Here is a 57,132-nt window from a genome sequence, read left to right as displayed (position 1 = left end):
GTCGACACCTGCGCTGCCGAGTTCGCCACCGACACCGCTTACCTGTACTCGACCTATGAGGAAGAGTGCGAGGCCAACCCATCGACCCGTGACAAGATCATGATCCTGGGTGGTGGCCCGAACCGTATCGGCCAAGGTATCGAGTTCGACTACTGCTGCGTACACGCCGCCCTCGCGCTGCGTGAGGATGGTTACGAGACCATCATGGTCAACTGCAACCCGGAGACCGTCTCCACCGACTACGACACTTCCGACCGTCTGTACTTCGAGCCGCTGACCCTGGAAGACGTGCTGGAAGTCTGCCGCGTCGAGAAACCGAAGGGCGTCATCGTTCACTACGGCGGCCAGACCCCGTTGAAACTCGCCCGCGCCCTGGAAGAAGCCGGCGTACCGATCATCGGTACCAGCCCGGACGCTATCGACCGCGCCGAAGACCGCGAGCGCTTCCAGCAGATGGTTCAGCGTCTGAGCCTGCTGCAGCCGCCAAACGCCACCGTGCGCAGCGAAGAAGAAGCCATCAGCGCCGCTGGCGGCATCGGCTACCCGCTGGTGGTGCGTCCTTCTTACGTCCTGGGCGGTCGTGCCATGGAGATCGTCTACGAGTTGGACGAGCTCAAGCGCTATCTGCGTGAAGCGGTGCAGGTCTCGAACGACAGTCCGGTACTGCTCGACCACTTCCTCAACTGCGCCATTGAAATGGACGTGGATGCGGTCTGCGACGGTACTGACGTGGTGATCGGCGCGATCATGCAGCACATTGAGCAGGCTGGTGTTCACTCTGGTGACTCGGCATGCTCGCTGCCACCTTACTCGTTGAGCAAGGAAGTGCAGGACGAAGTCCGCGTTCAGGTCAAGAAAATGGCTCTGGAGCTGGGTGTCGTCGGTCTGATGAACGTGCAGCTGGCCCTGCAGGGCGACAAGATCTACGTGATCGAAGTCAACCCGCGCGCCTCGCGTACCGTACCGTTCGTCTCCAAGTGCATCGGCACTTCGCTGGCGATGATCGCGGCTCGAGTCATGGCTGGTAAGACCCTGAAAGAGCTGGGCTTCACCCAGGAAATCATTCCGAACTTCTACAGCGTCAAAGAAGCCGTCTTCCCGTTCGCGAAGTTCCCAGGTGTTGACCCGATCCTCGGCCCTGAGATGAAATCCACCGGTGAAGTCATGGGTGTCGGCGACAGCTTCGGTGAAGCCTTTGCCAAGGCCCAGATGGGTGCCAGCGAAGTGCTGCCAAGCGGTGGTACCGCCTTTATCAGCGTGCGTGACGACGATAAGCCGCAGGTTGCGGGTGTCGCTCGCGACCTGATCGCCCTAGGCTTCGAAGTGGTTGCTACCGCAGGCACTGCCAAGGTCATCGAGGCGGCTGGCCTGAAGGTGCGCCGTGTGAACAAAGTGACCGAAGGCCGTCCGCACGTGGTCGACATGATCAAGAACGACGAAGTGTCGCTGATCATCAACACTACCGAAGGTCGTCAGTCGATCGCCGATTCCTACTCGATTCGTCGCAATGCGCTGCAGCACAAGATCTACTGCACGACCACCATTGCGGCTGGTGAAGCCATCTGCGAAGCGCTGAAATTCGGTCCCGAGAAGACCGTTCGCCGCTTGCAGGATCTGCACGCAGGACTCAAAGCATGAGCATTACCAAGTACCCAATGACCGTCCAGGGCGCTCGCGCCCTGGAAGAGGAACTGCTCTTCCTGAGCAAGACCGAGCGTCCGCGCCTGAGCCAGGCGATCGGTGAAGCGCGGGAGCTGGGCGACCTCAAGGAAAACGCCGAATACCATGCCGCTCGTGAAGAGCAGGGCATGGTCGAGGCGCGTATCCGCGATATCGAAGGGCGTCTGCAGAACTCGGTGGTGATCGATGTCACCACCATTGCCCACACCGGCAAGGTGATCTTCGGTACCACCGTGGACCTAGAGAACACTGAGACCGGCGATCAGGTTTCCTACCAGATCGTGGGTGAGGATGAGGCGGACATCAAGAAGGGCAAGCTCTCGGCGAGCGCGCCGATTGCCCGTGCCATCATCGGCAAGGAAGAAGGCGACACCGTCGTCGTCAACACGCCAAGCGGCACGGTCGAGTACGAGATTGTCGAAGTCAAGCACATCTGACCGGCGCCTACGCGCGCCGTCCCTTGAGGGCATCCTCTGGCAACTGGCCCAGGTATTCTGGGTCGGTGGCCTGTGGGTCTTTCATGTGGGATTGGTGCCGGCACTCAAGGTGACGGGCCTTGCGCCCTTGTTGGTGCAGGATGTGGCTGCCCAGATTGACCGCTGGTTGATCGGCGTCGCGCTGCTTGGCCTGATGACCCAGCTGGCGGTATTGGCGAGGGTAGACGGTCTGGCGGCTTGGTGGCGACAGTTCCGTGGGCAGATGCTTTTGCTCGGCTTCGGTGCCTGTGTTGGCTATTACACGCTGCGCTACGGGATTTCCGTGGGTGAGCGTTGGCAGATGTTCTGCTTTTTAGTGCTGGGCTTCTCCGGCATCGTGCTGGTGGCCCAACCGGTCCCGGTCAGGGCGCGTCCATCGCGCCACTGACCGGAGCCACCGTCACTTGTAACGGTGGATATTGGACAGCTGCTTGTTCGGCTGCGGATTTTTGCGATAGATCAGCGCTTTCTTGCCGATGGTCTGTACCAGTTCGGCGCGGCCGGCCTTGCACAGTTCGGCAATGGCGGCAGCGCGCTCTTCGCGATCTTCCGAGCGGATTTCGACCTTGATCAGTTCATGATCGGTCAGTGCGCGTTCCAGTTCGGCGATGACGCCTTCGTTCAAGCCATTGCCCGCGACGATCAAGACCGGCTTCAGGTCGTGACCAATCGATTTGTATTGTTTCTTCTGCTCGTTATTGAGCGGCATAATCTGACCCTTTTCGTCTGATTCTGTAAAATTGGCGGCCATTTTACCCGAGGGCCCGTGGCTCCGCCCAGTCAATCACGACGCTAATCATCGAGGTGCCCCGTGGCGCAACGTTCCAAGAGCAGCCATAACTGGCTGAGAGAGCATTTCAACGATCCTTTCGTCAAGCAGGCGCAGAAGGATGGCTACCGCTCGCGCGCGAGCTACAAGCTGCTGGAGATCCAGGAAAAGGACAAGCTGATCCGCCCCGGCATGAGCGTGATCGATCTCGGTGCCGCGCCGGGTGGCTGGTCGCAGGTGACCAGTCGTCTGATTGGTGGTCAAGGGCGGCTGATCGCCTCCGACATCCTGGAAATGGACTCGATCCCCGACGTTACCTTCATTCAGGGCGACTTTACCCAGGATGAGGTGCTGCAGCAGATCCTCGAGGCGGTCGGCGATTCTCACGTGGACCTTGTGATTTCAGACATGGCCCCCAATATGAGTGGTACGCCCGCCGTGGACATGCCGCGCGCCATGTTCCTGTGCGAGTTGGCCCTGGACCTGGCGTGCCGCGTGCTGCGACCTGGCGGGGATTTCCTGATCAAGATCTTCCAGGGCGAAGGTTTCGACCAGTACCTGAAGGACGTGCGTGGCAGGTTCGACAAGGTGCAGATGCGCAAACCGTCGTCGTCGCGTGATCGCTCCCGTGAGCAGTACCTGTTGGGACGCGGCTTCAAGGGGGCGTGAGAGGCGTTTTGCGGATCGGCCGATAGTTATTTCCAATCGGCGGTTCCGTCAGGATCGTCCGAACTTCGTGTAGTCTAGCTTTCACAAAGGGTTACAGACGGCGCCTGCGGATGCGTAGGTAATGTAGTAAGTTAGGGCGGTGAATATCATGCGAGGCACGGCTGCGTCGTGCGCCGACCTCAGAGGGTAGCTAATTGAACGACATGGCAAAGAATCTGATCCTGTGGTTGATCATCGCGGCTGTCCTTGTGACGGTGATGAACAACTTCTCCAGCCCTAATGAGCCGCAGACCCTCAACTATTCCGACTTCATTCAGCAGGTGAAGGACGGGAAGGTCGAGCGCGTGACCGTCGACGGCTATGTCATTACCGGCAAGCGTACCGATGGCGACAACTTCAAGACCGTTCGTCCGGCCATTACCGATAACGGCCTGATCGGCGATCTGGTCGATAACCATGTCGTGGTTGAAGGCAAGCAGCCTGAGCAGCAGAGCATCTGGACTCAGTTGCTGGTCGCCAGTTTCCCGATCTTGGTGATCATCGCCGTGTTCATGTTCTTCATGCGCCAGATGCAAGGCGGTGCGGGCGGCAAGGGCGGCCCGATGAGCTTTGGCAAGAGCAAGGCGCGCCTGCTGTCCGAAGACCAGGTCAAGACTACCCTGGCCGACGTCGCAGGTTGCGATGAGGCCAAGGAAGAAGTCGGCGAGCTGGTCGAATTCCTGCGCGATCCGGGCAAGTTCCAGCGTCTGGGTGGTCGCATTCCGCGTGGCGTGCTGATGGTCGGCCCGCCCGGTACTGGTAAAACGCTGCTGGCCAAGGCCATCGCGGGCGAGGCCAAGGTGCCATTTTTCACCATTTCCGGTTCCGACTTCGTCGAGATGTTCGTCGGTGTGGGCGCGAGCCGTGTGCGCGACATGTTCGAGCAGGCGAAAAAGCACGCCCCTTGCATCATTTTCATCGACGAAATCGACGCCGTTGGTCGCCACCGTGGCGCCGGCATGGGCGGTGGGCACGATGAGCGTGAACAGACCCTCAACCAGTTGCTGGTGGAGATGGACGGCTTTGAAATGAACGATGGCATCATCGTGATCGCCGCCACCAACCGTCCTGACGTGCTCGACCCGGCGCTGCTGCGGCCTGGTCGCTTCGACCGTCAGGTGGTGGTCGGCCTGCCGGACATCCGCGGTCGTGAGCAGATCCTCAAGGTACATATGCGCAAGGTGCCGGTTGGCGAGAACGTCAACGCCGCCGTCATCGCCCGCGGTACGCCAGGTTTCTCCGGTGCCGACTTGGCCAACCTGGTCAACGAGGCTTCTCTGTTCGCCGCGCGCGCCAGCAAGCGTCTGGTTGAGATGAAGGAGTTTGAGCTGGCCAAGGACAAGATCATGATGGGTGCCGAGCGCAAGACCATGGTCATGTCCGAGAAGGAAAAACAGAACACTGCCTACCATGAGGCAGGTCATGCCATTGTCGGTCGTCTCGTTCCCGAGCATGACCCAGTCTACAAGGTCTCGATCATTCCGCGCGGTCGTGCGCTGGGTGTGACCATGTTCCTGCCTGAGGAAGACCGCTACAGCCTTTCCAAGCGGGCGCTCGTCAGTCAGATCTGCTCGCTGTACGGTGGCCGTATCGCTGAAGAAATGACCCTGGGCTTCGATGGCGTCACAACCGGTGCGTCCAACGACATCATGCGCGCCAGCCAGATTGCCCGGAATATGGTTACCAAGTGGGGCTTGTCCGAGAAGCTCGGCCCGCTGATGTATGCCGAAGAAGAGGGCGAGGTGTTCCTCGGTCGCAGTGCGGCGAGCCAGCATGCCAGCGTCTCGGGTGAGACTGCCAAGCTGATCGACTCCGAAGTGCGCAGCATCATTGACCATTGCTACGCCACCGCCAAGCAGATCCTCACCGACAACCGCGACAAGCTCGACGCCATGGCCGAAGCCTTGATGAAGTACGAGACCATCGATGCCGATCAGATCGACGACATCATGGCCGGTCGTACGCCGCGTGAACCGCGCGATTGGGATAATGATGCCGGCACCTCCGGCAATCAGGCCTCCCAAGATGATCGTCCGGAGTCGCCAATCGGCGGTCCAGCGGCTCAACACTAAGGGCATCTATGACCTCACAGCAGTACCCGACCCGGTTGCCTTGCGGCAACCGGGTTCTTGATTTGTCCCGTACCCATGTCATGGGTATCCTCAATATCACCCCTGACTCCTTCTCCGATGGCGGGCGCTTCAATCAGCGCGACGAGGCCTTGCGCCATGCCGAGGCGATGGTGGCTGCCGGCGCGACGCTGATCGACATCGGCGGCGAGTCCACGCGTCCCGGCGCTAGAGCGGTGTCGCCGACCGAGGAGCTGGAGCGAGTGGCGCCCATGGTCGAGGCAATCAACAGCCGGCTCGACGTCATAATCTCGGTCGATACCTCCACGCCTGCAGTCATGCGCGAATCCGCTCGGCTGGGTGCGGGATTGATCAACGACGTACGGGCTTTGGAGCGTGATGGTGCCCTGGATGCTGCCGCCGACACTGGCCTGCCGGTGTGCCTGATGCACATGCGCGGCGAGCCGGGCACCATGCAGGACAATCCGCATTACGACGATGTCTCCGCTGACGTGACGCGCTATCTTGAAGAGCGGATGGCCGCATGCGCCGTCGCAGGGATTGCCGCTGACCGAATCATCCTCGATCCGGGTTTTGGCTTTGCCAAGACGCTTGATCACAACCTCAGCCTCTTCAAACACATGGAAGTGCTCTATCGCCTGGGCCGGCCGTTGCTGGTCGGTGTCTCGCGCAAGAGCATGATCGGCCTCACGCTCGATCGCCCCGTTGGCGAGCGGCTTTACGGCAGCCTGGCGCTGGCCGCATTGGCCATGACCAAGGGAGCCAGCATCCTGCGTGTGCACGATGTGGCCGAGACCGTCGACGTGGTGCGAATGATCACTGCGGTGCAGAACGCCGAATAAGAACATTGGAGTCCCTATGAGCAGAAAATACTTTGGTACCGACGGTATCCGTGGCCGCGTCGGCGAATACCCGATCACCCCTGACTTCATGCTGAAGTTGGGGTGGGCAGCGGGCATGGCGTTCCGCAAGCAGGGCAATTGCCGCGTCCTGGTGGGCAAGGACACCCGGATTTCGGGCTACATGTTCGAGTCCGCGCTCGAAGCGGGCCTCTCTGCCGCCGGTGCCGATGTGATGTTGCTCGGCCCCATGCCGACTCCGGCGATCGCTTACCTGACTCGAACCTTCCATGCAGAGGCCGGCATTGTCATCAGTGCTTCGCACAATCCACACGATGATAACGGCATCAAGTTCTTCTCTGGCCAAGGCACCAAATTGCCAGACGAGGTCGAGCTGATGATCGAGGAACTGCTCGATCAGCCGATGACTGTGGTCGAGTCCAGCAAGCTGGGCAAGGTTTCCCGCATCAACGACGCGGCGGGCCGTTACATCGAGTTCTGCAAGAGCAGCGTGCCCACCAGTACCAACTTCGAGGGGCTCAAGCTGGTGGTCGATTGTGCTCATGGTGCTACCTACAAGGTGGCGCCAAGCGTTTTCCGTGAGCTCGGCGCCGACGTCACCGTACTGCATGCCCAGCCTGACGGGCTGAACATCAACGAAGGCTGCGGCTCGACCCATATCGAGTCGCTGCAGGCCGCCGTATTGGTGGGCCATGCCGACCTTGGGATCGCCTTCGATGGTGATGGCGACCGCGTGCTGATGGTCGACCATACCGGCGCCATCGTTGATGGTGACGAGCTGCTGTTCATCATCGCCCGCGACCTGAAAGATCGTGGCAAGCTGCAGGGCGGTGTGGTCGGCACGCTGATGAGCAACCTGGGCTTGGAGCTGGCGCTCAAGGACCTGGACATTCCGTTTGCCCGGGCCAAGGTGGGTGATCGTTATGTGATGGCCGAGCTGCTCGAGCGCGACTGGCAGCTCGGCGGCGAGAATTCTGGACACGTCGTGTGCTGCAATCACACCACCACCGGAGATGCGATCATTGCCGCGCTGCAGGTGCTGCTGGCGCTCAAGCGCCGGGGCGAGACGCTTGCTCAGGCCCGCCAGGGGCTGCGCAAGTGCCCGCAGGTGCTGATCAATGTGCGCTTTGGTGCGAGCAAGGTCGACCCACTGGAGAACCCTGCCGTGCGAGAGGCCAGCGCCAAGGTCACCGAGGCCATGGCCGGGCGCGGGCGTGTGCTGCTGCGTAAGTCCGGTACCGAGCCTCTGGTGCGAGTGATGGTCGAAGGCGACGACGAAAACCAGGTCCGCGGTCATGCCGAAGCCTTGGCCAAATTGGTCGCTGAAGTTTGTGCCTGAAATAGGCTTGCCAGCGCAGATCCGGTTGGGTAAGATCTGCGCCCACTTTGACCGACGAGGTAAAGCATGCGTCGCCCCATGGTAGCTGGTAACTGGAAGATGCACGGTACCCGCGCCAGCGTCGCTGAGCTGACCGAAGGCTTGAGCAATCTGGCCTTGCCGAGCGGAGTGGAAGTCGCGGTGTTTCCGCCGTCGCTGTTCATCAATCAAGTGATTGAAGGGTTGCAGGGCAAGGGAATCACCGTCGGCGCACAGAATTCTGCTGTACAGCCCGAGCAGGGCGCGCTGACTGGCGAGATTGCGCCGAGTCAGCTGGCTGAAGCAGGCTGCAAGCTTGTGCTGGTCGGGCATTCGGAGCGTCGCCAGATCGTTGGCGAAAGCGATGAAGTGCTCAATCGCAAGTTCGCAGCCGCTCAGGCAAGTGGTTTGAAGCCTGTGCTCTGTGTGGGAGAAACCCTTAAGGAGCGCGAGGCAGGCAAGACGCTGGAAGTGGTTGGGCGTCAGCTGAGCAGTATCATCGATGAGTTCGGTGTTGCCGCTTTTGCCAATGCTGTAATTGCCTATGAGCCTGTTTGGGCCATCGGTACAGGTTTGACGGCGACGCCTCAGCAAGCTCAGGATGTGCATGCAGCCATTCGAGCCCAGCTGGCGGCGCAGGACGCTGAAGTTGCCGCGAAAGTGCAGCTTCTTTATGGCGGCAGCGTGAAGGCGGCCAATGCGGCCGAACTGTTCGGCATGCCGGATATCGATGGGGGGCTCATTGGTGGAGCGTCCTTGAACGCAGACGAATTCGGTGCAATTTGTCGCGCCGCAGGAAACTGAACAAATGCTGGAAACAGTCGTAGTTGTTTTTCATCTGTTGGCTGCACTGGCTGTGGTAGTGCTGGTTCTGTTGCAACAGGGTAAAGGTGCGGAAGCAGGTGCATCTTTCGGCGCAGGTGCTTCAAATACTGTGTTCGGAAGCCAAGGTTCCGCTACCTTTTTGAGTAAAGTTACTGCTATACTTGCTGCCACTTTCTTTTTGACTGCTCTTGGGTTAGGATACTTCGCTAAAGAGAAAGCTCATCAGCTGACTCAAGCAGGTCTGCCAGATCCAGCGGTTCTGGAAGTCAAAGAGCAGAAGCCGGCAGTAAATGATGATGTACCGGTGCTCCAGGAGAAGAAGAGCGAAACCACCAACGCTGGTGACGTACCTCCTCCAACCGAAGAGCAGAAGTAACGGGTTTCAAGAAGTAGTATTGCCGAGGTGGTGGAATTGGTAGACACGCAACCTTGAGGTGGTTGTGCCCATAGGGTGTAGGGGTTCGAGTCCCCTTCTCGGTACCAATTGAAGCATGAGAGCCCGCTTTAGCGGGCTTTCTTGCAGGTGGAGGTTAGATTGACCCTGTAGCGGGTTCGGTCTTATACTTTCGCCCCAGCTTTGTCGCGGGGTGGAGCAGCTTGGTAGCTCGTCGGGCTCATAACCCGAAGGTCGTTGGTTCAAATCCAGCCCCCGCAACCAGCTTCAGCGGAGCCCCTTTTCAGGGGCTTTTTGCTAGCTGAACAGTTCTTGTGCCGTTGTCCAACGGCGCTTTCAGGGATGGGCGCTTTGCCCATTTTTTATTTGCACAGCATGCACGAGGGGGTTCAGGTGTCGAGCAAGCTAGAACAGTTGCAGGCCTTGTTGGCCCCGGTGGTCGAGGGTCTGGGCTATCAATGCTGGGGGATCGAATACGTTTCCCAGGGTAAGCATTCGGTCCTGCGCATCTATATCGACAAGGAAGGCGGAATCCTGGTGGACGATTGCGAAGCTGTCAGTCGCCAAGCCAGTGCCATTCTGGATGTGGAAGATCCGATCACCAACGAATATACCCTCGAGGTGTCCTCTCCTGGCATGGACCGCCCGCTGTTCACTCTGGAACAGTTTGCCTCGCATGCCGGCGAACAAGTGAAGATCAAGCTGCGTACGCCCTTCGAAGGTCGTCGTAACTTCCAGGGCCTTCTCCGCGGTGTGGAGGATCAGGATGTGGTGGTCCAGGTGGACAACCATGAGTTCCTGTTGCCGATCGACTCGATCGACAAGGCCAATATTATTCCCAGTTTTGACTGAGACGTGCCGGGCCCGGCGGACTATCCGGGCCCAATGGCTTGCGCAAGGCGAGGCGTACGATGAGCAAAGAAGTACTGCTGGTTGTTGAATCGGTATCCAACGAAAAGGGTGTACCACCCGGCGTCATTTTCGAAGCGCTGGAAGTGGCCCTGGCCACTGCAACCAAAAAACGTTTTGAGGACGAAGTCGATCTGCGTGTGGAAATCAACCGCCACACCGGTAGCTACGAGACCTTCCGTCGCTGGACCGTGGTTGACGAAGCCGATCTGGATGATCCGGCGATCGAAACCTGGTTGAGCAAGATCCACGAGACCCACCCTGATGCCAAGGTCGGAGACGTGATCGAAGAGAAGATCGAGTCGATCGAATTCGGCCGCATCGCCGCCCAGACCGCCAAGCAGGTGATCGTGCAGAAGGTCCGCGAGGCCGAGCGCGCCCAGGTGGTCGATGCCTACCGTGAGCGTGTTGGCGAGATCATCTCCGGCACCGTCAAGAAGGTGACCCGCGACAACGTCATCGTTGACCTTGGCAACAACGCCGAGGCCCTGTTGGCCCGCGAGGACATCATCCCACGCGAAACCTTCCGTGTCGGTGTCCGCCTGCGTGCACTGCTCAAGGAAATCCGCACCGAGAACCGCGGCCCTCAGCTGATCCTGTCGCGCACCGCGCCGCAGATGCTGATCGAGCTGTTCCGCATCGAAGTGCCAGAGATCGCTGAAGGTCTCATCGAAGTCATGGCCGCCTCCCGTGATCCGGGGTCGCGTGCCAAGATCGCCGTCCGCTCCAAGGACAAGCGCATCGACCCGCAAGGTGCCTGCATCGGCATGCGTGGTTCGCGCGTCCAGGCCGTATCCGGCGAGCTGGGTGGTGAGCGCGTGGATATCGTCCTGTGGGATGAGAACCCGGCGCAGTTCGTCATCAACGCCATGTCGCCGGCTGAAGTCGCGGCGATCATCGTTGATGAAGATGCCCATGCAATGGACATCGCAGTCGCCGAAGACAACCTGGCCCAAGCCATTGGCCGTGGTGGTCAGAACGTTCGCCTGGCCAGTCAGTTGACCGGCTGGACCCTGAACGTAATGACCGAGAAGGACATCCAGGCCAAGCAACAAGCAGAAACCGGCGACATCCTGCGCAACTTTATCGAGGAACTGGAAGTCGACGAGGAGCTGGCCCAAGTGCTGGTCGACGAAGGCTTCACCAGCCTCGAAGAAATTGCCTACGTACCGTTGGAAGAAATGCTCAACATCGATGGCTTTGACGAGGAAATCGTCAACGAGCTACGCGCTCGTGCCAAGGACCGTTTGTTGACCAAGGCCATCGCTACCGAAGAAAAACTGGCAGACGCCCATCCGGCCGACGACCTGCTCTCCCTTGAGGGTATGGACAAGGATCTGGCGGCGGAACTGGCGGTGCGCGGCGTGGTTAACCGCGAAGACCTGGCCGAGCAGTCGATTGACGATCTGCTCGACATCGACGGCATCGACGAAGAGCGTGCCGGCAAGTTGATCATGGCCGCCCGAGCCCATTGGTTCGAGTAATTAGGCGCGGCCTGAGGAGAGAAGTGCATGACGCAAGTCACGGTGAAAGAACTGGCCCAAGAGGTCGAGGCACCGGTAGAGCGCCTGCTGCAGCAGATGCGTGAGGCAGGTCTGCCGCACACCGACGCCGGTCAGGTAGTGACCGATAACGAGAAGCAGGTTTTGCTGACTCATCTGAAAAGCAGCCACAAGAGCAAGGCGGAAGAGCCGCGCAAGATCACCTTGCAGCGCAAGACCACCAGCACCCTGCGTGTCGCCGGTAGCAAAAGCATCAGCGTAGAAGTACGCAAGAAGAAAGTATTCGTGCAGCGCAGCCCGGAGGAAATCCAGGCTGAGCAGAAGCGCGAGCTGGAGGAGCGCCGTGCAGCCGAGAATGCCGCACGCGAAAAGGCGGACGCCGAAGCTCGCCAGCGCGCTGAGGAGCAGGCGCGTCGTCAAGCGGCTGAAACCGCTGCCCAAGCGCCTGTCGAGAAAGCTGCGCCTGCAGCGGTAGCGGCCCCGGCTCCGGTTGTTGCCGAGGCACCTGCGTCCGAAGATGCCGCTGCGCGTGCCGCTGAGCGCAAGAAGGACGAGACTCGTCGCAACGAAAGCCGTGTCCGTGACGAAGACCGTCGTGGTGGTGAGCGCCGTGGCGAAGCCCCGCGCGTTTCCATCAAGGTCAAGGTCAAGGAAAAGGAAAAGGCGCCGACCCCTCGCGCGGCCCCGCGTACCACCGACGAAGAGAGCGATGGTTTCCGTCGCGGTCGCGGTGGCAAAGGCAAGCCGAAGAAGCGCAACCAGCATGGTTTCCAGAACCCGACCGGTCCAGTCATCCGTGACGTGACCATCGGCGAGACGATTACTGTTTCCGAACTTGCACAACAGATGTCGGTCAAGGCCGCCGAAGTCGTCAAGTTCATGTTCAAGCTGGGGACCCCGGTCACCATCAACCAGGTGCTCGACCAGGAAACCGCTCAGTTGGTAGCCGAAGAACTGGGCCACAAGGTGACCCTGATCAGCGACACTGCCCTGGAAGACTCCCTGGCAGAATCGCTGAAGTTCGAAGGCGAGACCGAGCCGCGTGCACCGGTAGTGACCGTAATGGGTCACGTCGACCATGGTAAGACCTCGCTGCTCGACTACATCCGTCGTGCCAAGGTTGCTGCAGGCGAGGCCGGCGGCATTACCCAGCACATCGGTGCCTACCACGTCGAAACCGATCGTGGCATGGTCACCTTCCTCGACACCCCTGGCCACGCTGCGTTCACCGCGATGCGTGCCCGTGGTGCCAAGGCCACCGACATCGTGATCCTGGTAGTGGCGGCGGACGACGGCGTGATGCCGCAGACCCGCGAAGCCGTCCAACACGCCAAGGCTGCCGGTGTTCCGCTGGTGGTTGCGGTTAACAAGATCGATAAGCCGGGTGCCGACATCGATCGCATTCGTAACGAACTGGCTGTTGAAGGCGTGACCTCCGAGGATTGGGGTGGTGACACTCCGTTCGTCAAGGTTTCCGCGAAGATGGGTACCGGTGTCGACGAACTGCTCGAGGCCGTGTTGCTGCAAGCAGAGATCCTCGAGCTGACCGCCACGCCAACCGCACCTGGTCGTGGTGTCGTGGTCGAGTCGCGCCTGGACAAGGGCCGCGGCCCGGTCGCTACCATCCTGGTTCAGGACGGTACGCTGCGTCAGGGCGATATGGTCCTGTGCGGCTCCAACTATGGCCGCGTGCGTGCCATGCTCGACGAGAACGGCAAGCCTGTGAAGGAAGCCGGCCCGTCGATCCCGGTCGAAATTCTCGGTCTGGACGGCACTCCGGAAGCCGGTGACGAGCTGTCCGTGGTCGCCGACGAGAAGAAAGCCCGTGAAGTCGCCCTGTTCCGTCAGGGCAAGTACCGCGAGGTCAAGCTGGCTCGTGCTCACGCCGGCAAGCTGGAAAACATCTTCGAGACCATGGGTCAGGAAGAGAAGAAGACGCTCAACATCGTCCTCAAGACCGACGTGCGTGGTTCTCTGGAGGCGCTGCAGGGCTCGCTGTCGGGCCTGGGCAACGACGAAGTTCAGGTGCGCGTGATTGGTGGCGGTGTCGGTGGTATCACCGAGAGCGATGCCAACCTGGCGCTGGCGTCCAACGCGGTGCTGTTCGGCTTCAACGTTCGTGCCGATGCCGGTGCGCGCAAGATCGTCGAGCAGGAAGGTCTGGATATGCGTTATTACAACGTGATCTACGACATCATCGAAGACGTCAAGAAGGCCCTGACCGGCATGCTCGGCAGCGATGTTCGCGAGAACATCCTGGGTGTCGCCGAAGTGCGTGACGTGTTCCGTTCGCCGAAGTTCGGCGCCATCGCTGGCTGTATGGTCATCGAGGGTACCGTGTACCGCAACCGTCCGATCCGCGTACTGCGCGAGGACGTGGTGATCTTCGAAGGCGAACTGGAATCGCTGCGTCGCTTCAAGGACGATGCTGCAGAAGTTCGTTCGGGCATGGAGTGCGGTATTGGCGTCAAGAGCTACAACGACGTCAAGGTCGGCGACAAGATCGAAGTCTTCGAGAAAGTCCAGGTGGCACGTACCCTGTAAGGGCCGTGCCGGGCGCAAGCCCCGCCCTTGGGCGGTTTGCGGCGCCTCTGAAGGTAACGCCCGGTCAGGCTCCAGCCTGTCCGGGCGTTTGCCGCTTTAAGTTACAGGTAGCAAGAATGGCAAAAGAATATAGCCGTACCCAACGCATCGGTGATCAGATGCAGCGCGAGCTGGCCGAACTGATCCGTCGTGAAGTCAAGGATCCGCGTGTCGGTCTGGTGACCATCACCGCCGTGGATGTCAGCCGTGACCTGGGCCATGCCAAGGTCTTCATCACTGTCATGGGCCAGGATGGCGCCGATGCCGTGCCGCAGACCCTCAAGGCCCTCAACAGTGCAGCGAGTTTCCTGCGCCTGCACCTGGGTCGTGTCATGCAACTGCGCAGCGTACCGCAGCTGCATTTCCACTTCGATGAGAGCGTCAGCCGCGGTGCCCACCTGTCGGCGCTGATCGAGCGTGCAGTGGCGGAAGATCGCCTGCACAAGGATGCCGACAAGCCGGACGCCGAGGAGTAATCGGTGGCTCAGGTCAAACGAATCCGCCGCAACGTAAGCGGCATCATCCTGCTCGACAAGCCGTTGGGGTTCACCTCCAACGCCGCGTTGCAGAAGGTCCGCTGGCTGCTCAATGCCGAGAAGGCTGGCCATACCGGTAGCCTCGACCCGTTGGCCACTGGCGTGCTGCCGTTGTGCTTCGGCGAGGCTACCAAGTTCTCCCAGTACCTGCTCGACTCCGACAAGGGCTACGAGACAGTCATGCAACTTGGGCAGACTACCAGTACCGCCGATGCCGAAGGCGAGGTCTTGCAAACGCGCGATGTGACCGTTGGTCGTGCAGATATCGAAGCTGTTTTGCCACGTTTTCGCGGTGAAATCAGTCAGGTACCGCCGATGTACTCGGCCCTTAAGCGTGACGGCCAGCCGCTGTACAAGCTGGCACGTGCAGGAGAGGTAGTGGAGCGCGAGGCGCGTTCTGTTACTATTAGCCGCTTGGAGTTGATCGAGTGCGAAGGCACTCGGGTTCGCCTGTCGGTCGGTTGCAGCAAAGGCACCTATATCCGCACCCTGGTGGAGGATATCGGTGAGGCGTTGGGCTGTGGTGCCTACGTCGCGCAACTGCGCCGTACCCAGGCCGGCCCCTTCGAGCTGGCACAGACCGTGACCCTCGATGAGCTCGAGCAGGCCCACGCCGAAGGTGGTAACGAAGCGCTTGATCGCTTCCTGATGCCGTCCGACAGCGGATTGCAGGATTGGCCACTGGTGCGTCTCTCTGAGCACAGCGCGTTCTACTGGCTGCATGGCCAGGCGGTTCGTGCGCCGGATGCGCCGCAGTTCGGCATGGTCCGGGTACAGGATCACAATGAACGCTTCATCGGTATCGGTGAGGTGAGCGAAGACGGGCGTATTGCGCCGCGTCGACTGATTCGGTCGGAATGATCGAAACCGTACGTCCAAGCCCTGGCCCAAGCGTACGGAACCGAGGGTGGCTGTTAATAGGCACGGTCACACCTCTTCTCATTAATACAGGGATTCGTCCCTGGCCTATTGGAGACCGTCCGCGGGATCCGTTTATCAGGAGAAGCCAAATGGCCCTCAGCGTTGAAGAAAAAGCTCAGATCGTTGCCGAATACCAGCAAGCCGCCGGCGATACCGGTAGCCCGGAAGTGCAGGTTGCTCTGCTGACCGCCAACATCAACAAGCTGCAAGGCCACTTCAAGGCCAACGAGAAAGACCACCACTCCCGTCGTGGTCTGATCCGTATGGTTAACCAGCGTCGTAAGCTGCTGGACTACCTGAAGGGCAAAGACACCACTCGTTACAGCGCCCTGATCGGTCGCCTGGGTCTGCGTCGCTAATAGCGTCCTGGCCAGTGGTGTGCATGGCGTGTCGCAGGTTTCGGGAGTGCTGCCTGGCAGCACTCGCGTCAGGCACGCCACGCGTATCTCCGAGGTTGGCAGCCTGGTTGTGCTGAGCGGTTTTACCGCGCAGCGGCCAGGCTCCCAGCCTCGTGTTGTATCTGGACGGTCAATGGGGCCGATTCCCCGTTCTGCCCAAGAATTCGCAAGAACAAGTTCCCCCCAGAGCCACTGAAAAAAGGTAGGAAACCGTGAACCCGGTAATCAAGAAATTCCAGTTCGGTCAGTCGACCGTAACCCTCGAGACGGGCCGCATTGCCCGCCAGGCGACCGGCGCCGTGCTGGTCACCGTCGACAACGACGTCACCGTGCTGGTGACCGTGGTCGGTGCCAAGCAGGCAGATCCAGGCAAGGGCTTCTTCCCGCTGTCCGTGCACTACCAGGAAAAGACCTACGCCGCTGGTAAGATCCCAGGTGGCTTCTTCAAGCGTGAAGGCCGACCTTCCGAGAAAGAAACCCTGACTTCGCGCCTGATCGACCGCCCGATCCGCCCGCTGTTCCCTGAAGGGTTCATGAACGAAGTGCAGGTTGTCTGCACCGTGGTTTCCACCAGCAAGAAGACCGATCCGGACATCGCTGCGATGATCGGTACTTCGGCTGCCCTGGCCATCTCCGGTATCCCGTTCGAAGGCCCGATCGGCGCAGCCCGCGTTGCCTTCCACGAAAGCACCGGCTACCTGCTGAACCCAACCTACGAGCAATTGGAAGCCTCCAGCCTCGACATGGTCGTGGCCGGTACCGAATCCGCTGTACTGATGGTTGAATCGGAAGCCAAAGAGCTGACCGAAGACCAGATGCTGGGCGCTGTGCTGTTCGCTCACGACGAGTTCCAGGCCGTGATCCAGGCCATCAAGGAATTCGCTGCCCAAGCCGGCAAGCCGACCTGGGACTGGCAGCCAGCCCCAGCCAACACCGAGCTGCTGAACCTGGTGCGCGCCGAGTTCGGCGAGGCCATCTCCCAGGCCTACACCATCACCCTGAAGGCCGATCGCTACAACCGTCTGGGTGAGCTGCGCGACCAGGCCGTCGCCCGTTTGTCCAACGAAGAAACCGGCCCGACCGCCGGCCAAATCAAGGACATCTTCGGCGAACTGGAATACCGCACCGTCCGCGAGAACATCGTTAACGGCAAGCCGCGTATCGACGGCCGTGACACCCGCACCGTGCGTCCGCTGAACATCGAAGTCGGCGTTCTGCCCAAAACCCACGGTTCGGCCCTGTTCACCCGTGGCGAAACCCAGGCCCTGGTCGTCGCGACCCTGGGTACTGCCCGTGATGCCCAGCTGCTGGATACCCTGGAAGGCGAGAAGAAAGACGCCTTCATGCTGCACTACAACTTCCCACCGTTCTCGGTAGGCGAGTGCGGTCGCATGGGCGGCGCTGGCCGTCGTGAAATCGGCCACGGCCGTCTGGCTCGTCGTGGCGTCCAGGCCATGCTGCCGAGCGACAGCGAGTTCCCATACACCATCCGCGTCGTATCGGAAATCACCGAGTCCAACGGCTCCAGCTCCATGGCCTCGGTCTGCGGTGCCTCCCTGGCACTGATGGATGCAGGCGTACCGATGAAGGCGCCTGTAGCCGGCATCGCCATGGGTCTGGTCAAGGAAGGCGACAAGTTCGCAGTCCTGACCGACATTCTGGGTGACGAAGACCACCTGGGCGACATGGACTTCAAGGTTGCTGGTACCGCCAAAGGCGTTACCGCACTGCAGATGGACATCAAGATCAACGGTATCACCGAAGAGATCATGGAAATCGCTCTGGGCCAGGCCCTGGAAGCGCGCCTGAACATTCTCGGCCAGATGAATCAGATCATCGCCCAGTCGCGCAGCGAGCTGTCGGCCAACGCACCGACCATGCTGGCGATGAAGATCGACACCGACAAGATCCGTGACGTCATCGGCAAAGGCGGCGCGACCATCCGCGCTATCTGCGAAGAGACCAAGGCTTCGATCGACATCGAAGACGACGGTTCGATCAAGATCTTCGGCGAGACCAAGGAAGCGGCCGAAGCGGCCAAGCAGCGCATCCTGGGCATCACCGCTGAAGCCGAGATCGGCAAGATCTACCTGGGCAAGGTCGAGCGCATCGTCGACTTTGGCGCCTTCGTCAACATCCTGCCGGGCAAAGATGGTCTGGTGCACATCTCCATGCTCAGCGATGCGCGTGTAGAGAAGGTCACTGACGTTCTGAAAGAAGGTCAGGAAGTCGAAGTGTTGGTACTGGACGTGGACAACCGCGGCCGTATCAAACTGTCGATCAAGGACGTTGCGGCTGCCAAGGCCTCCGGCGTCTAAGCCTCTTCAGGCGAAAGAAAGGACCCAATAGGGTCCTTTTTTTCGCCTCGATTTTTCCTTGGTCCACTTGCATCTTGCATGCAGGATTTTGCCTGGTCTTGCAAATTGCACGATGGCAATCCGAATCGATTATTTTAACTATTTGAATTTAAAGAGATTTTTTATAAGGAAAAGCTGGCACAGCACATGCAACGGTAGGTTTACCTGCTGCCAGGAATCACGGCGCAGACCTTTCGAACAACAGGAGTGACTCACATGAAGAAATTCGCCATTGCTGCCGCTACTGCCACCGCCCTGACTCTGACCATGGCTAATGCGGCATTTGCCCAGCAGCCCGCCCAGTCGTCCCCCATGACGCTGGCGGCCGGTGAAGTGACCAAGGCCAAGGAAGAGACTAAAGACACTTGGATCACCACCAAAGTGAAGGCCGACCTGATGACAGAGAAAGGCATCCCTGGCAGCGACATCAAGGTCGAGACCAATAAGGGTGTGGTCTCCCTGTCCTCTGACGTGGCGATCACCGCCTCGCAGAAAGAACAGGCGATCGCCATCGCCAAGGCTATCAAGGGTGTCCAGGCTGTGTCGGCTGACGGCCTGAAAACCGAGTAAGGATTGTCCCGTCGGCCAAAAGGATTTGGCCACCTTTTCATAGAGGGCCGCTGTGCGCCCCTATCGCTAGCGTTGACGCGAGCGATAGGGCTGCACAGCGGCCTTCGACTTTCATTCACCGCCCAAACGCACAGGGTTGAAAGCGATCACATCGCTCTCGAAGCATTCCTGCTCGACGATCAGCGGCTCCACCAGTGGCCGGCTGTCACGGAAATGCGCGGTTTGGGTGTGCGCCTCGTACGCGGCGTCGTCGCGATAGATCTCATAGAGGTAGATCACGTCCGGATCGAGACGGTCCTGTGACACATCGAACACCAGACAACCTGGCTCATTGGCCACCGAGGCCGCCGCATTGACCTTGATGGCGTCCAAAAATTGTTCAGCGCTGCCATTCTTTACACGGGTCTTGATGAAGAGGCTGTACACAAAGCGATCCTTTTGTTTTAAATTTGCTCGTAAATTGTATACATAAAAGGAGCCGCGTCCATGTCTGATCTTCCCGCTCGTCCTGGCCGTCTGAATGGTCTGCGTCATCTCGCCCTGCTGGTTCCCAACCTGGAAGAGTGCGAACGTTTCTACGTCGACCTGCTTGGTATGGAAGTGCTGCACCGGGCTCACGAAGATCTGGTCTACCTGACCTGCGGTAACGACAACCTGTCCCTGGGGCGCGGTGCGGGTGCGGCCAACGGCCTGCAGACCTTGGACCACTATGGGTTCATTGTCGACAGCGTGGAGGAGCTGGACGCTTGGTACCTGTACTTCAAGGCGCACGGTGTGACCCTGCTGGATCGCCCGTTCGATCATGGCGATGGTGCACGCAGCTTCCATGTCCTCGACCCGGCCGGCAACAAGGTGCAGCCGCTGTATCACCCGGCGGTTTCCGGACAGCGGCTGGTCTGAACCTGGGGTTTGCGGGTAGGTCCGCTCCTACAGGGCCACTAAATCCTCTGTAAGAGCGGGTTTTCTCGCGAAGATGACACCTCCGGCCAAGGGGCTGCAGGTGCCTGTAGCGGCGGGTTACTCGGCATCCAAGTGCAGTGGCGTGATGACCCGCCCGTCACTCTCAGCCTGGCCCAGATTGGTATCGATGAAGTACACCCGGTCGTCTTCCAGCTGACCTTTATCTACCAGGTAGTCCTTGATGCTGCCGGCCCGATCCTGGCCTAACTGACGCAACAGCGCGGTACTTTCAGCCCAGGACTTGATCACCGCATCGTGCAGCTTGGCGGTGCGCTCGTCGCGGCTCAGTTGTTGCCATTCGGCCGGAGGTTGCTGTTTGAGACGGGCGCGGTAGATACCCTCGAGCATCGCCGGTTTGTCACTGTCGTCGACCACCAGCATCGATGCATTGGCCGGCACTTTGTCGCCGCGGCGCTGGAGGATCTTGTACCAGGTCGCCTGGTACTCGCGCTCCAGGCGTTGCTTGGCGATCAGCGGGCCATCGCTGCTCTGAGCGCTGGTGCCTTCGATTTCCAGGCGCAGCTCCGGGCGTTCCTTGAGCGCACTGGCCAGTTTGTCCAATGCGGACTGAGCGTCGGCACTGAGGTCGCTGGAGCCTGGCGCGAACGCCACATTACCCAGATCCTCGGCGCCACCGCCGGCAATCAGTCCGCCGATGAACTTGAACGGTGCCTGGGCTGCGCGCAGCACCAGATTGCGCAAGGTTTGCCAGATGATCGGCATGACGCTGAACTGTGGATTGTTCAGATCGCCGGTCACCGGCAGCTCGATGGAAATCTTGCCTTCGGTGTCCTTGAGCAGGGCGACTGCCAGGCGGATCGGCAGGTCCACGGCATCGGGGCTGTCGACCTTCTCACCCAGCTGCAGCTGCTCGACCACCACCTTGTTTTCCGCCTTGAGTTGGCCGTTGGTGATCAGGTAGTGCAGGTCCAGGTTCAGTCGTCCTTTGCGAATGCGGAAGCCCGCGAACTTTCCGGAGTAGGGCGTCAGCGTGGTCAGCTCGACGCGTTTGAAGCTGGTGGCGATGTCCAGGCTGGCCAGTGGGTTGAACGGGTTGAGCGCACCTTTGATGGTCACCGGTGCGTAACGATCGACCTTGCCTTTCACATCGACCTTGGCCGGTGCCGGCTTGCGGTTGTCGATGGTGCCGATCTGGCCGTTGAGCTGCTGGATGGCGGTGGCGAAGTTGGGGGTCAGGGTGAGGTCGGCGAAGTTGGCCGAGCCATCGTTGATGTCGATGCCACCGATGCGGATGCCCAGCGGCTTGTCAGTGCTGGCAGTGGCCGGCTTGGTTTGACTGGTTGCGGGTGCGCTGGCCGGTTGAGGGATCAGCAGATCGTCGACGTTGGTGGTGCGGTCTTCATTGATGATGAAGCGTGCATAGGGCTGCAACAGCGCCACCTTGTCGATCGACAGGGCATCGCCATGGACATACGACAGACCGCTCAGATCCAGTTGCTGCCATTTGACGAAGTCGCGATTTTTGATGGTGTCCAAGGTGTGCAGCTGGCTGACTTGGGCCTTGCCGCCGACGCTGAAGGCCAGTGGCTCGGTGCTCTTGAGGTCGACCTTCAGGTCGCTGGAAAGCATGCCGCTGCGCAATTCCAGGCGGATGAACGGGCTGATATAGGCCTGGGCCACGCGCAAGTCGATGTCACGGGTGCTGACATCCAGCTTGGCGGTGACCGGCGCCAGATTGACCTGGCCGGCCGCCTGCAGCTTGCCTTGCTTGCCGACCCCGGTGTCGAGCTTGAGTGTGAAGGGCGACTGGTTGAGGCTGTCGAAGTTCTGCAGGTCGGCGTTGAGCGGGCCCACATCCAGTGCCACAGGCTCCTTCTGGCTACGGTCGGCCAGGTGTACCTGATAGTTGCGTAGTTGCACATCCTTGAGCAGCACCTGCCAGGGCTTGCTCGGCTCCTTGGCGGCCTTTTCCTCGGCACTCGGCTCGGCAGCGGCAGGTTCGGCTTTTTCCTTCGGGGTGGCCTTGGCCGGCTGACTGGCGAACAGCTTTTGCCAGTCAAGCTGGCCGTCGCGTTCGAGCGCGGCCCAGGTCTCGAGCTTTTCGCTGCGGATCTTGCCGACGATGACCTGTTGTTTGGCCAAATCGATGGAGGTTTCGCTCACGTCCAGACTGGCCAGACGCGCCAGCGGGCGTCCGTCCGGTGCCTTGATGGCGAAGGGGGCGACGCGCACCGAGGTGTTGTCCAGCAGCAGCTCAGTTTCCTTGGACAGGTTGAGCTTGTAGTGAGTGTCCAGGCTGACCACGCCTTCTTCCAGCACCAGGGGGACCGCATCGCGCACATAGGGCCAGAAGGCTTTCATCCTGCCTTCGGTGACCTTGAGGGTACCTTCGGATGCGATTGGGGCCAGGCTCAGGGTACCGCTCCAGTCGATGCGTCCACCATTGGGGCCAATGGCGACCAACGCCATGTCGGCATTGTCGTCGGGCAGGGTGCTGAGGTTCTTCAGTTCCAGGTTCATGGAGTCGTAGAGGAACTCGATGGGTTCACTCGGTCGCAGGTCCTGGAAGTGCAAATAGCCTTCGTTGAGCTTGATGCTGTCGATGCGCAGCGGGAAGGGGTCGCCTGCGGGCTCCTCAGGTTTGGGCTCGCTGGGCGGCAGTTTGAACAGCTGGGTCAGGTTGAGGCTGCCATCCTTGGCGAACAGCACCTCGTTGCGTGGCTTGTCCAGCTCGACAGCCTCCAAGTGCAGGGCCTTGGTCCACAGGCTGTCGAGCGAGAGGTTGGCATAGAGGCGTTCGAAGCCCACCTGCTCCTTGCCCGGTTCGCCGATCTGCAGACCCCAGAGCGTGAGCTCGAGGCTGAACGGGTTGAACTCGATACGTTGCAGGTGTGCCGGCACCGTGGCGTATTGCGCCAGTTGCTGGTTGGCGATGCGCAGGCCGACACCGGGGATGATGAGAAAGCCAAGCAGGCTGTACAGGGCCACGAGGGCCAGCATGGCGCCGAAGGCGCGCGTCAATCCTTTGGGCATGTAAGACGTCATCTGTCTGAAGCGGGGTGCCTTGGAGTATGGCACGTTAAAACGGTTCCGACGAAGCGACCAAAAACCTCACTCGAGTCCCATACGTCGTCTTGCCCGGTGTGCCGAGCCGTTACGCATGGCCCAGCGCAGCACCGGAGCGATGCGATTGATGCCTAGGCGGATCATGCGCTGTTGAAGAGGATTCTGGTGCAGATCGAGCATATCGCGGGCCCAGCCCGGCAGCAGGTCGATGCCGGCATTGAGCATCAATTTACCAACCGGTTGCGCCATGCGGCTGGGGGCTGGGGCATCAAGCAGGATATCCACCACCTCATGACTGCGTGCGTCGCACAGCAGCTGTGGGCGCATGCGTTGCAAGTAGTCTTCGACTGCCTGACACGAGCGCGGCACATCGCGTGCCCCCAGGCGTTCGGCGATCAGGGCGATCTCGTTGTAGTAGGCGTCCTGAGCCTCGCGGCTGAGACGGGGGTTGCGATAGCGCAGGTGGGCGGCCAGGAAGCTACTGACCTCGGCGACATGGACCCAGGTCAGCAGGTCGGGGTCGCTGGCGGCATAGGGGCGTCCGTCGGGGGCGGTGCCGACCACCTTGAGGTGGATGGTGCGGACCTTTTCGATCAGCCATTCGGCATCGCGGGTCGAGCCGAACGTGGTACCGGAGATGAACTGGCTGGTGCGGCGCAGGCGACCGAGCAGGTCCTGGCGGAAGTTGGAATGATCCCACACCCCAGCCAGGGCCAAAGGGTGCAGCAGTTGCAGCATCAAGGCGCTGATCCCGCCGACGAGCATGCTGGGGAAGTCGCCGTGCACCTGCCAACTGATGCTCTGCGGGCCGAACAGGCCCGGGTCACCTTTGGGGGATTCCAGGTCGAGCTGGCCGAGGGCCAGCCCGGTGAGGCTCATGACCTGGGTTTCGATGCGGCGGCGTAAGGCTTCCATGGCGGTCCCGCAGGCCGCCATGGGCGGCCGTCTATTGATTGAGGCGGTTGTCGATCAAGCCCTGGACCACGCTCGGGTCGGCCAGGGTTGAGGTATCGCCCAAATTGTCCAGCTCGTTGCAGGCGATCTTGCGCAGTATACGCCGCATGATCTTGCCCGAGCGGGTCTTGGGCAATGCCGGCGCCCACTGGATCAGCTCGGGTTTGGCGAAGCTGCCGATCTCCTTGCTGACCAAGGCCAGCAACTCGTTCTTGAGCGCGTCGTCCGGGGTGACGCCGTTCATGGGCGTGATGAAGGCATAGATGCCCTGGCCCTTGAGGTCGTGCGGGTAGCCGACCACGGCGGCCTCGGCGATGCTGTCGTGGAGCACGAGAGCGCTTTCGACTTCGGCGGTGCCGATGCGGTGGCCGGAAACGTTGATCACATCGTCGACGCGCCCGGTGATCCAATAATCGCCATCGGCATCGCGACGGGCGCCGTCACCGGTGAAGTAGTAGCCGGGCATGGGCTTGAAATAGGTGTCGACCATGCGTTGATGGTCGCCATAGACACTGCGGATCTGCCCGGGCCAACTGGCTTTGATCACCAGCAGGCCTGCGCCTGGGCCTTCGATGACCTTGCCTTTTTCGTCCAGCAGCACCGGTTGCACGCCAAACAAAGGTTGCGTAGCGCAGCCCGGCTTGAGGTGGGTGTTGCCTGGCAGCGGGCTGAGCATGATGCCGCCGGTCTCGGTCTGCCACCAGGTATCGACGATGGGACAGCGCTTCTGGCCCACCGCCTCGAAGTACCATTCCCAGGCTTCCGGATTGATGGGCTCGCCCACGCTACCGAGCAGGCGCAGGCTTTGTCGGGAGGTGTTCTGTAGGGGCGCCGAACCTTCGCGCATCAGTGCGCGCAGGGCGGTGGGGGCTGTGTAGAAGATGTTCACCTGATGTTTGTCGACCACCTGCCAGAAGCGCGAGGTGTCCGGGTAATTGGGCACGCCTTCGAACATCAGCGAGATGGCGCCGTTGGCCAGGGGGCCGTAGACGATATAGCTGTGGCCGGTGACCCAGCCGACATCGGCGGTGCACCAGAACACCTCACCATCACGATAGTCGAACACCACCTTGAAGGTCAGCGTGGCCTGCAGCAGGTAACCAGCGGTGGTGTGCAGCACGCCCTTGGGTTTGCCGGTACTGCCGGAGGTGTAGAGGATGAACAGTGGATCTTCAGCTTCCATGGCCTCGGGCGGGCAGTCGTCATCGGCCTGTTCCGTGGCCTCGTGATACCAGAGATCACGGCCCTCGCTCCAGGCGATATCGGCCCCGGTGCGGCGTACCACCAGCACGGTGCTGACCGCCGGGCAACTGGCCAGGGCCTTGTCGACGTTCTGCTTGAGCGCAATGCGCTTGGCGCCGCGAACCCCTTCGTCTGCGGTGATCACCGTGCGGCAGTCCGCGTCCAGAATGCGATCACGCAGGGCATCGGGTGAGAAACCACCGAACACGACCGAGTGAATGGCGCCTATGCGGGTGCAGGCGAGCATGGCATAGGCCGCCTCAGGGATCATCGGCATGTAGATGCACACACGATCGCCTTTCTTCACCCCACGGGCCTTCAAGGCATTGGCGAGACGGCAGACCTGGCGGTGCAGCTCGCGGTAGGTGATGGCCTTGGCGTCCTTGGGGTCGTCACCTTCCCACAGCAATGCCGTCTGCTGGCCGCGGGTGGCCAGGTGGCGGTCGATGCAGTTGTAGCTGACGTTCAACTGGCCACCGTCGAACCAGCGCGCCTTGCCGGTCTTCAGATCGCATTGCTGCACACTCGACCAAGGCTTGATCCAGTCCAGGCGCTTGGCCTGTTCGGCCCAAAAGGTATCGGGATCTTCGATCGACTGGCGGTAGAGGCGCTGGTAGTCGTCGGGGGAGAGAGCGGCGGACTGGCTCACGGCCAGGGCCTGGGGGTAGTTGCGGATATCGAACATGGCGGGTTGTCCTGCTCTTGTGAGGGGCGAGGGACTGCAGCGGCTATTCGATGGACAGTGTAGAAGGTAGGGGTGTTCCCTGGAGGGGCGCCCCGGTGATTGAGTTGCGTGGTCAGCGTACCTGTGGAGCTTTAGCCGCGAAGCAGGCGTACCGGTGCATGGCACAGGCCGGGTCGGCACTCGCGGCTAAAGCCGCTCCCACGGGGCGCTGGGCACATCTGCGAGTGATATGCAGCACCGTGAAAGCGACCCTATATCAACCGCGGTGGCGACCGCGGAAGTAGTTGATCAGGCCTTGGGTGGAGCCATCCTCAGCGCTGTCTTCGAGACTGCCGACCAGGCGTTGGTATACGCCCTTGCCCAACTCCTTGCCCAACTCCACGCCCCACTGGTCGAAGGCATTGATGCCCCAGATGACGCTCTGTACGAACACCTTGTGTTCGTACATGGCCACCAGCGCGCCGAGGCGACGAGGGCTGATGCGCTCTACCACCAAGGTATTGCTCGGGCGGTTGCCCGGAATCACCTTGTGCGGTGCCAGCTTCTCGATGTCCGCTTCATTCAGGCCTTTGGCGCGCAATTCGGCCTCGGCTTCCTCGCGGGTCTTACCGAGCATCAGCGCCTGGCTCTGGGACAGGCAGTTGGCGTACAGCCACTGGTGGTGGTCGGCCACCGGATTGAAGCTCACCACCGGGACGATGAAGTCGGCCGGGATCAACTGGGTGCCCTGGTGCAACAGCTGGTGGTAGGCGTGTTGGCCGTTGCAGCCGACGCCGCCCCAGATCACCGGACCGGTATCGGTTTTCACCGGGGTGCCGTCCTGCAGCACGCTCTTGCCGTTGGATTCCATGTCCAACTGCTGCAGGTGCTTGGTGATGTTGCGCAGGTAATGGTCGTACGGCAGGATCGCGTGGCTCTGGGCGCCCCAGAAGTTGCCGTACCACACGCCCAGCAGGGCCAGCAGCACAGGCATGTTCTTATCGAACGGCGTGGTCTGGAAGTGCTGGTCCATGGTGTAGGCCCCGGACAGCAGCTCCTTGAAGTTTGCGGTGCCGATGGCCAGTGCGATCGGCAGGCCGATGGCCGACCACAGTGAGTAGCGCCCACCCACCCAATCCCACATCGGGAAGATATTCTCTTCGCGCATACCGAAGGCCACGGCGGCGGCCTTGTTGCTCGATACCGCGATGAAGTGGCGGTACAACTCGGCCTCGGAACCGCCCTGGGCCAGGTACCAGGTACGCGCGGCGGTGGCGTTCTTCAGGGTTTCGAGGGTGTTGAACGATTTGGACGAGACGATGAACAGGGTGGTCTCGGCACGCAGATTGGCCGACAGCTCATGGAACTCGCTGCCGTCGATGTTCGCCAGGTAATGGCAGCGCACGCCACGCTGGGCGTAGGGCAGCAAGGCTTCGGAGACCAGCTCCGGCCCCAGGAAGGAGCCGCCGATACCGATGTTCACCACGTCGGTGATGGGCTTTTCGCTGTAACCGCGCCACAGGCCGTCATGGATACGGCCCACCAGTTCGGTGATCTGGTTAAGGACCTTGTGTACTTCCGGCATCACATTGACGCCATTGACACTGAGCTTGTCGCCCACCGGGCGGCGCAGGGCGGTGTGCAGGACCGGACGACCTTCGGAGGCGTTGATGATCTCGCCGCTGAACATCGACTTGATGGCATCGGCCAACCCGACCTGGTTGGCCAGGTTCACCAGCAGATCACGGGTCTGCTCGGTGATCAGGTTTTTCGAGTAGTCGAGGAACAGGCCGCAGCTGCTGAGGGAAAACTGATCGAAGCGCTTGGGATCGGCTGCGAAGGCTTCGCGCATGCTGAAACCCTGCATGGCGTCGCGGTGTTGCTGGAGCGCCTGCCAGGCGGGCAGCGCCGTCACATCGTGGGGGGTACGGTAATACGCCATTGCGGATGCTTTCCTTGGTGCGTGATGGGCCTTGGACAACAGACAGTTGCTGGCAGTTGCAGGCTGGCCATCATTATAGGCATTGGCTGTCAGGAAGGAATGGGGGGCTTTGCGCCCCCTCACGAGCTCCCGCCCCAGATATCACGCAGTCTTTTCGTCCAGGTGCAGGTACAGGTTGTCGATCAAGCGGGTAGTGCCCATGTAGGCCGCAGCCAGGATCACCAGGTCGCGGTCATCGATCATTGCCGGGCGCAAGGTCACGGCGTGGCGCACTTCCAGGTAGTCTGGGCGGAACCCAGCGGCAACCAGTTGCACCTGCCCCTCGGCAATCAAAGCGGGATAGTCACGCTGGCCCTTGGTGATGGCCTCGGCCATGGTCTTCAAGGTTCGGTACAGCGCGGGCGCAGCAGCGCGCTGCTCCGGGCTCAGGTAGCCGTTGCGCGATGACAGCGCCAGGCCATCCTCGGCGCGCACGGTGGGCTCGCCGATGATCTGGATCGGCATGTTCAGGTCGCGCACCATGGCGCGGATCACCGCCAACTGCTGGAAGTCCTTTTCGCCGAACACTGCAAGGTCGGGCTGGACCATGTTGAACAGCTTGCTGACCACAGTGGCGACGCCTTCGAAGTGGCCAGGGCGGCTGGCGCCACACAAGCCTTCGGACAGTTGCGGCACGCTGACGCGCGTCTGCACTGCCATGCCGTCGGGGTACATCTCCTCGACGGTGGGCGCGAACAGCAGGTGACACCCGGCTTCGAGCAAGCGCTCTTGGTCGGCGGCGAGGGTCCGGGGATATTTGTCCAGGTCTTCGCCAGCGCCAAACTGCAGCGGGTTGACGAAGATGCTCGCGACCACGAAATCGGCACGCTGGGCGGCTTTGGTCACCAGTGCGGCATGGCCACTGTGCAGGTTGCCCATGGTCGGCACGAAGCCGATCCGCTTGCCTTCGCCGCGGGCGCGTGCCACGGCGGCGCGCAGTTCTCGGACGGTCTTGACTGTATTCATGCGCTGAACCCGTGTTCGCTACCTGGGAAGCTGACTGCCTTGACCGCTTGCACGTAGGCAGCCAGGGCGCTGTGAATATCCGGCTGGCCTTCCATGAAGTTCTTCACGAACTTGGGCACACGCCCGCTCAGGGATAGCCCGAGCATGTCATGCAGGACCAGCACCTGACCGTCGGTGGCGCTGCCGGCACCGATGCCGATGACCGGGATGCTGACCGCCTGGGTGATCTCGGCGGCTAAGTCACTGGGCACGCATTCGAGCAGCAGCATGGCCGCACCGGCTTGTTCCAGGGCGATGGCGTCGGCACGCATTTGCCGAGCCTGGGCTTCCTGGCGGCCCTGAACCTTGTAGCCGCCTAGCACATTGACGGTCTGCGGGGTCAGGCCCATGTGCGCGCACACTGGCACGCCACGTTCGGCCAGCAGGCGGATGGTCTCGGCCAGCCAGGCGGCGCCTTCGAGCTTGATCATGTGGGCGCCGGCCTGCATCAGGGTGGCGCAGTTGGCGAAGGCCTGTTCGGGTGTGGCATGGGCCATGAACGGCAGGTCGGCGAGAATCAGGGCGCCCTCGTTGCCGCGCTTGACGCAGGCAGTGTGGTAGGCCATTTCGGCGGTCGTGACCGGCAGGGTACTGTCATGGCCCTGCAGGACCATGCCCAGGGAGTCACCCACCAACAGTATTTCCACGCCGGCTGCGCAGGCGGCCTTGGCGAAGGTCGCGTCGTAGCACGTCAGCATGGCGATTTTCTCACCCTTGGCCTTGAGGCCGTGCAGGGTGGTCAGGGTTACTTCAGGCATGTAGGAAATCCTCGTTCAGGCGCTGTGAAAAACGACTGCGTACAACGCGTGTAATCATCTTCCGGAGCGGCACATCATCGTGTGTGATGTTCGGGCACAGGTCCGTCCGAGCCTAAATAGGTAAAAAGGCGGCACTTTGGTGCCACGGGACGCCTATAGTCGTGAGCGAGGGGGGGGAAGTCAATCACCCTGTTACCGCATTGTTACGATCAGGGTGTTACTGGCGTTACCGTTGTCCGAAACGCCCGGATTACAGGCGTTCCAGACCCACGAAGGGGCAGGCTTCGAGCAATTGCGCCAGGCTACGGCCGTCGGCAAGGTGGAAATCGGCGGGTACCAGTTCAGCCAGGGGATAGAGCACGAAAGGGCGCGCCTGCATGTGGTAATGCGGGACTTTGAGGCGTGGCACGTCGATGACTTGGTCGCCGAACAACAGGACGTCCAGGTCGAGGGTACGTGGCCCCCAGCGCTCCTTGCGCTCGCGGCCTTGGTCAAGCTCGATGGCCTGAAGGGCATCGAGCAATGCCAGTGGCGCGAGATGGGTGTCCACGGCGGCCACGGCATTGGTGTAGCGCGGTTGGCCGGGGAGCAGGGAGTCGCTGGTATAGAAAGCCGAGGTCGCTGCCAGGCGGGTACCTTCGACGTTGTCCAGCGCCTGCAGGGCGCTTCGCAATTGTTCGGCGGGCTCGGCCAGATTGCTGCCCAGGCCAATGTAGGCGCGGGTCGTCATGTTCAATCCCAGTTTTCGTCGCCGCTGCGCTTGCGCTTGCTGCCACTGCGCTTGCGTTTGCGTGGCGCTGCACCGTCGTCGCGGCTGCCCAGGTCACGGATCATGTCGCGACGTTCGCTGTCGCTGGCGTCCTGATAGTCGGTCCACCATTGGCCCAGATCGTCGGTTTCCTCGCCGGCGCTTTCGCGCAGTAACAGGAAGTCGTAGCCGGCGCGGAAGCGTGGGTTGTCGAGCATCATGTCGGCGCGCTTGCCACTGCGGCGTGGTAGACGCTCCTGCATGTCCCAGATCTCGCGGATCGGCAGGGTGAAACGCTTAGGTATCGCAATGCGTGCGCACTGTTCGGCGATCAGGTCGTGGGCGGCGTTGTTCATGGCCGGAATCGGCGGCACACCCTGGCTTTGCAGGTACAGCGCGCGGCCCGGCAGCGCCGGCCAGAGCAGGGCAGCGAACAGGAAGGCCGGAGTGACCGGCTTGCCTTGCTTGACGCGCAGGTCGGTGTTGGACAGCGCCTGGCTGATCAGAGTGTGGGTGTAGGTCGGGCGTTCTTCCAGCGCATGGGCGCTGGCCGGGAACAGCGGGTCGAACAGGTGCAGGTCCACCAGCATTTCGAAGGTGATTGCGCCTTGGCCGGAAAGGAACAGCTTGAGGCTTTCTTCGAACAGGCGCGCTGGCGGGATCTCTCGCAGCAGCGGAGCCAGGTCGCGGATCGGCTGAACCGTGTGCTTTTCGATGCCGAAATCGAGCTTGGCGGCAAAGCGCACGGCTCGCAGCATGCGCACCGGGTCTTCCTGGTAGCGTTGGGTAGGATCACCGATCAGGCGCAGCAGGCGGTTGCGGATATCGTGCACGCCGTTGGCATAGTCGAGGATGCGCTCGCTGACCGGGTCGTAGTACAGCGCGTTGATGGTGAAGTCACGACGCTGGGCGTCGTCTTCCAAGGTGCCATAAACGTTGTCGCGCAGAATGCGCCCGCTGGCATTGTGCGACGAGCGGTGGCTATCGCCTTGATCTTCTTCGGAGTGATGGGCTCGGAAAGTGGCGACTTCGATGATCTCACGGCCAAAATGCACGTGGACCAGCTTGAAGCGGCGGCCAATGATTCGAGCGTTGCGAAACTCCGCGCGGACTTGCTCGGGAGTGGCACTGGTGGCGACGTCGAAATCCTTGGGATTGATACCCAGGAGCAGGTCGCGGACGCAGCCGCCGACCAGATAGGCCTGGTAACCGGCGCTTTGCAGGCGCTCGACGATACTCACCGCGTGGCGGCTGAACTGGCTGCGTTGCAGCGAGTGCTGGCTCTTGTTGATCACTTCAGGCGTGGTGCGCCTGTGGTGCTGACCACGGATAGGAGGACGGAACGACTGGAACAGCTTCTTCAGCATGGGATGCACTGTTTGAAGGAATGTTCGGCCAAGAATAGGAGAATGGCCGCATGATGGGCGGGGATTCTAGCATTTACTCGGGGAATGGTGTAGGCGCTGCTTTGGAGGTGATGCTGGAGGGGGAGAAACGACATGGGGAGCCGAAGCTCCCCAGGAAAGTCGTTGCGTGCTCTTATTGTTTTTCTGCCGGGCTTCTTGTTTTTGTTGATGCCCTGCCCACAAATCTCAAAGCTTGTGGACGACCCCCAACCCGGGGGTGAAGAGCAAACGGATTGCTTTGGTCGCTGATGTTATGCTGATCGTTCGATCCAACCAGTTCAGGCGCTGCTTTTTAGTGCAGTTTTTGTTGTTCTCTGCCTGGCTGTGGGGCAAGCCCCAAACACAACTCCTCTCCAAAAGAATCAGTTAGCTGCGCCTCCGCCGTCTTGTTTTTATTGTGCGTGAGCCGTTTCGTCTTGTTCTTATTCTGGATTGCAGTGCTTGTTATTGTTCTTGTACCAGACATATAGCAGGTGCCGTGCCAACTTTGCTAAACCCAGCAAAATCAAGGCTTTGCGGGTTCTGTGCTTTGGGTGTCATGCAGAAAATGTCGAAATTTCGTTACCGTACGCCTCGGCTGATGTTACGCCTGGGCGGGTGGGGTAACAGATTCCTTGGGCAATTGCGCTGTTACCCAGGAACACCGGCAACGTCGGTGCCAGTGCGGCGAGTAGGTTTCTTCGTTGCACCCGCTCCCGCAGGGGGCTGTGGCGCATTCATCGACACGCTGTACCTGTAGGGGCGGGTTCGTCCACGAATAGGCCCGTGCGAGCACCACAAGACAGTGGGCTTCTCACGAGCTGCGTGGTGTTTTGGGGAGGGAGGCGCAGGCAGGAGAAAACCCTCCTGCCTCTATAGCGGGGAGGGGCAAATCAATTGTCGCTGGTGGCGTTGCTCTTGCGCCGTGGGATACCCAGGCGTTGACGTCGTTCCCACAAGCATTTGCGGCTGACGCCCAGCTTGCGGGCCAGCTCGGTCTCGGTCATGTGATCCTGATGCTCGAGGACGAAATGCTGGAAGTAGTCTTCCAGGGACAAGTCCTCGGTTGGTTCATGGCTGGCGTTGTTGGTACCGGCGCCGGCCACGGCCGGAGCGGTGTCGAACGGCCCTTCGTCCTCCAGGCCGCTCAACTCGATGTCGATGCCCAGCAGATCAGCGGAGATTTCCGCGCTCTCGCTGAGAATCACCGCGCGCTCCACGGCGTTTTCCAGCTCGCGTACGTTGCCTGGCCAACTGTAATGACGGATCGCTTGCTCGGCCTCGGCGGAGAAGTGCAGATCGTCTCGGCCGATGCGAGCGCTCTGGCGGGCCAGGAAGGCATCGGCGATTTCGTTGACGTCGCTGCCGCGCTCGCGCAGGGCCGGAAGCTTCAGGGCAATCACGTGCAGGCGGTAATAAAGGTCTTCGCGGAACTGCCCTGCCTTGGCCAGGTTCTTCAGGTCGCGATGGGTCGCGGCTATCAGACGGACATCGACCTTCTGCGATTGCACCGAGCCGACCCGACGGATCTCGCCTTCCTGTAGCACACGCAGCAGGCGGGCCTGGGCTTCGAGTGGGAGCTCGCCGATTTCATCGAGGAACAGCGTACCGCCGTCGGCCGCTTCGACAAGGCCGGCACGGCCTGCGCTGGCACCTGTGAACGCGCCTTTCTCGTGGCCGAACAGTTCGGACTCGATCAGGGTTTCCGGGATGGCCGCGCAGTTGACCGAGATCATCGGGGCTTTGGCGCGACGCGACAGGTTGTGCAGGGCGCGGGCGACCAGCTCCTTGCCGGTGCCGGATTCGCCCTGGATGAGGACATTGGAGTCGGTAGGCGCGACCTTGCGGATCTTGCCGAACATGTCCTGCATCGGTGGGCACGAGCCAATGATGCCGATCTCGCCGTTGGCCGAGGCCGGGCTGGCCTTGTCGGCGGCGACTGCCTTGCCGTTGGCGCGCGGCTCGGCGGCGCTGACGGCGGCAGGTGCCGGGGCGTTCTGCCGGTCGCGCAGGATGCGCGCCACGGCCTGGAGCATCTCGTCGTGATCGAAGGGCTTGGCGATGTAGTCCACCGCGCCCATTTTCATCGAATCGACCGCCGAGCGCAGGCTGGCATAGCTGGTCATGATCAGCACCGGTGTGCCCTGGCCGAGCTTGATCAACTCGGTGCCCGGGGCGCCGGGCAGGCGCAGGTCGCTGACGATCAGGTCGAAGGTGGCAATGCTGAAGCGTTCCTGGGCTTCCTGCACCGAGCCGGCTTCGCTGACTTGGTACTGGTTCCGCTCGAGCAGTCGACGCAAGGCCGAGCGGATGATGGTTTCGTCTTCGACGATCAGAATGTGCGGCATTGATTCAATTCTCTCGACGGTCTCGAATTTCAGGGGACGTCGCTACGACATGCCTTGGCAGGGTCACGCGGATCCGGGTACCACGTTGGCGTTCGATATCGGCCGGGCTGTCGATGGTGATTTGCCCATAATGCTCTTCCACGATGGAATAGACCAGAGCAAGCCCCAGTCCAGTGCCTTCGCCAGGGTCCTTGGTGGTGAAGAAGGGCTCGAACAGCCGGTCCATGATGTTTTTCGGGATTCCGCTGCCTTCGTCCTCGACGATCAGGTCGACAGTGTGCTCACACACAGCGCTGCGCACACGCACGGCGCTGCCGGGCGGGGAGGCGTCGCGGGCGTTGGAAAGCAGGTTGATCAGCACCTGGGCCAGGCGCTGGGGATCACCCTCGGCCCAGTGATCCGGGTCGCAGAGGTTGAAGAACTGTACTTCGAAATTGCGCCGGTTCAACGCCAGCAGACCAATGGCATCTTGCGCGACTTCGGCCAGGCACACCGGCTCCTCGCTGTTCTGGTGGCTACCGCCGGCATGGGCGAAGCTCATCAGCGACTGGACGATGCGCGAAACGCGTTTGGTCTGTTCGATGATCTGGCTGGAAAGCTCGATGATCTCGCCATCGCCTTCACGCTCTTCGCGCAGGTTCTGCGCAAGGCAGGCGATGCCGGTGATGGGGTTGCCGATCTCATGGGCCACGCCCGCAGCCAGGCGACCGATACTCGCCAGGCGCTCTGAGTGCACCAGTTTGTCTTCCAGGGCCTGGGTTTCGGTCAGGTCCTCGACCAACAGCACCAGGCCGCTGTTGCCCGGTGCCAAGGGCTCGGCGATGGCCGCCTTGTGCAGGTTGAGCCAGCGGGTCTGTCCGTCCAGGGCCAGGCGCTGCTTGTGCAGGTGTTCGTCGGGGATGTTGATGAAGTTCTGCAACAGCCCGCGCCAAGGCTCGCTGACAGTGACCAGACGCGAGCCGACCACATGCATGGCAGCCACGCCGGTCAGCTCTTCCATGGCTTTGTTCCACATCAGGATCTCTTGGTCCTTGGCCAAAGAGCACACGCCCATGGGCAGCTCCTGCAGCGTCTGGCGGTGGTAGCGGCGCAGGGCATCGAGCTCGGCGGCGAGGCCGGTCAGGCGCGAGTGGTAGTCTTCCAGGCGGCTTTCGATGAAGTGGATGTCTTCGGTGACGTAGTTCTCGTTGCCCGATTTGTAGGGCAGGAAGGTCTCGACCATATCCTGGGCCACGCTCGGCCCCATCAGGCCCGACAGGTTGGCCTCGATGCGGTCGCGCAGGCGGCGCAAGGCATAGGGGCGGCGTTCGTCGAAGGGCAGGTAGAGGTCACGCAGGGCCTGCTCGACTTCCTTCTGCGCGGCCTTCGCGCCCAGGGGCTTGGCCAATTGGGTGGCGAACTCCTGGGGCGAGGCGGCATGCAGCTCACGCCGTTGTGGCCGGCGCACGTTGTCCACGGCGCAGGCCTCGGCAGCGCTGACTTCTTCGCTGCTGGCATTGGTGAACAGCGAGATCAGGGTGAACAGCAGGACGTTGGCGGCCAGCGAGCCGATGGCTGCCATGTGCCAGCTGGTGTCGTCCAGCACGTAGATCATGTCCAGCAGCGGGATATAGAAGCCCTGCAGATTGCCCAGCAGCGGCAGCAGCATGGTCACCATCCACACCGCGATGCCCGCCATCAGGCCGGCGATGAAGCCGCGGCGGTTGGCGGTCGGCCAGTACAGCACCGAAAGCACGCCCGGCAGGAACTGCAAGGTGGCGACGAAAGCGACGATGCCCAGGTTGGCCAGGCTCTGGTGATTGTTCTGGGTCAGGTAGAAGACGAAGCCTGCCGCGATGATGGCGACGATCAGGGCGCGCCGGGTCCACTTTAGCCAGCGGTAGATGTTGCCCTCGGCCGGTGGCTGATAGAGCGGCAGCACCAAGTGGTTGAGGGCCATCCCCGAGAGGGCCAGGGTGGTGACGATGATCAGCCCGCTGGCGGCAGAGAGGCCACCGACATAGGCGAGCAGGGCCAGCGCTGGGTTATCGGCGGCGATGCCCAGGCCCAGGGTGAAGTACTCTGGATTGGTGCTCGCGCCCAGGCGCAGGCCGGCCCAGAGTACCAGCGGCACGGCCAGGCTCATCAGCAGCAGGAACAGCGGCAGGCCCCAGCTGGCGCTGACCAGCGAGCGCGGGTTGAGGTTTTCGGTGAAGGCCATGTGGTACATGTGCGGCATGACGATGGCCGAGGCGAAGAACACCAGCAGCAGGGTTCGCCACGGACCTTCCTGCAGCGGCGTGTGCAGTGCGGCCAGCGCAGTCTGGTTCTGCAGCAGCCAGACCTCCAGTTGGTGCGGACCGCCGAACACGCCATACAGCGCATACAGACCGATACCGCCCAGGGCCAACAGCTTGATCACCGATTCGAAGGCGATGGCGAACACCAAGCCTTCGTGTTTTTCACGCGTGGCGATGTGGCGCGAGCCGAAGAAGATCGTGAACAGGATGATCAACACGCAGAATGCGAAGGCTACCCGAGCCTTGACCGGCTCGCCGGTGAGGATGCTGATCGAGTCGGCCACCGCCTGGATCTGCAGGGCCAGCAGGGGCAGCACACCGATCAACATGAAGATGGTGGTGAGCGCGCCGGCCCACGTGCTGCGAAAGCGAAACGCCAGCAAGTCGGCCAGCGACGAGAGCTGGTAGGTGCGGGTGATCTTGAGAATGGGATAGAGCAGCACCGGCGCCAGCAGGAAGGCCCCGGATACCCCTAGGTAACAGGCCAGGAAACCATAGCCGTACTGGTAGGCCAGGCCCACCGAGCCGTAGAAGGCCCAGGCACTGGCATAGACGCCCAGGGACAGGGTGTAGGTCAGCGGGTGGCGGATGATCGAACGCGGGATCAGCCCACGCTCGCTGATCCAGGCCACACCGAACAGCACCAGCAGGTAGGCGGCGCTGATCAGGATCATCTGGGTCAGGCTAAAGCTCATCGGCATCTCGTTGGCTCTGCAAAATGAAGGTGACGACGATGAGGATCAGCCAGAGCAGGTAGGGTCGGTACCAGGCACCGGTCGGCTCGATCCACCAGTCCATGATGGCCGGGGAAAACAGGTAGATCCCCACGACCAGAAGCAGGACCAAACGATAGATGTACATGCTGGCCTCGAAGGTTGGGCGCTGCGGGCTTGGACTTATTATTGGCGCAAATGGCTGGGACGATGCTAGCGGGATTCATCCTCGCTCGGCAACAATTTGAATTTATTGGGTTTTTGCACCGCGCTTGTTACAACGGGCCTGCGCGAACGCCCGATCAGCGCAGGTCAGCCTCCGGCACCGTCAATTTGTGGGCGATCGCCTCGGGGCGCCACTGCTGCCGTGCGATCGCCAGCACCTCGGCGGGGCTGGCGCGCTCCATGCCAGGCTCAGTGGCTTGGCCCAGGGCTCGCAGGGCGCGCAACAACAGGGGGGTGGCCTGGTCGGCCGCCAGTGGCGGCGAGCGATAGGATTTGCCCAGCTTGTGGCCGTCCGGCTGAGTGATCAGTGGGATGTGCAGGTAGCGTGGCTGGGAGAAGCCCAGCAATTCCTGCAGGTAGAGCTGGCGAGGTGTGTTGTCCAGGAGATCGGCGCCCCGCACGATATCGGTGACGCCTTGCCAGGCATCGTCCAGCACCACGGCCAGTTGGTAGGCGTAGAGCCCGTCCCGGCGCTGGATGACGAAATCGCCCACCTCACGTCCCAAGTGTTGCTCGAAAGCCCCCTGGACGCGATCGGTGAAGCGATAGATCAGCTCCGGTACCCGCAGGCGTATCGCCGCGCCTTCGCGGGCATGTCCGGCGTTTCGGCACAGCCCCGGATACACCCCGCCATAACCCTCCAGTTGTTTGCGCGAGCACGTGCAGGCATAGGCCAGGCCCATGCGCATCAGACGCTCGACCACCTCGGCATAGGCTTCGTGGCGCTGGCTTTGGTAGACGACCTCGCCGTCCCACTCCAGGCCGTAACGCTCCAGGGTCTGCAGGATGGCATCCCGTGCACCGGGCATTTCCCGAGGCGGATCGGTGTCCTCCATGCGCAACAACCAGCGTCCGCCAATTGCGCGGGCATCGAGCCAGGAAGCGAGCGCCGCGACGAGCGATCCGAAGTGCAGAAAGCCGCTGGGGGTGGGGGCGAAGCGCCCGATGTAGCTGGAGTCGTTCATGGGTTTGCAGGCTATATAAATGAAACGGGGCGCATCGAGCGCCCCGTTAAGGTGGGAATCAGGTCAGGCCTTGCCGACCTGCTTTTCCTTCTTCTCCGCCAGTTCCTTGCAGTCGAAGCACAGGTCGGCGGTTGGGCGCGCTTCCAGGCGACGCAGGCCGATCTCGACGCCGCAGGCTTCGCACCAGCCGTACTCTTCGTCCTGGATCGATTGCAGGGTCTTGTCGATCTTCTTGATCAGCTTGCGTTCACGATCCCGGTTGCGCAGTTCGAGGGCGAATTCCTCTTCCTGGCTGGCACGGTCGGCAGGGTCCGGGAAGTTGGCTGCTTCATCCTTCATGTGGTCTACAGTCCGATCCACACTGGTCATCAGCTCTTGCTTCCAGGCACTGAGGAGTTTGGTGAAATGCTTGCGCATGGGTTCACCCATGTACTCTTCGCCCGGCGTTTCCTTATAGGGTTCGACACCGTACATGGTTTGACCGGCTTTTTGCTTTTCTACGGTGGACATGAATAGACCGCCTCTCACTCATCTGATCCAATGCGCAGGCTGCTCCATCTCCGGCACCCGCCGGCCCTGCGACTGCGAGCCGCCGAACTTACCAGATAGATCGGGGGTGCGCTACCCCGCCCGATCCTAGGAGTTGACAGCGGTGCGAGCCGCACGTTCGATGCCTCGCAGGGGTAGAATCACCAGTTTAGACCCAATTGAGAGAAGGCCCATGGCTCAGCCCTACAGTGCACGCAGTCGCGCTATCGAACCCTTCCACGTCATGGCGTTGCTGGCGCGCGCCAATGAGCTGCAGGCGGCTGGCCATGATGTCATCCACCTGGAGATCGGCGAGCCGGACTTCACCACCGCCACGCCCATCGTGGCGGCTGGCCAGGCGGCCTTGGCCTCGGGCCACACCCGCTACACCGCGGCCCGCGGCCTGCCCGCCCTGCGCGAGGCGATTGCAGGTTTCTACGACCAGCGCTACGGGGTGAGCGTCGACCCTGAACGGATCCTCATCACCCCGGGCGGCTCCGGTGCGTTGCTGCTGGCCAGCAGTTTGTTGGTCGATCCGGGCAAGCACTGGCTTCTGGCAGACCCCGGCTACCCGTGCAACCGCCACTTCCTGCGTCTGGTCGAAGGTGGGGCGCAACTGGTACCGGTAGGGCCGGACGTCAATTATCAACTGACGGCCGACCTGGTCGACCGCTACTGGGACAAAGACACTGTCGGTGCCTTGGTGGCCTCGCCTGCCAACCCCACGGGTACAGTGCTCGAGCGTGACGAGTTGGCCAGCCTCTCCAAGGCTACCCGCGAGCGCCATGGGCACCTGGTGGTAGACGAGATCTATCACGGCCTGACCTATGGCATGGATGCACCGAGCGTGCTGGAGGTGGACGACCAGGCGTTCGTCCTGAATAGTTTTTCCAAGTATTTCGGCATGACCGGTTGGCGCCTGGGCTGGCTGGTCGCGCCGCCCAGCGCGGTGAAGGACCTGGAGAAACTGGCGCAAAACCTCTATATCAGTGCACCGAGCATGGCTCAACATGCCGCGCTGGCCTGCTTCGAACCTCAGACCCTGGCCATCCTCGAAGAGCGTCGCGCCGAATTCGCCCGCCGCCGGGACTTTCTGCTGCCGGCCCTGCGCGAGCTGGGCTTCGGCATCGCCGTGGAGCCGCAGGGCGCTTTCTATCTGTATGCCGATATCAGTGCCTTTGGTGGCGATGCCTTCGCTTTCTGCCAGCACTTCCTGGAAACCGAGCACCTGGCCTTCACGCCGGGCCTGGACTTCGGTCGTCACCAGGCCGGTCATCATGTGCGGTTCGCCTACACCCAGAGCCTGCCGCGTCTTGAGGAAGCCGTGCAACGCATCGCACGTGGCCTGAGGAGCTGGCAAGGCTGATGTTGTTCTTCCCTGCACTCGAACAGGCGCGCTTGTTGCGCCGCTACAAACGGTTCCTGGCCGACATCGAGTTGGCCAGCGGTGAGCAACTGACCATTCACTGCCCCAACACTGGCTCGATGCTCAATTGCATGCGCGAGGGCGGGCAGGTTTGGTTCAGCCGCTCCAACGACCCCAAACGCAAGTTGCCCGGCACCTGGGAGATCAGCGAGACGCCCCAGGGGCGCCTGGCCTGTGTCAACACGGGGCGGGCCAATGCCTTGGTGGAGGAAGCGCTGCGCGCCGGACGCATCACCGAACTGGCCGGCTTCACGGCGCTCAAGCGCGAAGTGGCGTATGGCGAGGAAGGCAGCAGGGTGGACTTTCGTCTGGAGTTCGCCGAGGGGCCGGCTTATGTGGAGGTCAAGAGTGTGACCCTGGGCTACCCGGACACGCCGGTCGCGGCTTTTCCCGACGCGGTGACCCAGCGCGGCGCCAAGCACCTGCGCGAGCTCGCAGCCTTGGCGCGCCAGGGAATCCGTGCGGTGCAGTTGTATTGCGTGAACCTGACCGGTGTCGAGGCGGTGCGTCCGGCCGAGGAAATCGACGCGGCTTATGCCCAGGCCCTGCGCACTGCAGTGGCCGATGGCGTGGAGGTGCTGGCCTACGGCACGCGCCTGGACGCCGAGCAGATCGTCATCGACAGGCCATTGCCGGTGCTGCTCACGCCTTGAGCCAGATGCCCTGGCTGTCTTCAAGGCAGGCCAGGGCCTGCAACTGTTCGCCCTCGCAGGGGCCGGCCACGCATTCGCCGCTTTCGATCAGGAACAACGCGCCGTGATGGGCGCAGTGGATCAGGCTGGCACTCTGATCGAGAAAAGCATCCGCCTCCCAATTCAACGGAATGCCCTTATGGGGGCAGCGGTTGCGATAAAGGTAAACCTGGCCCTGACGCCGTACGCCGAAAACCTGCTCGCCCGCTACGCTGAATGCGCGGCTGTGGCCTTCGGCGAGATCGAGGGATGCGCAAAGAAAATGCATTGAAGCAGACAGCTCATGTGACAAAGGGATGGCTTGACGCCTCAATGCGAACAATTATCAAATTGCTCGCAGTCGCTGCGCCAGGCTGCCTATGGTGCGCAGTTCCGTCGCCCGCTACAAGGCGCGCGGCCCGCCTTCTGCAAAGGAAAACGATGATGCGTCGTCCCGCTGCCCTGATCGTCCTGTGTGCAGGTCTTGTACTTGCCACCCAGGCATTGGCCGCCGAGCTACCCCAGCGCTGGGTCAGTGCGGGTGGCGCCTTGAGTGAATGGATCAGCGCCCTGGGGGGCGAGCGGCAACTGGTGGGGGTCGATACCACCAGTCAGCACCCTGAGTCGCTCAAATCGCTGCCTAGCATCGGCTACCAACGGCAATTGTCCGCCGAAGGGATTCTCAGCCTGCGCCCGGATGTCTTGGTCGGCACCGAGGAGATGGGGCCGCCGCCGGTGCTGGCGCAGGTGCGCAAGGCCGGGGTGCGGGTGGAGCTGTTCTCCAGCAAGGCCGAGTTGGACGCCGTGGACGATAACCTCCAACGCCTGGGCAGTTTGCTGGGGGTCGAACAGAAAGCCGCCGAGCTGACCGCCGGTTACCACCGGCAACTCGATGCGCTGCAAGCCAGGGTCAAGCAGGCCCAGGCCAGCCAGAAGGCGCCAGGGGTTCTGCTGCTGGTCGGGCATGCAGGTGCCAAGCCCCTGATCGCAGGTCTGGGCACATCAGGGGACTGGCTGCTACGCCAGGCCGGTGCACGTAACCTGGCCGAGCATCCGGGTTACAAGAACTTCTCGGTCGAGGCTCTGGCAGCGCTGGATCCAGATGTGCTGGTGCTCTCCGATCGCAGCCTCGAGGGCGAGCAGGCGCTGCAGGCGTTGCTCAAGGAAAACCCCGCGCTGGCCGCGTCCCGGGCAGTCCGAGAGAGGCGCCTGGTAGCGCTGGACCCGACCTTGCTCGTCGGTGGTCTTGGCCCGCGCTTGCCGGCCACCTTGACCGCACTGGCCGAGGCCTTCTATCCGGTGGCCAAGGCCCAATGAGAGGCCGCGTTCAGTCCCGCACGCTGTTTGTCTGTCTGACGCTGTCGTGCCTGTTGGCCGTTTGGTTGTCGCTGGCGCTTGGGCCGGTCAGCCTCCCGCTGTTCGATACCCTGCGTGCGGGCCTGCGACTGCTGGGGGTGCCGGTTCACGCCGAGGGGCTGGAACAAGCCGAGATGATCCTTGGGCAGATCCGCTTGCCTCGTACCCTCCTGGGGCTGGCGGTGGGCGCGGTGCTGGCGTTGTCCGGCGTGACGATGCAGGGGCTGTTCCGCAACCCTCTGGCAGACCCTGGGCTGGTCGGGGTGGCCAGTGGAGCAGCGCTGGGGGCGGCGGTGGCGATTGTCGGTGGTAGCTGGCTGGGCGGGATTCCGGAGTGGTTCTCGCCTTACCTGTTGTCGGGCTGTGCCTTCGTGGGCGGCCTCGGTGTGACCGCGCTGGTGTATCGCCTGGGCCGGCGCGACGGGCAAACCAGCGTCGCTACCATGCTGCTCGCAGGCATCGCCCTGACTGCATTGGCCGGTTCGGCGGTCGGCTTGTTCACCTACCTGGCCGATGACGCCACGCTGCGCACCTTGACCTTCTGGAACCTGGGCAGCCTCAACGGTGCCAGCTATGAGCGCCTGTGGCCCTTGCTGCTGGTGACAGCAGCGGTTGCGCTGTGGCTGCCACGCCGCGCCCAGGCGCTCAATGCCCTGTTGCTGGGCGAGTCCGAGGCTCGGCACCTGGGCATCGACGTGGAGGCGCTCAAGCGTGAGCTGGTGTTCTGTACTGCCCTGGGCGTGGGGGCTGCGGTGGCGGCTGCGGGGTTGATCGGTTTCATCGGCTTGGTAGTGCCGCACTTGATGCGCTTGCTGGCAGGCCCCGACCACCGGGTGCTGCTGCCTGCCTCGTTGCTCGCAGGGGGCGCCTTGCTCTTGTTCGCCGACTTGGTGGCCCGGCTGGCGCTGGCACCGGCGGAGCTGCCGATTGGCATCGTTACTGCGTTCCTCGGAGCGCCGTTCTTCTTGTTCTTGTTGATACGAGGGCGAAGCTGATGCTGGAAGCCCAAGGGGTGCGTTTGCGGCGCGGAACCCAAGACGTGCTGCAGGCGATCGACTTGCACGTGCGTCCTGGGCAGGTCCTGGGTGTACTGGGCCCCAATGGGGCCGGCAAAAGTAGCCTGTTGGGCGTACTGTGCGGCGAGCTGGCTCCCAATCAGGGGCAGGTGCATTTGCGTGGGCGCACCTTGGCGGACTGGCCAGGCCAAGCACGCGCTCGTTGCCTGGCGGTACTGCCGCAGGTTTCCACCCTCGGGTTTGCATTTGGTGTCGAAGAAGTGGTCGGGCTTGGCCGGCTGCCTCACGCCAGTGGTCAGCAACGCGACCAGGAAATCGTCCACGCCGCCTTGGGTGCGGCTGATGCCCTGCACTTGGTCGATCGCAGCTACCTGGCGCTGTCCGGTGGCGAGCGCCAGCGGGTTCACCTGGCCCGCGTGCTGGCGCAGCTGTGGCCGGGGGAGGAGGGCGCCACCCTGCTGCTGGACGAGCCCACTTCGATGCTGGACCCCTTGCACCAGCACACCACCTTGCAAGCGGTGCGGCGCTTTGCCGACCAAGGCGCGGCGGTGATGGTGATTCTGCACGACCTCAACCTCGCCGCGCGCTACTGTGACCAGATCCTGTTGCTGGAGCAGGGACGCTGTCATGCGCTGGGCACCCCGCAGCAGGTGCTGACGCCTGACGCGCTCAAGGCGGTATTTGGAATCGATGTGCTGGTGCAGCCGCACCCGGAGCTCGGTCATCCGTTGATCATCACCCGCTAGGAGGCTTTGCCCATGCGCCATCCCGTGCTGCCCGGCCTATCGATCCTGCTGGCTTTGGTGCTGTCCGGCTGCCAGGCCAGCCTGCCCGACTTGCCGGCGTGGCAGGCCGGCGAAGGGCGCGACAGCGCACAACTGGGGCAAATCCGTGACCTTGCCACGGGTGAGCAGCTCACGCCAGACCAGCTTGTTGCCTACCTGGCCCCGGCGCCTCGGGTGCTGGTGGGAGAGAAGCACGACAATCCCGATCACCACGCGTTGCAGCTGTGGCTGTTGCGAGCCTTGGAGGCCCGTCGCCCCCAGGGCAGCCTGTTGCTGGAGATGCTGCAGCCTTCGCAGCAACCCCTGATCGATGCCGTGCAAGGGCAGGCGGTCATGCCTGAGGATTTGCCCAAAGCCCTGGCCTGGCAGGACGGCTGGGACTGGCAATGGTATGGGCCGATCGTGCAGGAGGCTTTGCATCGGCAGATTGCGCTGCTGGCGGCCAATCTTTCGCCGGAGGAGTTGCGTCAGGCTTATCGGGACACCCCGGTGTTGCAGGGGCCGCGCTCGAATGCACCTGCGGTCAAGGCTGCGCTGCTAGACCAGGTGCGCGCCGGACACTGTGGATTGCTGCCGGAAAACCAGCTGCCGGCCATGCTTGCCGTGCAGCAGCAACGCGACCGCCGCATCGCCGAACGCGTGCTTGGCGCGCCACAACCGGCCCTGTTGCTGACCGGCAGCTACCATGCGCGCAAGGACTTGGGTGTGCCACTTCACCTGGCTGATCTGGGCGCAGAGGGCGAATCCAAAGTGTTGCTACTGGTGGAGGTGGGCGAAAAAGTCGAGCCGGGCATGGCCGACTACGTCTGGTACACGGCAGCCTTGCCTGAACAGGACTACTGCGCCCGACTGCGTCGTTGATCGGCCTTTGTTTATCGGAGGCAAAAAAAGACCCGGCAAAGTGCCGGGTCAATAACCGTGATTAGCCTGATGAGGAGATAATCTGAGCGTCCTAACCAAGGACTTTTCAGGTTATCCAACCAGTCTCGCGACCAGTTGTGATAATCATAACGATTCTCATTTATAGGTCAATCCCCCATCCCGCCTATTTTGTTTTTTTTTGCACTGGGTTTTTGGCGTCCAGCTGTTCATCGAGCGCCTGTTTACGCTCGACCGGCAAATCGTTCCAGTGCATGTCCAGCAGTGCCGCCTCGATGGAGTACAACAACACCTTCGACGCCCGGAACCCCCGCGACTTCACAGCCTGGTAGGCGCCTACCGCGCCCAGGCGGCGCAAGTCCGATGCACTGTGGATGCCGACGGCATGAAGCCATTGCGCGGAGGTCTTGCCAAGATTTCTCAGATGCTGCAATTCATCGTTCATCGGGCCTCCTTGCGATGGCTGAACGAGGTCTTTGGGATAAATCGCGAGCAGGTTTCAGAGGAGTGTAGCGGGGGTTGGGAAATACGCGGCCTTTTGCCATCGACCCCCGACGAGGGCCACCCTGAAAACCGGGCGTTGGCATCTGTGAGCGTGGCTTTACCCGGTCGCGATGGCATGCAAAAAAGGGCTGCAAGAGCAGCCCTTCATGAATCGTTCAGATGCCCGGGAGACGCTGGCGGATCTGCTCGATCAATTGGTCCATGCTGGCGCTTTCCTGTGTGTCCACCCGCTTGCAGTGGGGCAGTTCTTCGGCGCTCAGCGGTTCGCGGCTGGCCTGTTGGGCCTTGACCACTTCCAGAGTGGCATCGGAAGGGTCGCTAGCCTCGGTCTGGCGCTGGGCCAGCCAGCTGGCGATGACCGCGTCGGGCGCCTGGCAATCGAGGATCAGGAACGGAACGCCCGTTTCGTTGGCAACCTGGGCCGCGGCTTGGCGCTGGGCCAGCTTGAGGTAGGTGGCATCGAGCACCACCGGGAAGCCCGCACGCAAGATGATCGCCGCCAGCTCATGCAGGCGCTGATACGTGGCGCGGCTGGCGTCTTGGTCATAGATGCCGGCCTGCAGTTGGCCAGCGCTTTGTTGCTGTTGCTTGCCGAACAGGCGCTTGCGCTCGACATCCGAACGTACACGAATCGCGCCCAGGGCTTCGACCAGACGCATGGCCACGTGGCTCTTGCCCACGGCCGAGACGCCATGGGTGATTGCCAGCAGCCGCGATGGAATGGCACTGTAGCTTTCGGCCAGGTTGGCATAGTTGCGGTAGGTGCGCAGGGTGGTGGCACGCTGCACGCCGTCGGCATCGGCCGGCATGCTGAACAGTGCGACCTTGGCGCGCACCAGGGCGCGGTAGGCCTTGTAGAAGTTGAGCAGTTCCAGGCCTTCGTAGTCGCCGGTCAGCTCCAGGTATTGGCTGATGAAACGACGGGCCAGGCATTTCAGCCCGCGGTCTTCGAGGTCCATGGCCAGGAAAGCGGTGTCGGCATAGACGTCGGTCAGGCGGAACGGCTCGTTGAATTCGATGCAGTCGAAGATCACCACCTTGCCGTCGATCAGCGTGGCATTGCCCAGGTGGATGTCGCCATGGCATTCGCGGATAAACCCCTGGGCCTTGCGCTTCTCGAGCAACCCGTGAAGCCGCTCGAAGCTGCTGCGGGCCCACGCCTGAAGGTTGTCCAGTTGTTGCAGGTCGGCCTTGTCGCTGAGGAACGGACGGATCTGCTCGAAGTTCTGCTCAACCGGTGCCATGACACTGTCAGGTGTGCCTAACGGATGGTCGACCGGTACCTTGGGCGCCTGCAGGTGGAATTCGGCGATCTGGCGGGCCATCTGGTCGATGTGGCTGGCATTGAGTTCGCCATTGGCCTGCAAGGTACTGAGCATCTGGCCTTGGGGGAACTGGCGCATCTTCAAAGCGTACTCGATCGGTGCGCCGTCGCCGCCCAGTTGCGGGGCATCGGCCGTTCCTGTGATCGGCAGCACTTCAAGATACAGGCCCTCGGTAAGGCGCTGGTTCAGGCGTAGCTCTTCGTTGCAGAAGTGACGGCGTTGGTCTAGCTCGGTGAAATCCAGGAAGCCGAAGTTCATCGGCTTCTTGATCTTGTAGGCGTACTCGCCGGTCAGCAGCACCCAGGAGATATGCGTCTCGATGAGTTGGAACCCGTCCACCGGGTGGGCATAGAGGGCGGGGTTCTGCAGCGCGCTGATCAGGGCTTGGCTCACGGGCAATCCTTCTGGGGCAGGGAATTCGAAAGCGCCATTATGGTCAATGGTGCCGTCCCTGCAAACAGCTGGAAATCCTGGCGGATGAACGCGAGCTTTCCGTTTCGTCCCGCAGGCCACTAGCCTTTATCAAAGTGCGTATAATCCGCCGCCATGACTCGTACCCGAAACTCCCGTACCCCCAAGAAACGCCCGACCGGCCGCTCCCGCGCCTGGCTGGGCTGGGCGCTCAAGCTCAGCCTGGTCGGCCTGGTGGTGCTTGCCGGCTTCGCGGTTTATCTCGATGCTGTCGTCCAGGAGAAGTTCTCCGGCAAGCGTTGGACCATCCCGGCCAAGGTATACGCCCGTCCGCTGGAGCTGTTCGTCGGCCAGAAGTTGAGCCGCAACGACTTCCTCACAGAGCTCGATGCCCTGGGCTATCGTCGTGAAGCGGCCGCCAACGGCCCGGGCGCGGCCTCGGTCAACGGCAACACGGTCGACCTCAATACCCGAGGCTTCCAGTTCTACGAGGGCATGGAACCTGCGCAGTTCGTGCGCGTGCGTTTCTCCGGCGATTATGTCGCCGGGCTGTCCGGTGCCAATGGTGGCAAGCTGGATGTGGTGCGACTCGAACCGCTGATGATTGGCGGCATCTATCCCAAGAATCTCGAAGACCGGATCCTGATCAAGATCGACCAGGTTCCGCCTTATCTGCTGGAAACCCTGGTCGCTGTGGAAGACCGCGACTTCTACAGCCACCATGGCGTATCGCCCAAATCCATCGCCCGTGCCTTGTGGGTCAACACCTCCGCAGGCGCCATGCGCCAGGGCGGTAGTACCCTGACCCAGCAGTTGGTGAAGAACTTCTTCCTGAGCAACGAGCGCAGCCTCAGCCGCAAGCTGAACGAGGCCATGATGGCCATGCTGCTGGAGCTGCACTACGACAAACGCGAGATCCTCGAGGCGTACCTCAACGAGGTATTCGTCGGCCAGGATGGGCAGCGTGCGGTGCACGGCTTCGGCCTGGCCAGCCAGTTCTTCTTCAGCCAGCCGCTGCAGGAGCTCAAGCTGCACCAGATCGCCTTGCTGGTGGGGATGGTCAAAGGGCCGTCCTATTACAACCCGCGTCGTTATCCCGAGCGTGCGCTCACCCGACGCAATCTGGTGCTCGACCTGCTCGCCGAGCAGGGCGTGGTAAGCCAGGACATGGCCGAAGCGGCGAAAAAGATGCCGCTGGGCGTGACCAAGCGCGGCAGCCTGGCCGACAGTTCCTTCCCGGCTTTCCTCGACTTGGTCAAGCGCCAACTACGCCAGGACTACCGCGACGAAGACTTGACCGAAGAAGGCCTGCGTATCTTCACCAGTTTCGATCCGATCCTGCAGATGAAGGCCGAGACGGCCATGAGCGAGACCTTCAAGCGCCTGGCCGGTCGCAAGGGCGCCGATGAGGTCGAGTCGGCGATGGTGGTGACCAACCCGGAAACCGGTGAGGTGCAGGCGCTGATCGGCAGCCGGCAGGCCGGCTTCGCCGGTTTCAACCGCGCCATCGACGCCGTGCGGCCGATCGGTTCGCTGGTCAAGCCAGCGGTCTACCTGACCGCCCTGGAACAGCCCAGCAAGTACACCTTGACCAGTTGGGTGCAGGACGAGCCGTTCTCGGTCAAAGGCGCTGACGGCCAGGTCTGGCGTCCGCAAAACTACGATCGTCGCCCCCACGGCACCATCTACCTGTACCAAGGGCTGGCCAACTCCTACAACCTGTCCACCGCCAAGATCGGTCTGGAAGTGGGCGTGCCCAACGTGATCAAGACCATTGGCAGGCTGGGCGTGAAGGTCGACTGGCCGGCGTTCCCGTCCATGCTGCTGGGCGCGGGCGGCATGTCGCCGATGCAGGTGGCGACCATGTACCAGACCATCGCCAATGGCGGTTTCAACACGCCGATGCGTGGTATCCGCAGTGTGCTCACCGCCGAAGGCGAGCCGCTCAAGCGCTACCCGTTCCAGATCCAGCAGACCTTCGATCCAGGTGCCATCTATCTGGTGCAGAACGGCATGCAGCGAGTAATGCGCGAAGGTACCGGCCGTTCGGTCTACAACGTGCTGCCCCGTTCGCTGACCCTGGCAGGTAAGACCGGTACCAGTAACGATTCGCGCGACAGCTGGTTCTCCGGCTTCAGCCAGGATTTGCTGGCGGTGGTCTGGCTGGGCCGCGACGACAACGGCAAAACGCCGTTCACCGGCGCCACGGGTGCCTTGCAGGTGTGGACCAGCTTCATGAAGAAAGCCGACCCGCTGCCGCTGGACATGCCGCAACCGGACAACGTGGTGCAAGCCTGGATCGACCCGTACAGCGGTCAGGGGTCGGACGGTAGCTGTCCGGGGGCGGTGCAGATGCCGTATATTCGTGGAAGTGAACCGCCTGCCGGCGCTGCCTGTGGTGGCCCGCAAGACCCGGTGGAGTCCGTCATGGACTGGGTCAAGGGATGGATGAATTGAGCGCTAGCTTTGAAGAGGGTGTGAAGTGAACAAGTGGTTGTTTCCTGCCTTGACGGCGATTGCCGTGCTCCAGGGGTGCTCCAGCGTTCCGCGCGGCAATATCCCCGTGGTGGACTCGAGCACCCGGGTATCGAACAGTGAGCGAATTGCGAGCAACCGTAACGTTGCCCGCCAGCCCAGCGGAGGCACCAGCCAGGCGCAGTCCCTGCCTGAGGATTCCGGTGTGACCGTGGTGATCCCGCAGGGCGCTGGCGCAGCGCCCATCCAGGCCTTCCCGGCCGGTACGGGGGCTGCGCCAATCAGCACTGGGCCAATCACCCCTGGCCCTGTGAGCAGCGGCCCGATCGCCACCAACCCCAACCCGATTGCCGACGAGCCGTTCGACATCGCCTCGATGAACAGCGCGTCCAGCACGCCCAGCGCTCCGACCGGTATTCCGCGCAGCAACGCCACCGGCGGGCTGTCGGCCGATGAGCAGCTCGATGGTCCGGTGCTGGCGCTGCTGACCACCGCTCAGCAGCAACAGGGCGGTGGTGACTTCAATGGTGCCGCCTCGAGCCTGGAGCGTGCCCAGCGCATCGCCCCGCGCGAGCCGCAGGTACTGTTCCGTCTGGCCCAGGTGCGCCTGGCCCAGGGCGACTCGGCGCAGGCCGAGCAACTGGCGCGTCGTGCCCTGACCTACGCCAATGGACGTCCCGACCTGCAGGCCGAGCTGTGGAACACCATCGCCCAGGCCCGCGAGAAGCAAGGGGACAGCCAGGGCGCTGCATTGGCGCGGCAGAAGGCGCGGACTACCTCGTGATGGAGCAACGCATCCTCGATATTGCCGATCATCTGCTGTTGATCGAGCGCGAGTTGCAGGTCCAAGGCTGGTGGAGCGAACAGGAACCCAGCGCCGAAGCGCTCGCCAGCGTGGTGCCGTTCGCGGTGGACGTGATGACCTTCGAGCAGTGGCTGCAATGGATATTCCTGCCGCGCATGAAGCTCATCATCGAGCACGGTCACCCGTTGCCCAATGCCTCTGGCATTCTGGTCATGGCCGAAACGGTGTTCGTCGATCGCCCAGAGCAGAGTCGCGAGCTTAGGCGTCTGCTGGCAGCATTTGACCAATTGATCAGTCCTTCCGCCTGATTTCTTCTTTTTTTCCTATAAGGGCCGCAGATTGTGGCCCTTTTTTTCGGAAATCTTTATTTTCCTGCTGCTGACCACCTTTTTCGTGGTGGCAGGAATTCATCCTGGGGAAAAATTGGCAATAATTTTTCTTGACTTGCGCGCGACGAATCAGAAGAATCCAGATTCCGCTGTAGAGGGACTGCCAGAAGCAGACCCGCTAAGCAGATCATGAGGCGCACACCCGCGCCGACTTGTAACACCCCGCAACGCGTTACCTCGCGCTGGGTGGGAACCCCCCGCAACACTCTGGGGCGCTCCCAATACTTGCTCAGTCAGTGCTGACGTTCGCTCATGCTCTGCTTGGCAGTAAACCTATTAAGACCCGTCCATTTGAGGGCGGTATTCTGGCGTTTTAGAGGTGAACAACGTGGAGCTTTTATCTGGCGCTGAGATGGTCGTCCGCTTCTTGCGTGACGAAGGCGTTAAGCACATCTATGGGTACCCTGGCGGTGCTCTCCTTCATGTTTACGACGCCCTGTTCAAAGAACCGGAGATCAACCACATCCTGGTTCGTCACGAGCAGGCTGCCACCCATATGGCGGACGGTTACGCCCGTGCCACCGGCAAGGCCGGCGTGGTGCTGGTGACTTCCGGCCCAGGCGCGACCAATGCCATCACCGGCATTGCCACTGCCTATATGGACTCGATCCCGATGGTCATCCTGTCCGGTCAGGTGCCTAGCACCATGGTTGGTACCGATGCCTTTCAGGAAACCGACATGATTGGTATTTCCCGGCCGATCGTGAAGCACAGCTTCATGGTCAAGCATGCCTCGGAAATTCCCGAAGTCCTGAAAAAAGCCTTCTACCTGGCGCAATCCGGCCGTCCAGGCCCGGTCGTGGTCGACATTCCAAAAGATATGACCAACCCGGCCGAGAAGTTCGAATACGTCTATCCCAAGAAGGTCAAGCTGCGCTCCTACAGCCCGGCTGTCCGCGGTCATTCCGGCCAGATCCGCAAAGCGGCCGAGATGCTCTTGGCAGCCAAGCGTCCGGTGGTCTATTCCGGCGGTGGCGTCATTCTTGGCGGCGGCTCCGAAGCCCTTACCGAGATTGCCAAGTCGTTGAATCTGCCAGTCACCAATACCCTGATGGGGCTGGGTGGCTTCCCGGGCACCGATCGTCAGTTCATCGGTATGCTCGGCATGCACGGCAGCTACACCGCCAACATGGCGATGCACAATGCAGACGTGATCTTCGCTGTCGGTGCGCGTTTCGACGACCGCGTGGTCAATGGCCCGGCCAAGTTCTGCCCGAACGCCAAGATCATTCACATCGATATCGACCCGGCGTCGATCTCCAAGATGATCAAGGCCGACGTGCCGATCGTGGGCCCGGTGGAAAGCGTGCTCACCGAAATGCTGGCCATCCTCAAGGAAATCGGCGAGCAGCCTGACAAGGCGGCACTCGATGCCTGGTGGAAGCAGATCGACGAGTGGCGCGGTGACCGCGGCCTGTTCCCTTACGACAAGGGCGACGGCAGCGTCATCAAGCCGCAGACCGTGATCGAAACCCTGTGCGAAGTGACCAAGGGCGATGCTTTCATCACCTCCGATGTCGGTCAGCACCAGATGTTCGCGGCGCAGTACTACCGCTTCAACAAGCCAAATCGTTGGGTCAACTCCGGCGGCCTGGGCACCATGGGCTTCGGCTTCCCGGCGGCGATGGGCATCAAGCTCAACTTCCCTGACCAGGACGTGGCCTGCGTGACCGGCGAAGGCAGTATCCAGATGAACATCCAGGAACTGTCCACCTGCATGCAGTACGACCTGCCGGTGAAGATCGTCAACCTGAACAACGGTGTGTTGGGCATGGTTCGTCAATGGCAGGACATGGCCTACAGCGGCCGTCACTCGCACTCCTACGTGGAGTCGCTGCCTGACTTCGTCAAGCTGGTTGAGGCCTATGGCCATGTGGGTATCCGCATCACCAGCCTGAAGGACCTCAAGCCAAAACTGGAAGAGGCTTTCGCGATGAAGGACCGCCTGGTGTTCATCGACATCGCGGTCGACAGGACCGAGCACGTCTACCCGATGCAGATCAAGGACGGCTCGATGCGTGACATGTGGCTGAGCAAGACGGAGCGTACCTGATATGCGGCACATCATTTCCCTGCTGTTGGAAAACGAACCCGGTGCCTTGTCTCGCGTGGTCGGTCTGTTCTCCCAGCGTAACTACAACATCGAAAGCCTGACCGTGGCGCCGACCGAGGACCCGACTCTGTCGCGCCTGACCCTGACGACCGTTGGTCATGACGAAGTGATCGAGCAGATCACCAAGAACCTGAACAAACTGGTCGAAGTGGTCAAGCTCGTCGATCTGTCGGAGAGTGCTCACATCGAGCGCGAGCTGATGCTGGTCAAGGTCAAGGCCACCGGCGCCCAGCGCGCCGAGATCAAGCGCACCACGGATATCTTCCGTGGCCAGATCGTCGATGTCACCGCCAGCGTGTACACCGTGCAACTGAGCGGTACCAGCGATAAGCTGGACAGCTTCATCCAGGCCATTGGCACCGCGTCGATCCTGGAAACCGTGCGCAGCGGCGTTACCGGCATTGCCCGTGGCGACAAAGTGCTCAGTATCTGAATACGCATACAAGAATCAGTGATGGCTCCGTGGAGCCGAGATATAACAGGGGTATTTCATGAAAGTTTATTACGACAAAGACTGCGACCTTTCCATCATCCAGGGCAAGAAAGTCGCCATCATCGGTTACGGCTCCCAGGGGCACGCCCAGGCGTGCAACCTCAAGGACTCCGGTGTGGACGTTACCGTCGGTCTGCGTAAAGGTTCGGCCACCGTTGCCAAGGCAGAAGCCCACGGCCTGAAAGTCGCTGACGTTGCTACTGCCGTCGCCGCTGCCGACCTGGTCATGATCCTGACCCCGGACGAGTTCCAAGGCGCCCTGTACAAGAACGAAATCGAGCCGAACATCAAGAAGGGCGCTACCCTGGCCTTCTCCCACGGTTTCTCGATCCACTACAACCAAGTCGTTCCGCGTGCCGACCTCGACGTGATCATGATCGCGCCGAAGGCTCCGGGTCACACCGTTCGCTCCGAGTTCGTCAAGGGCGGCGGCATCCCTGACCTGATCGCCGTCTACCAGGACGCCTCCGGCAACGCCAAGAACGTTGCTCTGTCGTACGCCTCGGGCGTCGGCGGCGGCCGTACCGGTATCATCGAAACCACCTTCAAGGACGAAACTGAAACCGACCTGTTCGGTGAGCAGGCCGTTCTGTGCGGCGGTACCGTCGAGCTGGTCAAGGCCGGTTTCGAAACCCTGGTCGAAGCGGGCTACGCGCCGGAAATGGCCTACTTCGAGTGCCTGCACGAGCTGAAGCTGATCGTTGACCTCATGTACGAAGGCGGTATCGCCAACATGAACTACTCGATCTCCAACAACGCCGAATACGGTGAGTACGTCACCGGTCCGGAAGTCATCAACGAAGAATCCCGTAAGGCCATGCGCAACGCTCTGAAGCGCATCCAGGACGGCGAGTACGCGAAGATGTTCATCTCCGAAGGCGCCACCAACTACCCATCGATGACCGCCAAGCGTCGTAACAACGCCGCTCACGGCATCGAAGTCATCGGCGAGCAACTGCGCTCCATGATGCCTTGGATCGCGGCCAACAAGATCGTCGACAAGACCAAGAACTAAGTCTTGCGTCGGTAACATGAAAAACGCGGCTTCGGCCGCGTTTTTTCGTTTACGCGGCCTGCTTCTGGTATAAAGCGACCAGTGGCTTGCCGTCAGAACCTGTTTCGCAGGCCCGTGTCGAATATTTTCCACCCCAGTTGCAAGGTACTTTTCATGAGCGAACGTCCCGAAGAGCCGAATAAGCCCTCCGACGCCGAAAGCCTGCTACCTGTCGATGAGCATATTGAAGAAGGGCATGATGCCGAAGGGCGCAAGGTCCGTCACCGTGGCATTTACCTGCTACCCAACCTGTTCACGACCGCCAACCTGTTTGCCGGTTTCTATTCCATCGTCAGCTCCATCAGCGCGCACGGTTACCTCAGTGCAGGCGACCCGCGTGAAGCGAGCAAGTACTTCGCGTTCGCCGCGATCGCCATCTTCGTGGCCATGGTCCTCGATAGCCTCGATGGTCGTGTTGCGCGCATGACCAACACCCAGAGCGCCTTCGGTGCCGAGTACGACTCGCTGTCGGACATGGCGGCCTTCGGCGTTGCGCCTGCCTTGCTGGCGTTCGTCTGGGCGCTGGGCGACATGGGCAAGGTCGGCTGGATGGTAGCCTTCATCTATGTCGCTGGTGCGGCATTGCGTCTGGCGCGCTTCAACACCCAGGTCGGCACTGCTGACAAGCGCTACTTCATCGGCCTGGCCAGCCCGGCTGCCGCCGGTGTGGTCGCTGGCACCGTATGGGCCTTCAGTGACTATGGCATCCAGGGTTCCAAGCTGTCGTTCCTGGTCGCCTTGCTGGTGGCCGCTGCCGGCATGCTGATGGTCAGCAACATCAAGTACAACAGCTTCAAGGAGCTGGACCTCAAGGGGCGCGTGCCCTTCGTGGCCATCCTGGCTGTGGTGCTGGTGTTCGCGGTGGTGTTCAGCGACCCGCCCCGAATCCTGCTGCTGATCTTCCTCGGCTATGCGATTTCCGGCCCTGTGCAGTATCTTCTGCGTGGTCGTCGCCGCAAAACCTGACAAAGCGTTAATGTTGGAATAACCCTCCGGCTCCATAGTCTTACAGGTACATCCGTTGCCTGTGCTGTGGAGCCGTCATGCTTATCAAGTCTCCCAGATCGTCCGATTGCAAAGCGTCGGAGATCACCCCCGAAAGACTCTATCTTTCCAGGCGTACAGTGCTTGGGGCTTCCCTGGCAGGACTGGCCCTTGGCGCGTTGCCGCGTGCTGGTTCGGCTGTCGAGGCGTCGCGCTATCCGGGCGTCGTGCCTGGTGCCGCGCCTGCCTGGTTCACAGACAAGCTGGCAGCTGCGCGCTGGCAGGCTGTGACGGTCAAGGACGAAGCGATCACGCCGTTCAAGGACGCCACCCACTACAACAACTTCTATGAGTTCGGCCCCGACAAGGGGGATCCAGCGGCCAATGCCGGTGCGCTTAAGACCGACCCCTGGACGCTGGTGGTCGATGGTGAAGTGGCCAAGCCCGGTCGCTATGCCTTGGAAGACTTCGTCAAACCCTACCAGCTCGAAGAGCGCATCTATCGGTTGCGTTGTGTCGAGGCCTGGTCGATGGTCATTCCCTGGCTGGGCTTTCCATTGGCACAGGTGCTCAAGCAGGTCGAGCCGAACTCCAAGGCACGCTACGTACGCTTCGAGACGCTGCAGGATCCGCAGAGCATGCCTGGGCAGCGCTCAGGCTTTGCCTTGATCGATTGGCCCTATGTAGAGGGGCTGCGGCTGGACGAGGCGATGCATCCCTTGGCGATTCTGGCGGTAGGCATGTATGGCCGGGAGTTGGCCAATCAGAACGGCGCGCCGTTGCGCTTGGTAGTGCCATGGAAGTACGGGTTCAAGAGTATCAAGTCCATCGTCCGCATGAGCCTGGTGGCAGAGCGGCCGAGCACCACATGGGAGAGCCTGGCGCCTACGGAGTATGGCTTCTATGCCAACGTCAATCCGATGGTCGACCACCCGCGCTGGAGCCAGGCCAGGGAAAGGCGTTTGCCCAGTGGGCTGTTCAGTCCCAATGTGCGCGATACCCTGATGTTCAATGGCTACGCCGATGAAGTGGCGTCGCTGTATGCGGGGCTCGATCTGCGGAAGAACTACTGATGCGTTATCCCTGGTTTCGCTTGGCCATTTTCCTGGTGGGGTGTGCGCTTCCCGGGTGGTGGCTATATGAAGCGGCGATGAATCTGCTGGGGCCAGACCCTGGCAAGATCCTGGTGGATCGCCTGGGTCTTGGCGCGTTGACCTTCCTACTGGTCACCTTGAGCATGACGCCGTTGCAGAGGCTCACAGGATGGCCTGGTTGGATCGTCGTGCGACGGCAACTGGGATTGTGGTGCTTCGCTTACGTCGTCCTGCACATGGCTTCCTATATTGTCTTCATCCTCGGGTTGGACTGGGGGCAGTTGGGCGTCGAGTTGCGCAAGCGCCCTTACATCATCGTGGGAGCGCTGGGCTTTCTTGGCCTGCTGGCGCTCGCGGCGACGTCGAATCGTTACAGTCAGCGGAGGCTCGGTGCGCGATGGAAGAAGTTGCACCGGTTGGCTTATGGGATTCTCGGGTTGGGATTGCTGCACTTTCTCTGGATCGTTCGCTCTGACCTGCAAGAGTGGGTGATATACGCCGCCGTCGGGGCAGTATTGATGTTTGTGCGTATTCCGCCGGTGTGGCGTCGTGTCCCGCGTTTGCTGGGGCGGGGTAGGGCGGTTTGAAACTTTCTCGAAATAACTGTTGACGGGGTTTCGAATCCCCTTATAATG

At 61.6% G+C, this 57,132-nt stretch carries 51 protein-coding genes and 2 tRNA genes (1 of these 53 only partly in view); 35 read left to right on the top strand and 18 right to left on the bottom strand.

Going from position 1 to position 57,132, the window contains the following annotated elements; all coding sequences use genetic code 11:
- The 3 genes in view from carB to HMPREF3173_RS21375 are tightly spaced (each overlapping or abutting the next) and all read left to right on the top strand, a layout consistent with a single transcriptional unit that may run on beyond the window.
- Positions 1-1,638 carry the 3' portion of a carbamoyl-phosphate synthase large subunit gene (carB, locus tag HMPREF3173_RS21385; protein ID WP_043210112.1) on the top strand. It extends 1,584 nt beyond the left edge of the window, so 1,638 of the gene's 3,222 nt are visible here — the last part of the coding sequence; its start codon lies off the left edge, out of view; its stop codon occupies positions 1,636-1,638.
- Complete coding sequence (gene greA / locus HMPREF3173_RS21380; protein WP_080642091.1) at positions 1,635-2,117, top strand: transcription elongation factor GreA; 483 nt, start codon at positions 1,635-1,637, stop codon at positions 2,115-2,117. The genes carB and greA overlap by 4 nt, the downstream gene beginning before the upstream one ends.
- Complete coding sequence (locus HMPREF3173_RS21375) at positions 2,095-2,544, top strand: hypothetical protein (protein ID WP_052352448.1); 450 nt, start codon at positions 2,095-2,097, stop codon at positions 2,542-2,544. Before greA ends, HMPREF3173_RS21375 begins: the two co-directional genes overlap by 23 nt.
- 12 nt (positions 2,545-2,556) lie before the next feature.
- On the opposite strand, the gene yhbY is transcribed toward HMPREF3173_RS21375, so the two are convergent.
- Complete coding sequence (gene yhbY / locus HMPREF3173_RS21370; RefSeq protein WP_023378620.1) at positions 2,557-2,865, bottom strand: ribosome assembly RNA-binding protein YhbY; 309 nt, start codon at positions 2,863-2,865, stop codon at positions 2,557-2,559.
- Between the two features lie 102 nt (positions 2,866-2,967).
- Here yhbY and rlmE point away from each other — a divergent pair, with 102 nt between their 5' ends.
- The 16 genes from rlmE to HMPREF3173_RS21290 all read left to right on the top strand — a co-directional run bounded on the left by rlmE (position 2,968) and on the right by HMPREF3173_RS21290 (position 18,935).
- Positions 2,968-3,594, top strand: coding sequence for a 23S rRNA (uridine(2552)-2'-O)-methyltransferase RlmE (gene rlmE, locus HMPREF3173_RS21365; protein ID WP_070576494.1), 627 nt, complete (start codon positions 2,968-2,970; stop codon positions 3,592-3,594).
- Positions 3,595-3,797: 203 nt separating this feature from the next.
- Positions 3,798-5,705, top strand: coding sequence for an ATP-dependent zinc metalloprotease FtsH (gene ftsH, locus HMPREF3173_RS21360; protein WP_043210103.1), 1,908 nt, complete (start codon positions 3,798-3,800; stop codon positions 5,703-5,705).
- Between the two features lie 8 nt (positions 5,706-5,713).
- Entirely contained in the window at positions 5,714-6,565 is an 852-nt protein-coding gene (gene folP / locus HMPREF3173_RS21355) for a dihydropteroate synthase (RefSeq protein WP_043210099.1), read from the top strand.
- A 16-nt stretch (positions 6,566-6,581) separates the two neighbouring features.
- Positions 6,582-7,922: a phosphoglucosamine mutase gene (gene glmM / locus HMPREF3173_RS21350; RefSeq protein WP_070576491.1), complete on the top strand. Its 1,341-nt coding sequence runs from the start codon at positions 6,582-6,584 to the stop codon at positions 7,920-7,922.
- A 66-nt stretch (positions 7,923-7,988) separates the two neighbouring features.
- Positions 7,989-8,744, top strand: a complete 756-nt coding sequence (gene tpiA, locus HMPREF3173_RS21345) for a triose-phosphate isomerase (RefSeq protein WP_070576488.1) — start codon at positions 7,989-7,991, stop codon at positions 8,742-8,744.
- Positions 8,745-8,748: 4 nt separating this feature from the next.
- Positions 8,749-9,141, top strand: coding sequence for a preprotein translocase subunit SecG (gene secG / locus HMPREF3173_RS21340; RefSeq protein WP_070576486.1), 393 nt, complete (start codon positions 8,749-8,751; stop codon positions 9,139-9,141).
- 21 nt (positions 9,142-9,162) lie between these two features.
- Positions 9,163-9,248: transfer RNA gene (locus HMPREF3173_RS21335), tRNA-Leu, on the top strand.
- 98 nt (positions 9,249-9,346) lie between these two features.
- A tRNA-Met gene (locus tag HMPREF3173_RS21330) sits at positions 9,347-9,423 on the top strand.
- Between the two features lie 129 nt (positions 9,424-9,552).
- The gene (rimP, locus tag HMPREF3173_RS21325; protein WP_043210161.1) at positions 9,553-10,011 is read left to right on the top strand and encodes a ribosome maturation factor RimP; all 459 of its coding nucleotides are present in this window, start codon (positions 9,553-9,555) and stop codon (positions 10,009-10,011) included.
- Between the two features lie 59 nt (positions 10,012-10,070).
- The gene (nusA, locus tag HMPREF3173_RS21320; protein ID WP_043210092.1) at positions 10,071-11,552 is read left to right on the top strand and encodes a transcription termination factor NusA; all 1,482 of its coding nucleotides are present in this window, start codon (positions 10,071-10,073) and stop codon (positions 11,550-11,552) included.
- A 27-nt stretch (positions 11,553-11,579) separates the two neighbouring features.
- The gene (gene infB, locus HMPREF3173_RS21315; RefSeq protein ID WP_043210090.1) at positions 11,580-14,114 is read left to right on the top strand and encodes a translation initiation factor IF-2; all 2,535 of its coding nucleotides are present in this window, start codon (positions 11,580-11,582) and stop codon (positions 14,112-14,114) included.
- Positions 14,115-14,230: 116 nt separating this feature from the next.
- A complete protein-coding gene (rbfA, locus tag HMPREF3173_RS21310) occupies positions 14,231-14,629 on the top strand; it encodes a 30S ribosome-binding factor RbfA (protein WP_043210088.1) in 399 nt (132 codons plus the stop codon).
- Between the two features lie 3 nt (positions 14,630-14,632).
- Positions 14,633-15,550 carry a tRNA pseudouridine(55) synthase TruB gene (gene truB / locus HMPREF3173_RS21305; RefSeq protein ID WP_043210085.1) on the top strand — a complete coding sequence of 306 codons (918 nt, stop codon included), beginning with the start codon at positions 14,633-14,635 and terminating at the stop codon, positions 15,548-15,550.
- Between the two features lie 149 nt (positions 15,551-15,699).
- Positions 15,700-15,969: a 30S ribosomal protein S15 gene (gene rpsO / locus HMPREF3173_RS21300; protein ID WP_011532144.1), complete on the top strand. Its 270-nt coding sequence runs from the start codon at positions 15,700-15,702 to the stop codon at positions 15,967-15,969.
- Between the two features lie 251 nt (positions 15,970-16,220).
- Complete coding sequence (pnp, locus tag HMPREF3173_RS21295) at positions 16,221-18,326, top strand: polyribonucleotide nucleotidyltransferase (RefSeq protein ID WP_043210083.1); 2,106 nt, start codon at positions 16,221-16,223, stop codon at positions 18,324-18,326.
- A 255-nt stretch (positions 18,327-18,581) separates the two neighbouring features.
- Positions 18,582-18,935: a BON domain-containing protein gene (locus HMPREF3173_RS21290; protein WP_043210081.1), complete on the top strand. Its 354-nt coding sequence runs from the start codon at positions 18,582-18,584 to the stop codon at positions 18,933-18,935.
- Positions 18,936-19,046: 111 nt separating this feature from the next.
- On the opposite strand, the gene HMPREF3173_RS21285 is transcribed toward HMPREF3173_RS21290, so the two are convergent.
- A complete protein-coding gene (locus HMPREF3173_RS21285) occupies positions 19,047-19,361 on the bottom strand; it encodes a heme-binding protein (protein ID WP_070576483.1) in 315 nt (104 codons plus the stop codon).
- A 60-nt stretch (positions 19,362-19,421) separates the two neighbouring features.
- Between HMPREF3173_RS21285 and HMPREF3173_RS21280 the strand changes: the two genes are divergently transcribed.
- Positions 19,422-19,835 (top strand): VOC family protein, encoded by a 414-nt coding sequence (locus HMPREF3173_RS21280; RefSeq protein ID WP_043210077.1) that lies wholly within the window; start codon positions 19,422-19,424, stop codon positions 19,833-19,835.
- A 117-nt stretch (positions 19,836-19,952) separates the two neighbouring features.
- Here HMPREF3173_RS21280 and HMPREF3173_RS21275 read toward each other — a convergent pair whose 3' ends face one another.
- The 13 genes from HMPREF3173_RS21275 to dksA all read right to left on the bottom strand — a co-directional run bounded on the left by HMPREF3173_RS21275 (position 19,953) and on the right by dksA (position 38,699).
- Positions 19,953-22,889 (bottom strand): DUF748 domain-containing protein, encoded by a 2,937-nt coding sequence (locus HMPREF3173_RS21275; RefSeq protein WP_070576481.1) that lies wholly within the window; start codon positions 22,887-22,889, stop codon positions 19,953-19,955.
- Between the two features lie 78 nt (positions 22,890-22,967).
- Positions 22,968-23,837: an oxygenase MpaB family protein gene (locus HMPREF3173_RS21270; protein ID WP_070576680.1), complete on the bottom strand. Its 870-nt coding sequence runs from the start codon at positions 23,835-23,837 to the stop codon at positions 22,968-22,970.
- A gap of 31 nt (positions 23,838-23,868) precedes the next feature.
- Positions 23,869-25,803 (bottom strand): acetate--CoA ligase, encoded by a 1,935-nt coding sequence (acs, locus tag HMPREF3173_RS21265; RefSeq protein WP_070576479.1) that lies wholly within the window; start codon positions 25,801-25,803, stop codon positions 23,869-23,871.
- Between the two features lie 256 nt (positions 25,804-26,059).
- On the bottom strand, positions 26,060-27,724 hold the full coding sequence (pgi, locus tag HMPREF3173_RS21260; RefSeq protein ID WP_043210071.1) for a glucose-6-phosphate isomerase: 1,665 nt from the start codon (positions 27,722-27,724) through the stop codon (positions 26,060-26,062).
- Between the two features lie 141 nt (positions 27,725-27,865).
- Positions 27,866-28,729 (bottom strand): pantoate--beta-alanine ligase, encoded by an 864-nt coding sequence (gene panC / locus HMPREF3173_RS21255; RefSeq protein ID WP_043210067.1) that lies wholly within the window; start codon positions 28,727-28,729, stop codon positions 27,866-27,868.
- A complete protein-coding gene (gene panB / locus HMPREF3173_RS21250) occupies positions 28,726-29,526 on the bottom strand; it encodes a 3-methyl-2-oxobutanoate hydroxymethyltransferase (RefSeq protein WP_043210064.1) in 801 nt (266 codons plus the stop codon). The genes panC and panB overlap by 4 nt, the downstream gene beginning before the upstream one ends.
- 250 nt (positions 29,527-29,776) lie before the next feature.
- Complete coding sequence (gene folK, locus HMPREF3173_RS21245; protein ID WP_043210062.1) at positions 29,777-30,256, bottom strand: 2-amino-4-hydroxy-6-hydroxymethyldihydropteridine diphosphokinase; 480 nt, start codon at positions 30,254-30,256, stop codon at positions 29,777-29,779.
- A 2-nt stretch (positions 30,257-30,258) separates the two neighbouring features.
- Entirely contained in the window at positions 30,259-31,641 is a 1,383-nt protein-coding gene (locus tag HMPREF3173_RS21240) for a polynucleotide adenylyltransferase PcnB (RefSeq protein WP_070576476.1), read from the bottom strand.
- 911 nt (positions 31,642-32,552) lie between these two features.
- On the bottom strand, positions 32,553-34,007 hold the full coding sequence (locus HMPREF3173_RS21235; protein ID WP_043210058.1) for a sigma-54-dependent transcriptional regulator: 1,455 nt from the start codon (positions 34,005-34,007) through the stop codon (positions 32,553-32,555).
- Between the two features lie 4 nt (positions 34,008-34,011).
- Positions 34,012-36,987, bottom strand: coding sequence for a sensor histidine kinase (locus HMPREF3173_RS21230; RefSeq protein ID WP_168166402.1), 2,976 nt, complete (start codon positions 36,985-36,987; stop codon positions 34,012-34,014).
- Positions 36,971-37,147 carry a hypothetical protein gene (locus HMPREF3173_RS24470; protein WP_003250005.1) on the bottom strand — a complete coding sequence of 59 codons (177 nt, stop codon included), beginning with the start codon at positions 37,145-37,147 and terminating at the stop codon, positions 36,971-36,973. Before HMPREF3173_RS24470 ends, HMPREF3173_RS21230 begins: the two co-directional genes overlap by 17 nt.
- Positions 37,148-37,301: 154 nt before the next feature.
- A complete protein-coding gene (gene gluQRS / locus HMPREF3173_RS21225) occupies positions 37,302-38,189 on the bottom strand; it encodes a tRNA glutamyl-Q(34) synthetase GluQRS (RefSeq protein WP_070576473.1) in 888 nt (295 codons plus the stop codon).
- A gap of 63 nt (positions 38,190-38,252) precedes the next feature.
- The gene (gene dksA, locus HMPREF3173_RS21220) at positions 38,253-38,699 is read right to left on the bottom strand and encodes an RNA polymerase-binding protein DksA (RefSeq protein WP_043210050.1); all 447 of its coding nucleotides are present in this window, start codon (positions 38,697-38,699) and stop codon (positions 38,253-38,255) included.
- Positions 38,700-38,910: 211 nt separating this feature from the next.
- On the opposite strand from dksA, the gene HMPREF3173_RS21215 reads away from it, so the two are divergent.
- Entirely contained in the window at positions 38,911-40,083 is a 1,173-nt protein-coding gene (locus HMPREF3173_RS21215) for a pyridoxal phosphate-dependent aminotransferase (RefSeq protein ID WP_043210048.1), read from the top strand.
- Complete coding sequence (gene sfsA, locus HMPREF3173_RS21210) at positions 40,083-40,796, top strand: DNA/RNA nuclease SfsA (RefSeq protein ID WP_070576470.1); 714 nt, start codon at positions 40,083-40,085, stop codon at positions 40,794-40,796. The genes HMPREF3173_RS21215 and sfsA overlap by 1 nt, the downstream gene beginning before the upstream one ends.
- On the opposite strand, the gene HMPREF3173_RS21205 is transcribed toward sfsA, so the two are convergent.
- Complete coding sequence (locus tag HMPREF3173_RS21205; RefSeq protein ID WP_070576466.1) at positions 40,786-41,103, bottom strand: Rieske (2Fe-2S) protein; 318 nt, start codon at positions 41,101-41,103, stop codon at positions 40,786-40,788. The two genes, sfsA and HMPREF3173_RS21205, sit on opposite strands and share 11 nt — an antisense overlap.
- A gap of 152 nt (positions 41,104-41,255) precedes the next feature.
- Between HMPREF3173_RS21205 and HMPREF3173_RS21200 the strand changes: the two genes are divergently transcribed.
- From HMPREF3173_RS21200 to HMPREF3173_RS21185, 4 genes are read left to right on the top strand one after another with little or no spacing between them, the layout of a single operon-like run.
- On the top strand, positions 41,256-42,131 hold the full coding sequence (locus HMPREF3173_RS21200) for a heme/hemin ABC transporter substrate-binding protein (RefSeq protein ID WP_070576463.1): 876 nt from the start codon (positions 41,256-41,258) through the stop codon (positions 42,129-42,131).
- Between the two features lie 50 nt (positions 42,132-42,181).
- Positions 42,182-43,165 carry a FecCD family ABC transporter permease gene (locus HMPREF3173_RS21195; protein WP_168166404.1) on the top strand — a complete coding sequence of 328 codons (984 nt, stop codon included), beginning with the start codon at positions 42,182-42,184 and terminating at the stop codon, positions 43,163-43,165.
- The gene (locus HMPREF3173_RS21190) at positions 43,165-43,932 is read left to right on the top strand and encodes a heme ABC transporter ATP-binding protein (RefSeq protein ID WP_070576457.1); all 768 of its coding nucleotides are present in this window, start codon (positions 43,165-43,167) and stop codon (positions 43,930-43,932) included. The genes HMPREF3173_RS21195 and HMPREF3173_RS21190 overlap by 1 nt, the downstream gene beginning before the upstream one ends.
- Before the next feature lie 12 nt (positions 43,933-43,944).
- Positions 43,945-44,832, top strand: coding sequence for a ChaN family lipoprotein (locus HMPREF3173_RS21185; RefSeq protein ID WP_070576454.1), 888 nt, complete (start codon positions 43,945-43,947; stop codon positions 44,830-44,832).
- Between the two features lie 184 nt (positions 44,833-45,016).
- Here the strand turns inward: HMPREF3173_RS21185 and HMPREF3173_RS21180 are convergent, their stop codons facing one another.
- Both HMPREF3173_RS21180 and HMPREF3173_RS21175 read right to left on the bottom strand, forming a co-directional pair.
- A complete protein-coding gene (locus HMPREF3173_RS21180; RefSeq protein ID WP_070576452.1) occupies positions 45,017-45,295 on the bottom strand; it encodes a TfoX/Sxy family protein in 279 nt (92 codons plus the stop codon).
- A 214-nt stretch (positions 45,296-45,509) separates the two neighbouring features.
- Positions 45,510-47,072, bottom strand: a complete 1,563-nt coding sequence (locus HMPREF3173_RS21175; protein ID WP_070576449.1) for a bifunctional aminoglycoside phosphotransferase/ATP-binding protein — start codon at positions 47,070-47,072, stop codon at positions 45,510-45,512.
- A 153-nt stretch (positions 47,073-47,225) separates the two neighbouring features.
- Here HMPREF3173_RS21175 and mrcB point away from each other — a divergent pair, with 153 nt between their 5' ends.
- The 9 genes from mrcB to msrQ all read left to right on the top strand — a co-directional run bounded on the left by mrcB (position 47,226) and on the right by msrQ (position 57,084).
- On the top strand, positions 47,226-49,547 hold the full coding sequence (gene mrcB, locus HMPREF3173_RS21170) for a penicillin-binding protein 1B (protein WP_070576447.1): 2,322 nt from the start codon (positions 47,226-47,228) through the stop codon (positions 49,545-49,547).
- Positions 49,548-49,572: 25 nt separating this feature from the next.
- Positions 49,573-50,349 (top strand): tetratricopeptide repeat protein, encoded by a 777-nt coding sequence (locus HMPREF3173_RS21165; protein WP_043215772.1) that lies wholly within the window; start codon positions 49,573-49,575, stop codon positions 50,347-50,349.
- Positions 50,346-50,678, top strand: a complete 333-nt coding sequence (locus HMPREF3173_RS21160) for a YqcC family protein (protein WP_070576444.1) — start codon at positions 50,346-50,348, stop codon at positions 50,676-50,678. The genes HMPREF3173_RS21165 and HMPREF3173_RS21160 overlap by 4 nt, the downstream gene beginning before the upstream one ends.
- Positions 50,679-51,087: 409 nt before the next feature.
- Positions 51,088-52,812 carry an acetolactate synthase 3 large subunit gene (locus HMPREF3173_RS21155; protein WP_070576677.1) on the top strand — a complete coding sequence of 575 codons (1,725 nt, stop codon included), beginning with the start codon at positions 51,088-51,090 and terminating at the stop codon, positions 52,810-52,812.
- A gap of 1 nt (position 52,813) precedes the next feature.
- On the top strand, positions 52,814-53,305 hold the full coding sequence (gene ilvN, locus HMPREF3173_RS21150; protein ID WP_003250040.1) for an acetolactate synthase small subunit: 492 nt from the start codon (positions 52,814-52,816) through the stop codon (positions 53,303-53,305).
- A gap of 58 nt (positions 53,306-53,363) precedes the next feature.
- The gene (ilvC, locus tag HMPREF3173_RS21145) at positions 53,364-54,380 is read left to right on the top strand and encodes a ketol-acid reductoisomerase (protein ID WP_043215774.1); all 1,017 of its coding nucleotides are present in this window, start codon (positions 53,364-53,366) and stop codon (positions 54,378-54,380) included.
- Positions 54,381-54,533: 153 nt separating this feature from the next.
- Complete coding sequence (pssA, locus tag HMPREF3173_RS21140) at positions 54,534-55,385, top strand: CDP-diacylglycerol--serine O-phosphatidyltransferase (RefSeq protein WP_070576441.1); 852 nt, start codon at positions 54,534-54,536, stop codon at positions 55,383-55,385.
- Between the two features lie 77 nt (positions 55,386-55,462).
- A complete protein-coding gene (gene msrP, locus HMPREF3173_RS21135) occupies positions 55,463-56,476 on the top strand; it encodes a protein-methionine-sulfoxide reductase catalytic subunit MsrP (protein ID WP_070576437.1) in 1,014 nt (337 codons plus the stop codon).
- Positions 56,476-57,084, top strand: coding sequence for a protein-methionine-sulfoxide reductase heme-binding subunit MsrQ (gene msrQ, locus HMPREF3173_RS21130; protein ID WP_070576434.1), 609 nt, complete (start codon positions 56,476-56,478; stop codon positions 57,082-57,084). Before msrP ends, msrQ begins: the two co-directional genes overlap by 1 nt.
- The last annotated feature ends 48 nt before the right edge of the window (positions 57,085-57,132 follow it).

The sequence above is a fragment of the Pseudomonas sp. HMSC08G10 genome (assembly GCF_001808425.1).
Classification (GTDB): Bacteria; Pseudomonadota; Gammaproteobacteria; order Pseudomonadales; family Pseudomonadaceae; genus Aquipseudomonas; species Aquipseudomonas guariconensis.
This window is presented reverse-complemented; position numbering and strand designations above follow the sequence as displayed.

Coding starts and splice junctions, on each gene's coding strand:
- rbfA (WP_043210088.1), top strand. CDS start 14,231: ATGGCAAAAGAATATAGCCGTACCCAACGCATCGGTGATCAGATGCAG.
- HMPREF3173_RS21200 (WP_070576463.1), top strand. CDS start 41,256: ATGATGCGTCGTCCCGCTGCCCTGATCGTCCTGTGTGCAGGTCTTGTA.
- HMPREF3173_RS21290 (WP_043210081.1), top strand. CDS start 18,582: ATGAAGAAATTCGCCATTGCTGCCGCTACTGCCACCGCCCTGACTCTG.
- HMPREF3173_RS24470 (WP_003250005.1), bottom strand. CDS start 37,147: ATGTACATCTATCGTTTGGTCCTGCTTCTGGTCGTGGGGATCTACCTG.
- HMPREF3173_RS21205 (WP_070576466.1), bottom strand. CDS start 41,103: ATGCATTTTCTTTGCGCATCCCTCGATCTCGCCGAAGGCCACAGCCGC.
- HMPREF3173_RS21230 (WP_168166402.1), bottom strand. CDS start 36,987: ATGCCGATGAGCTTTAGCCTGACCCAGATGATCCTGATCAGCGCCGCC.
- HMPREF3173_RS21280 (WP_043210077.1), top strand. CDS start 19,422: ATGTCTGATCTTCCCGCTCGTCCTGGCCGTCTGAATGGTCTGCGTCAT.
- ftsH (WP_043210103.1), top strand. CDS start 3,798: ATGGCAAAGAATCTGATCCTGTGGTTGATCATCGCGGCTGTCCTTGTG.
- HMPREF3173_RS21215 (WP_043210048.1), top strand. CDS start 38,911: ATGGCTCAGCCCTACAGTGCACGCAGTCGCGCTATCGAACCCTTCCAC.
- HMPREF3173_RS21185 (WP_070576454.1), top strand. CDS start 43,945: ATGCGCCATCCCGTGCTGCCCGGCCTATCGATCCTGCTGGCTTTGGTG.
- pgi (WP_043210071.1), bottom strand. CDS start 27,724: ATGGCGTATTACCGTACCCCCCACGATGTGACGGCGCTGCCCGCCTGG.
- folK (WP_043210062.1), bottom strand. CDS start 30,256: ATGACGACCCGCGCCTACATTGGCCTGGGCAGCAATCTGGCCGAGCCC.
- ilvC (WP_043215774.1), top strand. CDS start 53,364: ATGAAAGTTTATTACGACAAAGACTGCGACCTTTCCATCATCCAGGGC.
- HMPREF3173_RS21190 (WP_070576457.1), top strand. CDS start 43,165: ATGCTGGAAGCCCAAGGGGTGCGTTTGCGGCGCGGAACCCAAGACGTG.
- secG (WP_070576486.1), top strand. CDS start 8,749: ATGCTGGAAACAGTCGTAGTTGTTTTTCATCTGTTGGCTGCACTGGCT.
- HMPREF3173_RS21235 (WP_043210058.1), bottom strand. CDS start 34,007: ATGCCGCACATTCTGATCGTCGAAGACGAAACCATCATCCGCTCGGCC.
- yhbY (WP_023378620.1), bottom strand. CDS start 2,865: ATGCCGCTCAATAACGAGCAGAAGAAACAATACAAATCGATTGGTCAC.
- HMPREF3173_RS21275 (WP_070576481.1), bottom strand. CDS start 22,889: ATGCCCAAAGGATTGACGCGCGCCTTCGGCGCCATGCTGGCCCTCGTG.
- mrcB (WP_070576447.1), top strand. CDS start 47,226: ATGACTCGTACCCGAAACTCCCGTACCCCCAAGAAACGCCCGACCGGC.
- HMPREF3173_RS21240 (WP_070576476.1), bottom strand. CDS start 31,641: ATGCTGAAGAAGCTGTTCCAGTCGTTCCGTCCTCCTATCCGTGGTCAG.
- folP (WP_043210099.1), top strand. CDS start 5,714: ATGACCTCACAGCAGTACCCGACCCGGTTGCCTTGCGGCAACCGGGTT.
- HMPREF3173_RS21270 (WP_070576680.1), bottom strand. CDS start 23,837: ATGGAAGCCTTACGCCGCCGCATCGAAACCCAGGTCATGAGCCTCACC.
- acs (WP_070576479.1), bottom strand. CDS start 25,803: ATGTTCGATATCCGCAACTACCCCCAGGCCCTGGCCGTGAGCCAGTCC.
- panB (WP_043210064.1), bottom strand. CDS start 29,526: ATGCCTGAAGTAACCCTGACCACCCTGCACGGCCTCAAGGCCAAGGGT.
- ilvN (WP_003250040.1), top strand. CDS start 52,814: ATGCGGCACATCATTTCCCTGCTGTTGGAAAACGAACCCGGTGCCTTG.
- tpiA (WP_070576488.1), top strand. CDS start 7,989: ATGCGTCGCCCCATGGTAGCTGGTAACTGGAAGATGCACGGTACCCGC.
- pssA (WP_070576441.1), top strand. CDS start 54,534: ATGAGCGAACGTCCCGAAGAGCCGAATAAGCCCTCCGACGCCGAAAGC.
- sfsA (WP_070576470.1), top strand. CDS start 40,083: ATGTTGTTCTTCCCTGCACTCGAACAGGCGCGCTTGTTGCGCCGCTAC.
- msrQ (WP_070576434.1), top strand. CDS start 56,476: ATGCGTTATCCCTGGTTTCGCTTGGCCATTTTCCTGGTGGGGTGTGCG.
- infB (WP_043210090.1), top strand. CDS start 11,580: ATGACGCAAGTCACGGTGAAAGAACTGGCCCAAGAGGTCGAGGCACCG.
- glmM (WP_070576491.1), top strand. CDS start 6,582: ATGAGCAGAAAATACTTTGGTACCGACGGTATCCGTGGCCGCGTCGGC.
- HMPREF3173_RS21180 (WP_070576452.1), bottom strand. CDS start 45,295: ATGAACGATGAATTGCAGCATCTGAGAAATCTTGGCAAGACCTCCGCG.
- msrP (WP_070576437.1), top strand. CDS start 55,463: ATGCTTATCAAGTCTCCCAGATCGTCCGATTGCAAAGCGTCGGAGATC.
- gluQRS (WP_070576473.1), bottom strand. CDS start 38,189: ATGAACGACTCCAGCTACATCGGGCGCTTCGCCCCCACCCCCAGCGGC.
- panC (WP_043210067.1), bottom strand. CDS start 28,729: ATGAATACAGTCAAGACCGTCCGAGAACTGCGCGCCGCCGTGGCACGC.
- rpsO (WP_011532144.1), top strand. CDS start 15,700: ATGGCCCTCAGCGTTGAAGAAAAAGCTCAGATCGTTGCCGAATACCAG.
- dksA (WP_043210050.1), bottom strand. CDS start 38,699: ATGTCCACCGTAGAAAAGCAAAAAGCCGGTCAAACCATGTACGGTGTC.
- greA (WP_080642091.1), top strand. CDS start 1,635: ATGAGCATTACCAAGTACCCAATGACCGTCCAGGGCGCTCGCGCCCTG.
- nusA (WP_043210092.1), top strand. CDS start 10,071: ATGAGCAAAGAAGTACTGCTGGTTGTTGAATCGGTATCCAACGAAAAG.